Below are 56210 nucleotides of genomic sequence, written 5' to 3' on the forward strand. Positions count from 1 at the left end.
AACAGTGCCTACTACGCCCCCTCCGCTTGCGGCTTGAGAGGGCGTAAGGCCTGGCGCAGAAATGCCAGGGACAAACGGCCCTTGGGGTTGGTTGGTGTTGGGAGTGCCGAGCGCGTTGTCGATCCCGGGAATCACAACCAGTACATCGAGGCCACGCAGAGCTTCCCTGCTCTCTGCTGAAATCGGCCTTGAGGCCGGGACAGTTGCGCACCCCATGGTCATCGCTGCTACAACAAACGTTGCACCCTTCATTGCAGCCGCCGAAAGTACTCTCATCTATCCTCCCTCACTGGTCTCGGGGCACGAAAGCCCGCTACTTGCAGATTGCGGCAGTCTAGCCATGGCATCGTTGCTCGCAAGCCGCCCGTGCCACAGACCGGCATCCGAGTGACTGCGACGTGGCGCAAATCGGACATTCACGGCGCTGACGCGGATGGCCGTACCCAGTCTGAACTCGTCATTGAGGAAGACCAGCTAGCGCGCCGAACGGCGCCCGCGCTTCCGGCAGGCGCCAATCGCTGCTCCTGATGCCGAACAACTTGGTCGCGCTCTCTCGAGGCGGTTTGATGGCTGTGTGAGTCGACTCGAACAGCCCCATCTGGTTCGGAGTTTCAATCGATACGATTCCACCCCAATCCAATATGGGCAGGCGCTGTCCTGGGCGTCGGCAGATGACTGCCCAGGCCCGAACCTCGATCCAAGGGATTCCCGCCGATTGGTATGCCAAGCGCTTGATGGTGGATACCGCATGTGTATGCCAGACCTCTATGGCCAAGAGGAGGCGACCTGAATTCGCGCAGTTCACGACCAAGTCGGGTATGTATCTCCGTCCAGCTGCTTTCAATGTAGCTTCCGCCCGGACTGTCACGTGCACCCCTTTCTCTATCAAAGGAATCGCGCCCCGCCATGTCACGCCACCGTGGAACCACCCGTACAAGGTGTGGCCAGTTCGAAGTTGTTCTCGAAGCAGATTGATCGCCATTCGGTGAATGCTGACGAGGTCCCTAGGCTTGGTTTGCCGCAGCTTCCCCGAGCGCTTGCGCGAATTACGCACGGCCCAAGACCGCGAACGTTGCTTCTTGCTCATGTCACACCTCAGTCGGTTTAGGTGCGGGTAAGCTGCCAGCGATGAAGCCAAATTTGCAGTCCTCAAACCTCCTCGTACCGTCCGAGTCTGCGTTGACTCAGGCCGGTAAGGTGGCGCTCACATTTCTCGAAGATACGGGTCTGGCTGAACGAAACCAAGCCGTCCAAGTATTCCGTCATATGGCCCAAATCGCAGCTGAGCGGGGGCACGAACTTTCGAACATCGAGTTCGAAACGGTGGCTTTGAAAGCAATCGTGGCGGCCAATGCTGTCAAAGGCGCGAGCGCGTGGATGAGCCCGTTGTGGAAACAGTTGGAGGATCGCCAAGAGAGCTGGGGCCCTGGCCTGAGAGCGACCGCGATTCACATGGGCTACAGGTTCACGCCTAAACTCAGGAAACTCCACGGATCTCCCGCTAAGTACCAGCTGACCGCGGAGCCCGTGGAGATGGATCCTGGCGACCTGCATCCGACGCCCACCCCGGATGGAGGGATCAGGTACACGCCCGCAGCAGTGGCGGCGCCGGGGGCGGTGATATCTGCTGGATTGCGTGGGGGGGTTGTGCGTCACACCCTTCCGCTAGTTGCTTCCACAAGCGCTTTTTTGTCTGTCGCAATCCTTTTGCTTTTGTTCAGCGCGTGGTGGATGGTGGTCACGGGGCTGCACACGAACAGCCCTCTTTCTACTGCGCACGTTTCCTACGCGGCCATGTGGTGCGTCGCCTCATGGACTGTGTGGGGTCTATTCAAATTCATGAGTCAGCTCGCCGACCTCGGGATCGTCATGGCTCCTGAGTTTCTGGTTCCCTTCAAAGAGGACCACGTCACCTTGGAGTTGCAACCCAAAGATGGGGACAGGAAAGGAGCGTTCGCATTCGTGCGCTACACCGCCACCTGTCCCCAATGCCAAGGGCGTGTCTTGCTGCACGACGGAGGCGAGGAATTCAAGGACCGAATCGTAGGTCGCTGCGGCAACTCGCCGAGGGAGCACGTGTTCTCGTTTGATCAAAAGTTGCATATTGGCCATTCAATGCGCGGCTAGGCTCAAAGTCAGTTCAAGACTGATCGGAGACTTTCAATTCCGCGCGCAGCCGGCAGCTTTTGACGACAACCTTTGCCATCCTCGGTGCTGGAGGCTCCACAAAACCGGATTGGTAATCGCACAGAATGCAATGTCTAGACCGCATAGTGCGGTATTCCTAGGAACAAGACCAAAGAGGATGGATGACCAAGCCAAACGATAAGACTGCCAAACTCCAAACCTTCAAGGATTGGACCACCCAGCACATCAAGGGTGACGAGAAGGGCGAGGCCCAGGTGTTCCTTGACCGGCTGTTCCAGGCCTTCGGCTGGCCGGGGCTCAAGGAGGCAGGCGCGAACTGTGAGTTACGCGTTAAGAACACTACTGGTGGCACGTCTTTCGCTGACCTTGTCTGGAAGCCTGTCGTTGTCATCGAGATGAAAAAGCGAGGTGCCGACCTCAGCAGGCACTACAGTCAGGCATTCACGTACTGGACTCGGCTCGTGCCCAATCGGCCACGCTTCGCCGTGCTCTGCAATTTCGACGAGTTCTGGATCTACGACTTCGAGACCCAACTCGACACGCCGGTCGATGTTGTCAAGTTGGTGGACCTGCCGACACGTTACGGGCCACTCAACTTCATGTTCCCCGGCGATGTACTGCCGGTGTTTGGCAATCATCAGGAATCGGTTACCCGGCAAGCGGCCGACAAGCTTGCGGCTTGCTTCAATTCCATGACCAAGCGAGGGGTAGAGCGCCCTCTTGCGCAGCGTTTCACACTGCAGATGCTTATGGCCTTGTTCTCTGAGGACATCGGTCTGCTCGAGAAGTACCTGGTCACCAAAGTGCTCGACGAATGCACAAGCCCACAGGACACGCATGACCTCCTGGGAGGGCTATTCGCCGCCATGAATACCAAGGGTGGCGTGAAGGGCGGGCGCTTCAAGGGGGTGCCGTACTTCAACGGCGGGCTCTTCGCGGACCCGGCGCATGTTGAACTAGTCGAGGCCGAACGCACGCTTCTCAAGGAGGCCGCTAAATTCGATTGGTCGAAGGTACGGCCCGAGATCTTCGGTACCTTGTTTGAGCACTCGCTTGGGAAAGAGCAGCGGCATGCCACGGGTGCCCATTTCACCAGTGCGGTCGACATCATGAAGGTGGTCGGTCCAACTATCGTGGAGCCTTGGACGCGCCTAATCGACTCAACGACTACGCTAGAAGGCTTGCGCAAACTACTGGTTCGTATCGAGAGCTTCACTGTGCTCGACCCTGCCTGTGGCAGTGGCAATTTCCTTTACATCGCATACCGAGAGCTGAAGCGGCTGGAAGCGCGCATCTACGAGCGCATGGCTGCCGAATTCAAGAGTGTCGACCCGAGACAACGCCCCTTCGGCTTCGTGTCGACCGCCAACTTCTATGGCATGGACATCAACCCCTTCGCGGTAGACATCGCCAAGGTGACGATGATGCTGGCTCATCAGCTAGCGATTGACGAGCTTCACATCAACGAGTCCGCTCTGCCGCTTGACAACCTTGACGCGAATTTCCGTGCCGGTGATGCCCTCATCAATCCGGACGGCTCGCGCACTCCATGGTTCAAGTCCGACGTTATCGTCGGCAATCCGCCATTCCTGGGTGCGAAGCTGATGAAACCCGAGCTCGGCGTCGATTATGTGAGTGCTATCAGGCGCGCGTACCCAGAAGTGCCTGGCATGGCAGACCTTTGTGTGTACTGGTTCCGCCGCACTCACGATGAACTCAAAGCCTGCACGACTGTCGATCCCGTAGCGGGGCGTGCCGGTCTTGTCGGCACTCAGAATGTGCGTAACAACGCATCGCGTATTGGAGGACTCGACCAAATAGCTGCGACGGGAACTATCGTCGAAGCAGTCGACAACCAGCCGTGGTCGGGCGAAGCAAATGTGCACGTCTCCATCGTCAATTGGGTAAAAACTGAAGACACGAAGCTTCTATCCAGCCCCCGACGCTTATGGTTCAAAGCGAGTCCCTCGGCCGGAGCACGCCGACGTATCCGAGGTACAGGTTCGGCTGCCAAGCACTTTGAACTGGACATGCGCGAGGTCGCATACATCAACTCATCGCTCTCGGACCAGGTGGACGTGTCGCGGGCGGCGCAGCTTGATGTCAACGATGGGTACTGCTATACGGGTCAGTACCCGCGTTACAACGAAGGGTTCGTGTTGTCACTTGGCGAAGGTGCAGCCATGCGGGCGGCAGCGCTAGTCAACAAGGATGTTGTTCATCCATTTGCTGGAGGCGACGAGCTGCTTGAGGATGGTTCGGTGCGGCGCTGCGTAATTGACTTCCAGGCGCGCTCCATACTTGAAGCCCAAGCGTATGTTGTGCCGTTTAAGCACGTGAGAACTGAAGTGCTGCCCTATGTTCAATCGCTGGCGAAGAAAGAAAGGGAGAAGACTGGCAAGATCACGGGTCAAGATCAAGGCTGGTTGAACACTTGGTGGCAGCACTTTCGTTGTCGCCCGGAGCTCATAGGCAAGATTGCACCTTTGTCTAGGTACTTGGTATGTTCACGTGTGACAAAGCGTCCAATCTTCATGTTCCTCTCGTCGAAAGTCCGTCCGAGTGACGCACTCTCGTGCTTCGCACTGGACGACGACTACAGTTTCGGAGTCCTGCAATCGCGGGCTCACTACATGTGGTTCCACGCCAAGTGCTCGAACATGAAGTCCGACCCTCGTTACACATCGGAGTCCATCTTCAGTACTTTCCCTTGGCCTCAGGACCCGAGTACCGCAGACGTACAGGCGGTAGTCGATGCTGCGCGAACGCTGCTCAATGTGCGCGCATCCGCTGCAGATGCTGGGACGGGTCTTCGTGCGTTGTATCGGACACTTGAACTGCCAGGGAAGAGTCCGCTCAAAGAAGCGCACGCTGCTCTGAATGCGGCCATCCTGAGGGCATACGGCTTTTCAAACAAGCGAGACCTGCTCCAGCAACTGCTCGACTTGAATTCTGATGTCGCGGCCAAAAGCAGCGCTGGCAAGGCTGTCACCGGCCCTGGTGTGCCTAAGAAGGCAATGAATCTGACTGCATTGGTATCGGCCGACTGCTTCAAGCCATCCTGGACCGACTAGTCCGAAAGATCTGGCCTTGCTAGATCTCGGGAATGAGATTGAGGCGAAGGGCTAATCAATCGAAGTTATTGAACGGACACCCATGATGCTCTGGGTTCCTGAAGTCGACCGAAGCGGCGGTCGGCTCATGTCTACAAGCAGCAGTTCCCACCAACGTGCTTGAGGTTCATTAACGCTGCGATGCCGGGGTCCGAGCCCCTAGGGACTGCTTAAGACTGGGGGCGGCCATCCGAGTCGTCGCCTTGAACGTCCGATCTGCGCCCCGATTGCGGCATTCGCTGCCGAGATTTCACCCTTCTGTAGCTGACCGTCGGGAACGCCGGGCACGCACCCAAAACAGGCATGCGGTCAGGGCCGAACCACGCTGGCGATCTGACGTGGTCGATCTAGGCTGCAACCCCAGCATGGATGACGATTTGCACCCATGTCTTCACTCTCTCGAAGCTTTGATCATGATCGGGGTCACTTCCCTATTCCTCACAATAGAGAAGGTCTGGTGCGCGACTCGAGCACGCAGCACCTGGACGGAAGCAGATAGCGGCCCGCTCTCCTCTACGAGCTTTGCGACCTTGCCAACAGACAAGGTGTTTCGTGCACCGAGGACGACTTCTCGAAGCTGCATATGCTCGCTGAAGTCCACGTAGTAAAAACCGTTCGGATCTTTCTCCTTGAGATCAGCCATCGCGCGCCACTCATGCTCGTATTCCCAGGCCTTCGCCTTCGTCGACAGGATCTGCCGGATGAACGAGCGTCCGACCGCTTCAGTCCATTTCTCCTTCTCAAACTCGAACCTCAGGCGCTCCGGCTCGTAGTTCATCGCGTATACGTACTCTTGATCCGGATGGCCCGTAGGTACGTCGAAGCCAAGGCAGAACCCGTAGTGCTTCTGACCGTAGTGCGCCCACATCACTGGGCTCTTCCAGTTGTCAGAGAAGCAGATTACCCCCTTGGTCTTTGTGAAGTGCTCCTTGAGAGCCTTGTGAGCCTTCCGCATGAGCTTGTCGCCGAGCGCATGGGAGAGCAGCTCGAACGGGTCGTTGAGCTCGTCGTACAGCGAAAGCTTCATTCGCCGCTCACGAAGAATGATCAGACCGATGTCAGCGGGCGTCATGTAGTACAGCCGCATATCGTGCCCTGACTTAATCCTTGCTCTCGCTTTGAACGTTGCTTAGGGCGACGGACCGTTGCAGGAGTTGGCCGCAGTACTCGTGTTGATGGAACCGCAAGCAGTTCTTGTAGTACGCATCGCGATGTTCGATAGCCATCTTCGCGAGCATCGGCGCCGACTGCTCCTGGATAAGCTTGCCTTCATACGTGGCGCATCGTTCCATGTCATTGACGATGCCGATGTCGCGGCAGCCTCGCCACGCGCTCATCAGCATCATTCCGGTGATGCTGGCATCGTGATCGACAGATCTTCTGTCGGCATCGAGCTTTTCTGCGGCTTGCCTCTTCTGCCAGTCGTCGAACAATTCCAGGCCGAACACGACTGCAAGTATCAATAGGATCACCTTGACCTTGTTGTTCCACAGGACCGTGACAAAGTCGGTGGCGGTCATGTCTCCTCGAATCACTGGGGGGTCCTCCACCACGCGATTGTGCTGCACCTACCATCGCCAGCAGCATTGAGTTTCGGGGCAGCAGGTTTAGCCTCGGCCCGCGGCGCCGGTGCTACTAGCCTTTGCTTCACCCGTCGCAAGTGTATGTGGCGTACTGAGATGCCGGGAAGCCGCCGTTCGCCGGAGACTGCTCATGGCTGAAAGCAGACGTCAGGTCGCTGGTTTGCCCCTCCCTCTCTGTCCGACGGAGTCTCCTTCCACCGGTGCACTGCTAGTGGGCGTCGGTCAACTCCGGAGTCGGCATTGGCCTGCAGGCCAGACGGACTGCTGTCCGATCATTGATCCGATCACTCGTCAGCCGGTGCGTCGTCGGGGCTTGGAACCTGGCTGATCTGCCGTTCGATGTCGTCTGCGAAACTGCGAAAGTGGAGCTGCCCGTCGCGCACAACTCCCTCTGCCAGCTTGTAGCTCTTGCCGTCTGCGTCCTGTCCCATCAGATCCATCGTCATGCCGTCCGGCAGGGCGCCGATTGGGCTGACGTTGTTGAGGATCTGCAGGTCGGTATGAATCAGCCTGTTGATTCGAAGGTCGCCAGATCCAGGTGGGCCTACATTGAAGCGCTCGGGGTTCGGTAGCTCGCCACTGAAGTAGGCGTTGAGGCTCGTACGCGACTGCTTATCGCAGAACTTCAATACTCGGTTCAACATCTCGTACCCTCTGTCGCCAGCGTACATCAGCGTGAACGGAGGAGGGAGCATGCAATCGTTGTAAACCGGCAGCCTACGTGCGTTGATGGCATCGTGCAAGCCGCGATCAGAATCGTTAACGATCGCGCGCGCGCGCGCACGGCTTGTGAACTTGGAGTCGCACGCCAGGGCGTAAACGGCTGCAAGCTCCGGGTTGCCGATGTAGTTCTGAAGGAAGTAAATCACGCAGTGATCGTCCGCCGTGACCACCAGCTGCTTACCTTTCTCCCGCACACGCAATCTCACTGCAACAGCTGCCGCAATGGGATCCTGCGCGCCTGGGATGTAGGCGGTGTCGATCACAAAGACGTCGTCGTAGCTGGTGAGTGCGCGGGCTCCATCAAACGATACGGTTTGGCCGCTCTGAAGTATGAGGGACCTCATCCTCGGCTTCCCTGGGCCGTGATGAATCACAGAGCGCTCGACACCATCAATGCGTAGCGGGCGTCCATCGCGGCCAAAGAACTCCATGCGGCCATCGACGTTAAATCGGATGCGATCCAACTGACCATCCGCGGTAGAGAAGGAGAAACTTACCTTTGGCTCGCCTTGATTCGACATGATGCCCGCTATCCTCTGCACACATTTTGCATCGGCTGATAGATGCCCTTCCGCTCGTTAACGTGGCGGCACCCTGATGGAATGCAGCCCTTCCCCGCCTCTTCCACCCACGCCGCCTGCCACCTGCAAGCCAACGGTTGCCCCCTGACGTTCGTCCCAAACTCCTACGCAACCGCAGCGCCGACCGCCATGGCGTTGGCTACCACCTGACAGCCGCCCCCACCCGGATGGCGCTGTGCCTGCTGGAACTGCAGGAGCAGCACCGCACGTCGCCGCAGTTCAGGGCGGCATCACGCCGGTACCGCCGCGCGGCCGACCCCAACAGCTGCGAAGCCGAAGTCTGGGCCTGGAGGTCGGCTCGAGACTGGGGGCTGCCATCCGAGTCGGCGCCGTGAACGTCCTATCTGCGCCACGTCGCAGTCATTCGAATGCTGGTCTTCGACGCGGGCCATTTTCGAGTAGCGATGCCATGGCTAGACTTCCGCAATCGGCCAGAAGCGGTCGACTGACCTGCCCCCCGCCAGCCGTACCATTCTGAAGTTCGTGAAGTCCGTCAACCACCAGGAGAATGACGGACATGAAGAAGAGCAGATTCAGCGAGGAACAGATCATCGGGTTCCTGCGGCAGGCCGAGGCCGGCATGCCGATCAAGGAGCTGTGCCGCAACGGCGGCTTCAGCGATGCCACCTTCTACAAGTGGCGCGCCAAGTTCGGCGGCATGCAGGTCTCTGAAGCGCAGCGCTTGCGCGAGCTCGAATCGGAGAACGCCAAGCTCAAGCGGCTGCTGGCCGAGGCACACCTGGACATGCACGCGCTCAAGAGCGTTCTGGGGGTAAAGCGCTAGCCCCACAGGAGCGGCGCGAGGCGGTGCGGCGCATGGTGAGCGAACACCATTTGTCCGAGCGCCGCGCGTGCCGTCTTGTGGGGCTCTCCCGCGACAGCTACCGCCATCCACCGCAGCCCGACCAGGCCACGCTGGATCTGCACGAGAAGATCGTGGAGATCGCGCACGTGCGCCGCCGCTTTGGCTATCGGCGCATCCATGACCTGTTGCGTCCGCAGTTTCCTGGCGTCAATCACAAGCGCGTGTACCGCCTGTACCGGCAAGCCAACTTGGCCGTGCGCCGACGCAAGAAGAGCAAGCGGCCCGTCAATGAGCGCGTGCCGCTGCAACTGGCACGCACGGTCAACGAGGTGTGGAGCATGGACTTTGTGAGCGACAGCCTCGCGGGCGGGCGGCGGTTGAAGTACCTCACGGTGGCGGATGACTTCAGCCACGAGAGCGTGGAGATCGCGGTGGACTTCGGCATCTCGGGTGAGTACGTCACGCGCGTGCTGGACCGCGCTGCGCTGTTTCGTGGGTATCCACAGGTGGTTCGCACCGACAACGGGCCGGAGTTCACCAGCCGAGCGTTCATGGCCTGGGCGCAGGCACACGGTATCCGCCACATCCTCATCCAGCCTGGACGTCCCATGCAGAACGGCTACATCGAGAGCTTCAATGGCAAGTTCCGCGACGAGCACTTGAACGAGTGCTGGTTCCAGACCCTGCACCAGGCCAGAGTGGCCGTGGCTGCCTGGCGCACGGACTACAACGAGGTCAGGCCGCACAGCAGCCTGGGTCGCATGCCACCAGCACGCTTCGCCGAGCTGCATCGCCAGCGCGCTGGCGATGCAGCTCAATTCCCATCAACCCCCAACACCATCGATTAACCTTCGCCGCGGACTTCCACTTCTCATTGGTACGTCTACAGGGGGCAGGTCACCAGGATTCGAATGACTGCGACGTAGCGCAGATCGGACGTTCACGGCGCCGGCTCGGATGGCTGCACCCAGTCTGCAGCGGACCTGTTGTTCCTCCTGCAGAAGTCTGCGTGATCCCAGGTTGCCGTGCACAGATAGCCCAATGTTGCCTCGCCTCGATCACCGACACCTTCGCGCGAACACATAGATGACTTGGTAATAAACAACCAAAAACGTATTCGTTCCTTCTTTTGGTCGTTCCCGGGACCATCGCGGCCTCGCTGCCCGAAGCAGCCCCGCAACCCGCAAGAAGGAACGACCGATGACCACCCGCCGCCACCTCATCCAGACCCTGGGCACCACTGCCCTCTCGCTCACGCTGGGCACCGTACAGGCACAGACCTCCGCACCCGTCACGCTGCTCAATGTGAGCTACGACCCGACGCGTGAGCTCTACGTCGAAGTCAACGCCGCCTTCGCCAAGCACTGGAAGGCCAGGACCGGCCAGGACGTGACCATCAAGCAATCGCACGGCGGTTCAGGCCGCCAGGCGCGCTCCATCATTGACGGCCTCGATGCCGACGTGGCCACACTTGCCCTGGCCGGCGACACCGACGCGCTGCACAACAACGGCCAGTGGATCCCGAAGGATTGGCAGAAACGCCTGCCACAGAACAGCTCGCCCTACACGTCCACCATCGTGCTGGTCACGCGCGCTGGCAACCCGAAAAACATCAAGGACTGGGAAGACCTGATCCGCCCCGACGTCAAGGTGATCACGCCCAACCCCAAGACCTCGGGCGGCGCGCGCTGGAACTACCTGGCCGCGTGGGAATTTGCAAAGCGCAAGTACGGCAACGACGACAGGGCCAAAGAGTTCGTGGCCAAGCTGTATGCGAACGTGCCCGTGCTCGACACCGGCGCGCGCGGCGCCTCCGTCACCTTTGCACAACGCAACCAGGGCGACGTGTTCATCAGCTGGGAGAACGAGGCCTACCTGCTGGAGAAAGAGTTCGGCAACAAGGTCGACTTCATCTACCCCTCGCTCACCATCCTGGCCGAACCCGCGGTGACCGTGGTCGACAAGAACGTGGACAGACGAGGCACGCGTGCCGTGGCGCAGGCCTACCTCGAATTCCTCTACACCGAAGAGGCGCAGGACATCATCGGCAAGCACTTCTACCGCCCGCGCTCGGAGAAGGCACAGGCCAGGTACGCCAGGCAACTGCCCAAGGTGAACCTGTTCACCATCGACCAGGCCTTCGGCGGCTGGGAGCAGGCGGCCAAGGTGCACTTCGTCGATGGCGGCAGCTTCGACCAGATCTACACCCGCAAATGAAGCCCGTGGTACTCGTGCCGGGCTGGCAGAACTCGGGCGCCGGCCACTGGCAAAGCCACTGGTCCCGACTGCCCGGCGCTGTTCGAGTCGAACAGGACGACTGGCTGTGGCCGAAACGCCAGGCCTGGGTCGACCGACTGGCCGAGACACTCACGGCGCAGCGCGAGCCGGTGCTGCTGGCCGCGCACAGCCTGGGCTGCATCGCGGTCGCGCACCTGCCGTTGTCGCTCACGCCATGGATCGCCGGCGCTTTGCTGGTGGCACCGGCCGACCCCGAGCGCCGCGGACCGCTGGCCGATTTCGCGCCGGTACCCCACCACCGCCACCCATGGCCCAGCGTGCTGGTGGCCAGCGACAACGACCCGTTCTGCCCGATCCGCCTGGCGGGTGCTTACGCACGCGCCTGGGGCAGTCGGCTGGTGCGCCTGGCCGGCGCCGGCCACATCAACGTCGAATCGGGCCACGGCGAATGGCCTGAGGGTCTGGCATTGCTGCGCTCGCTCGACACCGAAAGCACTCCCGCATGAACGCAATCGTTCTTTCGCCGCCTGCCACGGCACCTGCAGCTTGGCGTCCGCGCACGTGCCGCGTGCTGCCAGGCTTTCACCTCACGCTGGGCTACACGCTGCTTTACCTGAGCCTGATCGTGCTGATACCGCTGTCGGCGCTGGTTTTCAAGACACTGTCGATGACCTGGCCGCAATTCTGGGAGGCAGTGGCCTCGCCGCGCGTGCTGGCCTCCTACCGCCTCACCATCGGCGCCTCGCTCATCGCGGCACTGGTCAACGTGGTGTTCGGCCTGCTGGTGGCCTGGGTGCTGGTGCGCTACAGCTTCCGCGGCAAGAAGATCGTCGACGCGCTGGTGGACCTGCCGTTCGCCCTGCCCACAGCGGTGGCCGGCATTTCGCTCACCGCGCTGCTGGCGGACAACGGCTGGGTCGGCCAGGTCTTCGCGCCGCTGGGCATCCAGCTCGCGTTCAACCCCAACGGTGTGGTGATCGCGCTCATCTTCATCGGCCTGCCCTTCGTGGTGCGCACGGTGCAGCCGGTGCTGGAAGACACCGAGAAGGAACTCGAGGAAGCCGCCAGCAGCCTGGGCGCTACGCGCTGGCAGATCTTCTGTTGCGTGATCTTCCCGGGCATCGCGCCCGCACTGCTCACCGGCTTTGCCATGGCCTTCGCGCGCGCCGTGGGTGAGTACGGCTCGGTGATCTTTATCGCTGGCAACATGCCCATGGTGTCGGAGATCACGCCGCTGATCATCGTCGCCAAGCTCGAGCAGTACGACTACGCGGGCGCCACCGCCGTGGCTTCGGTGATGCTGGGCATCTCGTTCGTGCTGCTGTTGGTCATCAACGGTCTTCAATCCTGGCAGCGAAAACGCAGCGGTGGGGCGATGGCATGAGCGTTGTGAGAACCGAGGCGCCCTGGGTGCGCCGCACGCTGATCGCCACTGCGCTGCTCTTCATGGCGTTGTTCCTGGTGCTGCCGCTGGCCGCGGTGTTCGCCGAGGCGCTGCGAAAGGGCTGGGAAGCGTATTGGGAAGCGCTGAAAGAGCCCGACGCCTGGGCCGCGATCCGGCTCACGCTGATCACGGCCGCCGTGGCGGTGCCGCTGAACCTGGTGTTCGGCGTGGCCGCGGCCTGGGCGGTGGCCAAGTTCGAGTTCCGTGGCAAGGCCTTCCTCACCACGCTGATCGATCTGCCGTTCTCGGTCTCGCCCGTGGTGGCCGGCCTGATCTACGTGCTGGTGTTCGGCGCGCAGGGCTGGCTCGGCCCCTGGCTGGCCGAGCACGACATCCGAATCGTGTTCGCCGTGCCCGGCATCATCCTGGCCACCGTCTTCGTCACCTTCCCCTTCATCGCGCGTGAACTCATTCCGCTGATGCAGGCGCAAGGCAACGACGAAGAGCAGGCCGCGCAGGTGCTGGGCGCCAGCGGCTGGCAGACCTTCCGGTACGTCACCCTGCCCAACATCAAGTGGGGCCTGATCCACGGCGTGATCCTGTGCAACGCGCGCGCCATGGGCGAGTTCGGCGCGGTGTCGGTGGTGTCGGGCCACATCCGCGGCCAGACCAACACCATGCCGCTGCACGTGGAGGTGCTCTACAACGAGTACCAGTCCGTGGCCGCCTTTGCGGTGGCCTCACTGCTGGCGCTGCTGGCGCTGGTCACCCTGGTCATCAAGACGGTCGCCGAATGGCGCATGGAGCGCGAGCTCAAGGCCCTGGCCGAGCTGCCGCCCGAACACCCTCGCACCGACACACCCGCCATCGCCGGAGTCCATTCATGAGCATCAACGTCCAGCACATTTCCAAGCACTTCGGCACGTTCCACGCGCTCGACAACATCCAGCTCGACATCGAAAGTGGCGAGCTGCTGGCCCTGCTCGGCCCCTCGGGCTGCGGCAAGACCACGCTGCTGCGCATCATCGCGGGCCTGGAAACGGCGGATGCCGGGCAGATCGTGATCGGCGGCGAGGACCGCACGCACGTGCATGTGCGCGAGCGCAACGTGGGCTTCGTGTTCCAGCACTACGCGCTGTTTCGCCATATGACGGTAGCCGACAACGTGGCCTTCGGCCTGCGCGTCAAACCCCGCGGCCAACGCCCGAGCGAGAAGCAGATCCAGACCAGGGTGCATGAGCTGCTCAAGCTGGTGCAGCTCGAAGGGCTGGCCGAGCGCTACCCGGCGCAGCTCTCGGGCGGCCAGCGCCAGCGCATCGCCCTGGCGCGCGCGCTGGCGGTGGAGCCCAAGGTGCTGCTGCTCGACGAACCCTTCGGCGCGCTCGACGCCCAGGTGCGCAAGGAACTGCGCCGCTGGCTGCGCCGCCTGCACGACGAACTGCACGTCACCAGCATCTTCGTCACGCACGACCAGGAAGAAGCCCTGGAAGTGGCCGACCGCGTGGTGCTGATGAACCGCGGCCGGATCGAGCAGGTGGGCAGCCCGCGCGAGGTGTGGGAACACCCGGCAACGCCGTTTGTGGCGCGCTTCCTGGGCGGGGTCGAACTGGCGGGCGAAGGTACCCGTCCGCTACGCCCTCATGAGATAGAGGTACGCCGGCTAATGCCCGGAGAACTGCCCACAGTTGGCGTGGTGGCGATGCTGCGCCGCGCGCTCGTGCTCGACCCGATTGTTCACCTTGACCTCGTATCGGGTGGGAATGAACTTATCGAGGCTCGTCTTGGATTGGCGCAGTTTCACACGTCGAACCTGCACGAGGGTGACTCGGTACTCGTTGTGCCTCGATCCAACCTCCCGAGGGCGGCTTAAGACTGGGAGCAGCCATCCGAGTCGGCGCCGTGAACGTCCTATCTGCGCCACGTCGCGGTCATTCGAATGCTGGTCTTCGACGCGGGCCACTTGCGAGTAGCGATGCCATGGCTAGACTGCCGCTTTCGGCCAGGAGCAGACTTTCGATGATGACTACCTTTGAGGCCACATCCCGATCCGGTGCGCCAAAGATTGGTAGAGACTACACGGGTTAGGTTCTTAACGGCGCTAAGCACTAGTTCTCTGTCATGTTCAAGCAAGTTGGGTCTACTCTGGCTCCGATGTGTGTCGGCTCGTTGATGGGCATGCTGGCGGGTGTAGTGGCGGCCTTGATACTGAGGGTGCTTCCTGGGAGCTACACATCGGAGCAAGAGACGATCGCATTCATTGGGTTCACATTGCTATTTGCCTTTGCCGGTGCTGTTGACACGGCGAAAAATCTCTTGGTGTGGATTCGAGTGCGTGAGGGTAAAGGCCGTAGATAACATGGCGCTCACCGGCCAGATGCGGACGTTGGAGATAAGAGCTTGAAGACGGCGCTTCGCCTAGCAAGAAACTTTGCTCTTCTCCTCCCTGTCCTGCCGCTAGCATTTCTTGGCGCGGAGATCTTCGGCCACTATTTCGGCGATCGGGTGTTTCTAAGAAATGACGCCAAATGCTCCATATCGTTGATGTCTCAGCACGATGGGAGGAGCGCAAGCCCAGGAGAGACGGTACTTGTAAAGCCTGGCTTCACAGAGACAACACCTACGATGTTGATCGCTCGAACCGCAGGTATATGGCGGGGCGGCTTTCACTTCTCTATTGGACGGTTGTCCGTGCGAGACGAATCCGACCGAGCCATTCCACGAGAATGGCTTGCTGAAAGTCTTCTCGGCCGCACGCTTACTTACTCGATCAACGAGCAAGGTGAACTCTCAATCGTCGCTCCCAGTGTGGGAGCCTCAGTGCAGCCGACCGGCTTCCCCGTCAAACTCGGGGATGGGCGTCGCGCCCCGCTTTGTCCTGACTGAAGAGAACCTTAGCGAACTTCCGCTTTGGGCCCGAAGTAGACCTACCTACTGGGGCGGGCAGCAGGCATAGATGCTTTGTCCTTCGAAGCTTTCACTAGCTCTGAAGCCGGAGGGCACCTTTCCGAGTTCAGAGACTTTTCTGCATCCAGGCTGTCGTTGCGATATCTGCAATCGACGATGGCCGTACGTTCCGCACTCATCGCATAGGAAAGAAAGCGTACAGGTCGACCCTTCACGTAGTAGACGTCGGCCAGTGGGATGCTCTTGTCGCGGGAACGCTCGAATTGCGCCCAGAACCGCTGACATCCGCTGAAGTCGACCGGTAACTCAACTGGAAAGGTCACCGTACCGAGGTCCTTAGCCTCAATGACTAGCCGGGCCTCCAGCGGCGGAAGGTCCATTTCGCATGCGCGAGGCGACGAAAAGGCCAACCCGGACGAACATGCGACCAGGGTTCCGATGACGGGATTGCGAAGCCTTGCGCTGACGCCCTTCGCTCTCAAATTCATCATCGTCTGTGTCCGGTTGTGGCCGATGACTGTCATGCTAGCTTAGGCCGCGCTGGGCCCATAGCCGAAGTTGATTTCGCTCCAGACCGGACCTTGAACTCCGCGCTCACCTGATGCGTGGCACTCCAGGCAAGCGGTCATCGTGAGTTTCACCACTGACGAGGCATCCGAAGGTTTGGCGAATGGCATCTGCCATCGCGACTACCCGCGGCGGGTCGGGGCAGTACTGGGCCTCGTTCTCCAGCACGGCCACGGCACCGTAAAGCGCTTCGAGGAGACTTCGTGGAAGCATTTCGCTTCCCTTGAATAGCCAAGCTAGCTCACGGCCCAGCACATGGGCCGCGTTGAAGGCATTCGAACGCACTTCCTTGGCCTCTTGTACCCCGTTGCACACGTCCGAGAGATAGCGAAGCATCTCTGCGGCGACGTGGTCACGCTCGCTGAGGCTTTCCTTTGGCGCTTCGAAGCCCGCAACGGCTCCAACGAAGACCTGGGGGCCGGCGATGTTGACCACGTCCTGTTGCGAAGGCAACCTCGCCGCGAACTCCGCCCACGCTCGCTCAACATATTCAGCCCAGTATTCGACATTGAAGCTGATGACGGGACCACGCAATTCGAGAGACTCATAGCCCAGGCCGACGAGTCTTTCACGAATCAGGTCGAATGCGATTTCCGCGTTCGCAGCTGCCGCGAACGCTGTGACGTACGCACCTATTGCCGCGGGTGCCAAGTCTGGATTGGTACCGCGGTCAACTTTGACGGTCGCCAGGAAGAACCCCGTTCTCGATTGAACCGGCTTGGGCTTGAAAACACCGAACATCGAGTTTCCGGATAGTGGAAGGTAAGGTCAGCAAGGGCAGTGACGAACGACGGCTATTGGCCGATGACCGCCAGGCTCGCCGAGACTGCGCCGTGCCCATAGCCGGCATCAGATGGTCAGTCCTTTTCCACGAAGGAATTGAAGTACGTGATCGACGGCTCTTTGCTTGTACTTGAAGTCGCCAGAGCCGGATTTCCAACCTATCCTGCCGCCGTTGTGCAAGTGGAAGTCAAAGCAGTGACGGCGGGACATGAATGCCCACCTGAGGCCGTACAAGCCGGCTAGACCGAGCATTCCAACTGGAACGCGCGTTCCACCTCCCAGGCTGTCCCAGTAGAGGCCCGCAAAGTAAAAGATTCCGCCGAGGAGAACGATCAGCAGGACTCCCGCCACGATGCGAAAAGGGGCAAGACCGTGCTTGTATTCCGCCCGTGACACAGCGCTGAATGGGACCACTTCGAGGTTGTAGGGCTCCTTGACCGAAAGCTGTCTGCGGATGATCTTGAGGCTTTGTGATCCCACACTCGCGACCTCCCCTATATGGTGCGAGTACTCAGCGGGAGACGTCAGTATTGCTATCGATTCTTCTTCCATGTTTCGTAAACGCCCGCTTCTGGCCGTATTCCGGCGCCGGGGCAGTTTTGTCAGACGTTGAACGGCTAAGCGTTGTAGTAAACAACTGACGAGAACGCAAAATCCATATCTTGCTGGCGACACCAGTCCGGAAAACCGGTGGTATCACCTTCGCTCTTGTATCTCTGCCAAGCCTCTAGAAGCCCTCGATAGTAGGAAATCTGTTGCTGGAGCACCTGCCTTGCTTCGGTCGCTGGCATGCGGAGGATGTACTTCGCTGCTTCACCGAGTGCTGCAAAGGCGTCCCCCTCCGAGCCAATGAACGATGACTCACACAGGTGATGTGTCTGATAGCCAACTGCGTCCAGCGAAACCTGCGCAAGTTGGCCCAAAGAAAAGGCGTCGTCGGGCGCGCGCTTGACAGCCTCTTCATAGAAGCTGACGTCACCACACAAGAGGCCGCTCCATCTGAAAGGGATGGCCAACGCTGGCTGGTCAACGCGCCATTGTTCCAGCACTCGCTGAAGGAAGGCGATGAGTGGCTGGGGGAGCAACTGGTGTACTTCCGGCCGAGACAACCGGAGCTGACAAAACTCTTCGACAATCTCCCGTTGCCGCACAACTGGTAGTTGCTCCGCTTGCCGAATGAATGCGGTCAAAGCTCTCAGTGCCGCAGTCCTCAGTCCTTGCTCTCGTAGCAAGCAGTAGCGAGCAAAGTCGTCGTACTCTGCCCTCTGGGAGTACGACTCTCCAACCTCTTTGAGGCCATCAAAGTTGGACCTATTCCAGTAGTACATCCGATGGTCTGCCTCTCCGCTTTGAGTGTCCGCTCCTGGCCGAGGGCCGCCTATGCGCTACGCTGTCTGCCTTCGCCGAACACCTTGGACTGCATGTCCGGACGAATCTCTTCCGGGGAAAAGTCGGTTGCGATGACATCTTTCGGAAGCACGGCCCCACCGGTGCGAGCCATGTCGATGCGGGCAATTTGCTCGGGCGAGAGCGTGTGACTTACGAGTGCGACTGCCACACTGGAAATCGCGGTGCGTCGCGCTAGAAAGGCACGCATCTGGTCAATGCTGAGACCGATGGAATGACCTGCCGCGAGTTCCGCAGCCACTTGTGAAGTCATCGGGTAGCGCTCATCCAAATCGACGGCTTTTTGGAACTCTGCGAAGTACTCACTGAGGGTCATGGGAATGTCCGCTTGTGACCGATGGATGCCATCGTAGCCGAGGCTCGAAAGGGGCCACAGCGGACCTGGCGCCACAGGTTCAAACTGAAGGGGCCGGGAACGAGAGCGCGATACCGCTCGCATCGTGCGTAAAGCCTTCGGAAGGCGAATCATGCGGAGTTCCCGGAGCAAACCAATGCCTCAATCCGCAGGCAGCTAGCTCTACACGCACGCGTTCATTCATGGGCCGCCGAAAGTGCACGACCTCCTTGACCTTTGTCCAGCCAATCGACGATTCAGCAACTGAATTGCCGTCAGCTAGTGCAGCGCTGATGGCCCGCTCAACTTCCAAGGGTCTGCTCATCGTTTTGACTGTGGGATGTCCGCTCTTGGCCGATTGCGGAAGTCTAGCCATCGCTGAGCCGATGGCGAACAGGCGATCTAGCGGTATCGAGGACGAACGACCGCAACGTGACGTAGAGCGAACATTCAGCGCAGAAGATCGACCGGCCGCTCCCGCTGCGAAGCAGCCGCACGCAGCGACCAATAGTTGGAACTTTGCCGAACAAGGTTCGGTCTCAATTCACGAGATCAAAGCACCATCCGTACCGCCTGATCCAGATCCGCTGGCGTAACCACCACGGTCGCTCCGCGCCTCGAAATCGCCCGATTCAGCGCAGCCTGCGCAACCGCCTCGGCGTTGGCAATGCTCTCCCCTTTGAGCATCTGCCCTACTGCGTCGACCGTGAATCCCCGCTCCAGCCTGACCTTTCGGCTTGCGAACCAGCTCGTCAAGTATCTCTCCAGCCCCTCCGCACTCGGACGCTCAAACAGCACCTTCTCGGTGAACCGCCCACCGCGCAGCAACGCCGCATCGATCTGCTCGGGGTTGTTCGTGGCCGCGATCCAGACCACATCCTTCACCCGTTCGTTCACGCCATCCATGAGGGTGAGCAGCTTGTTGGTGGCCTCGGTGCTCTGAGAGAGCTCGCGGCACTTGAGCAACTCGTCGGCCTCATCCACGAAGATGATGCAGGGACGCAGTTCCTTGGCCTTGGCATAGAGTTTCTCCAACTCCTTGGGGTCGCGGGCCAAATCCGCGCCGGTCGACGGCAGGAAAGCCCAGTCGATCTCCTTGGCCAGCGCCTTGACGGTGGCGGTCTTGCCGGTGCCGGGAGGGCCGTAGAACAGAACGCCGGTGGGCAAGGTGCCGCCGTGCTCTTCGGTGTGCTCCGGGTCGGACATGCGCCCGGCTATCAAATCGAGCATTTCCCGGGTCGCTGATGAGAGCACCAGCTCGTTCAATGGCCTCGCGTTTTCCACGGTGGTCCCCCGACGCCCTTGCAGGGTGCGCAGCGCGCCCATGAAGTCCTCGTACTCAGGGTGAGCCCTCCCCTGGCGCTGCAGGTAGGCCGTCAGTTCTTCGGTCACCGCCAGAATGCGCTTGACGGAGAAGCCGTTCCAGCGCCGAGCGACCGCTTCCACAACGGATTGCTCGACGCGGGCTTCAGGCAGGTTGGCTTTGAGACCGTGATTGAGCAGGCCGACACGCGCCTCGCTGTCAGGCGGCGTGATCTCAACCTTGAAGTCGAAGCGACCCTCGCGGATGCCCGCGCCATCGAGCCGGTCCAGGTGGTTGGTGGCCGCCACGAGGATGACCTTCTCCTTGCGAATATCCACCATCAGGGTCAGCAAGGCATTGGCCACGTCTCGGTCTTCTTTCACGCCCCGCCCTCCCCCGTCGCGTGCCTCCAGAAAGCTGTCCACCTCATCGATGAACAGCACGCAGGGCTGCTGGCGCCGGGAATCGGCAAAAGCGGTGTTGATGCGGACGGTCTTTTCACCCACCCACTCGCTCGCCACGTCGGCATGGGACAGCTGCAGTAAAGGCAGCCCGAGTTCACCCGCCAGAGCTTCGGCAAAGGCGGTCTTGCCGTTGCCCGGCTCACCAAAGAGCAGGATGCCGTTGCGTGCGGACTGCCGGGCATCGCGGCGCCCGACGATGGCCTGTGCAGCGTCCCTGAGCCGCTCTTTGATCTCGGTGTTGCCGTGGATGTGCTGGAAGTTCAGCCTGGGGAGCACAGAGCGGGCCACCGACGCCTGCGTCTCACTCAGCGCGTCCGAACGCGTGCCGCCCGCGGCAGTACGGACCCGCCGCTCGTTCTGCGCCCCGTCTTGCAGAGGGCCATAGGTGGCTAGCCACGCGAGCAACGCGTTGAAGGCAGTAAAGACAGCGAGATAGCCCATGCTCATCGAGCGCCAGCCGTAGAACGATGCCATGAATAGCATCGCCACCACGCCAGCTAGCGCCGCCCAGGGTGCAACCATACGCATCCAGAGCGACGCGTTGATGCTCATGTCTTTCAACACCCAGTAGCCAAGCAAACGCCAGGCGAGCGAGACCACACCCACCCCGCACACGAAAGCCGGGGCGTAGAACGCGAAGGTATCGGCCTGGGGATAGATCTGGGGGCCGCCGTAGAAGACGGCAGCCACGAGCAGGCTGATCAGCCAGACTTTCAGAAGAACCCAGCCGATCCAGGCGGCAAGACCGCCAACCACGGCTTCGGACCACGCGATCAGGAAGCCGATCACTTTCTCTATTGTGTTCACGTTTTTTCGTTCCAAGTGCTGATGTCTCAGGGCTCACTTGGTGAAGCGCCGCACGCTACGCCGCGTCGTCCCCGCCAACAAGGTCTGATCAACCTATGCGGGGTGGCAGGTGAGCCCACCTTCGTTGGCCTGCAAATCAGGCTCAATTCATGGAAGCACGAATGCGCCGAGTGTCAAGCGTGCGCGACCAAGAATCGTGAAGGCGTCGAGGCATCGCGTTCGACGTCCATGAAGGGCGCGAGCGACATCAGCCGTTGAAGAACCTCGTTCACGCCACGTAGGCCGATCTGATGGCGGCGCAGCGCGAACTGCGTCATCGGCACTTGTTCACTGTCCAGATACAGCGTGACTTTCACGACATCGACTGAGGTTGCGATGGGAGTTGCGCTCCAGCCGTGCAGCTTGCATGCGCGGTCGAGTTCACTCAGCCACCGGCACACGCCATCGACGATCGCGAACTGCACCCGGCCGGGTGCGAGCACGATCGGAGGCGGCAGGCCCACGGCCTCCTGCAGCGCAAATGCAACCACCTCCCGCAGACGGAGATCCGCCAAGGCGTTGGAGGAGAGCATCGGCCAACCGATCTCGCTGGTGAGCACCATGCACATGAAGCCCAACCGGGGGGCTTCAGTCGGCAAAGTAACTTTCTCAATGAGCGTGGTGACACTGCCCTGGTCGTTTCCCGGCACAGTGCGGTAGAGGTGACTGCGCAGCACAGCAGGGCTCCACGCGCTGACATAGTCGAACGGGCGAATGCCATGGAAGACGGTCTTGGTCGCCTTGCTGGGTAGCCAGCGGTCCAGGGCGTCACCCACCGCGAAGCTCACGGCCTTCCAAGCGGTGTCAGTCTCGATCACCTCGCAGGCCGCGGGCGCGATGACCGGCTGCAGGAACATCTCACCGAAGCGCGTGCGACCGCTGATACGGTAGGCCAAGCGCGAGACGAGCGTCGCCATGGCCTCCTGGGCGGCGATCTGATCGACCTGTCGCGCAATGAGCACCCACATGCCGCCTTCGTCATGCCGACGGATGGCCGCGTCCAGCTCGGCCTGCCAAGCTTCGCGGACGGGCGTGGGGTGCGAGGGGATTCCTGATGTTCGGGTGCTATTGGTCGGGTGCATCGATGAAGTCCTTCGATTCACCCTAACACCTGTTGAATGGACTTCAAGCCCCTGTGGAGAGGCGTGCACTTTTCCGAGGGATTGCCATAGCAGCATCCCCTCAGCCGCGCTCGATGTCCAGCGCGTGACCCACAGACGAAAAAAAGCGAACTGCATGCAGCCCCCTCCTTTGCGATCGCGGCGTGCCTGCCGCTGCGCTCAGTGACTCGCGCCGGACTGGCGCTGGCCTTGACTCAGCACCCGCTGCACCATCAGGTCAAGCTCCTTGGCCAGAAAGCAGTTCTGAAACCAATCGCGAAACACCATCCAGGCACGCTCATCCTCGCAATACGGAATGTCGAAATGCAGGATCGCGGATTCCCGGGCGACCCGGCACTTGCCCACCTCGCCCATCTTCTGAACGTCAACGCCAGCCTTCTTGGCGAACTTGATCCACTTGGGCAGCAGGTTCTCGTTGTAGTCGCGAACCATCCGGTACCCCATCTCGGCATTTTCATCCTCCTTGGAGATCGCATGCATCATGAGGCGAATGTCCAGGATCGTCTCAAACAAGAAGCCCCACGTGAATGCATACACATCAACCTCTTCGAGTTCGGCCACCGACTGACCGGGTTTGACTCCCTGCTCCACCTGTGCGTCCAGGATGACATCGAGAATGTCGTGTTCCCCGCATGCCAGCAGCAGGTCCGTCACCAGTGAGTAGTCGCGGCCGTCGCTGATCGTCTCTTGGCGAGCGTATCCCTTCAACCCGATCGGATCCCTCTCGATCTCCAGGAAGCAGTCGCTAGGAATGATGCAATGCTCCCCGGCACGGGCGGCGTGCTCTTGCATCAGCTTGCGCATCTGATGCTCCAAGGGCTCAGGCGTGAACAACTCGCTGCCACCGTTCGCGGCCATCTCCAGCTCAAACTTCCGCTGATCCATCTGCGTGCTCAGACGGTCAGCGCGCGGCTTCAGCTTCCAGTTCAGAATCGGTTGCGCTTTCGCTTTCGAATGCACGCTGCCGTTGTAGGCCGCCATGATCGACGTGCGCACATGGCCCATCTCTAGGTTCAGCGCCTCAGCGTGCGGGGTCGGTTTGCGGTTCAAGGTCATTTTCAGTTTCTCCAAGTAAAAAGGCTTTCGCCGAACAAAAACTAGCATTTCGGGTTCTGGGGGCCCGCCCCCGTGCGGTCCTGCCTGCTCATCAACAGATTGCGCAACTGCACCTCAAAGCGGTCCAGTTCCAGCGAAAACCCGCTGACTGCTGCAGCCTGTGTCTCCTCGCCCCGGCTTTGTGCGAGCTGGGTCGAAAAGTAACTTGTGCCATCGGTACTGGCATGCTTGCTGCGATGCGTCCCTCTTTCTGCCCTCAGGCCAGCAGGTGCAGTTCGATGAACATGTCGCGCTCGTCCTGCGCCTGCTCGGTATGCACGACCTGCACGCCCAGGCCTTCCTCCAGCTTGATCAGCCCGGCCAGCGAGCGCTGCAGCACCCCGATCTCAATGGCCGATTGCGGGCTCGCGTCCTTGTCCACCACCAGGCGCACGCTGTCGCCCTTCTGCAGCCTCACGCCCTGCGCGGCCTTGCCGCTTAGGTAAACGGCGCGCAACTCCAGGGACTTCACCAGCACCTTCAAGCCGTCACACGACTCAAGGCGGTCGATCCAGGCCTGCGTACGCGCTCGCTCCTCCTTCGACTGCGAGGGCACGCTGCCGTTGTAGGCCGTCGTGATCGAAGGGCGAACGTGGCCCATATCCAGACTCACTTTCTGCGCACCCTCACGCAGCACTTCTTCGTTAGCGCGGTACACCGACATCGGAACCGTCCCCACCACCGGCGCAGGAAGGCCCGTGAGTTCCAGGTGGCGACGCTGGGCATACATGTGCCGCAAACCGTGGGGCACCACGCCCATCGCCTTCATGGTGATCCCGAACTTGCGGCACACGTAGTAGTAGTGGGTCTGCATCTGCTCGTAGTCTTTGTCGGGAACCGTCAGGCGCAGTTGGCGATGGCTTCGGACCAATTCTTTGGCGCGCTTGAGCGCGTCTTTCTGCCATTCGCGAATCAACGGATCGTTGGACAAAGGCACCGTCCTGGATTTGCCACCTTTGGCGCCCCCTCGCGCGTCCGCCCGAACATGCAGGGCCTCCCCAAGGTCTCCGCTCACGGGTTCCGCATGTGTGGCCTCGGCCGCGCGAAGGCCAAACGCATATTGAAGCTCCAGGCACATGGCGACGATCGGATGCTTTGTGCGCACCTTGTCAATCACCTCCATGGGGTCAACACCCTTCGCCACCCAGGTCTTCGACTCCAGGGCCACCTTGCTTTTGCGCACTGCCACCAGAACGATGCCGTTGTCCCGCAGCCATTCCACGTATTCCGAGTCGCGGGGTACAAGGTCCGGCTTGTTCAACAGGGTCATGAGCCGCCGCATCTTGCTCACCTTGTTCTGGATCGTTTCGTACGACAGGCCGGCCGCATTCCATCGCTTGATCAGGGCGCGAACGTGCTTGCGCCTGATCTCACTTAGATTGCTCACGTGCATGCCTTCCTTCTTCAACTCGCTCAGCGCCCGAATCAACGCGTCCTTGTGCTCCGTCAGCGTCGACTCCGCCATTGGCCGGCGTCGACCTGTTCCCGCAGGCCACTGGCCATGCGTGGCCAGATAGACCGCCTGGGCCACTGCGTTGTTGCGATGCGCGAACTCAGCCCGCTGGGCCACCCGTGCAAGAGCTCCAGTGTTGCGCTGCTTTTTGGTATCCGCTGCCTTCTGCGCGGCCCACTCCTCGCGCATCTGTCGATTCGCCTCCTTTTCCTGTGCGCGCTGCTCCGCGCGGCGCTGTCGCTTCTCTTCATTGCGGTCGGTCGACTCACGTCCGCCATCTTTGTCAGATACTTCCTTGGCCATCTAAAACTCCAGCATCATTCGGGCTTGCCCCGCGCTCCCGCATTTCGGCGCCCGCGATCCGATTCACGCGTGCGCCACCAGTGAATGCGCTCTTCCCTTGCCATTGCTGCGACCTCCTCTCGGAACGGGTCGCCGCAAACGCAACAGAACAACGCACGCACGCCTACACTGAGCCTTGCGGCTCCTCTACAGCTTGGGGTTCAGGTTTTGCGCCTCCTGACAGGCATCTCTCTCAAGTCGTGTTTTTCGCCGGGTACGTTAGTAATCCGTCCTGCCGTCGCGGGAAGCGACTCCGCGGGGCAACCCTCTTGCGAGGGGCACCCTGAACCACTAGGGGATTCAGGGGGGGTAACTGACCTCCAAGGTCAGGGCCGTTTCCGGTTGGCCAGCCTTGATCAGCTATTCGCTGATCTCGTGACTTCACTTGCCAGGTGGACTTGGCACCTGACCCGTTCCGCATGCGCTCTTTCCCGTCATTCCCTTTGCAAGCCCTATGGGGCTCCCGGCTTAGCCAGGCGGATTGACTTGCCACACGAGGTGGGCGCGTGCGTCGGCACGTGAAGTGGTTGCTTGATTTCCCCGAAGGGGCGCCGGCACAGGTGCTTCTGTAGAGAACAACACGTGAAGGCGGGTCCGGTGAATGAACCTGATGGATTGCTCGCGGCGAGAACCACAAAGGGATCGCCGCACCCTGCCCGCAGCGCGGAACAGGTGCTGGGTCATTGACCCGATTTAGGACTGTCTTGGTCCTGGCGCGCAACTCTCAGCTTGGAGCGGTGCGGCTTGCTCCAGCATAGGAGCGGTTGAGGCAGGCACTGGGCCTGCGAAACATCGCGTGGATGTAGTGGCTGCAATTGTCGACGAGGTGCTGAGGTTCTGCAAGCGATCGGGTTCAGCAGTTGCCAGGTCCTTCGTCGTGCGCTGGTTGTCCACAGATTACAGATTGCGATCATTCCCCTGATCGTTCCTGTAGCGCAGCGCGCCAGCCCTGGTCCATACAGGATCCTGCCATCACTCACTCTGTGATCATTCCCTGCAATCTGCCTCCTCAAGGCGTTGTAAAAGCAGCGCGGCTACCTCAACTCCAGGACGAGTGCAAGCGATGTGGTCCACGTTGCTTGCGGCACTAGGCTCGCGCGCTGAGCGCTCGCTGCGCTCAAGTTCTCAGGCGTCATTGCCTGCGCGCCAGCTTGTGTTTTCCATTCGTTGGTATCCGCGCCAAAGCAAGCTGGCATCGGGCACACCATGGCCCATGGCGGCCCCCCGCGCCCGCCGTAGCCGTGCTCGCTCGCATCGAGCATCTTGGTGACCCATGGTCATTGGTGGCCGCTGGTGGGCTTTTCATGATGCCGCGTGTACTTGTGAGTGGCGCGATGGTCACCCACGGCCTTCGGCGACCACCTGTGGGCATTTGGCATGGTGAACCAACACGTCGTCTGCTCATCCACGGCCTTCAGCGGTCAGGGGTGACCAGCTTTCTATGCACAACGCGCCAACTGAGCCACGAAACCAGACAAATCTTCTTGGGCCCAGAAGAATCGACGCGTGCACCAGGTGGTGCATTCAATTCAAGGAGTTCTCAGTGCATCGTGATATGAAACCCACCGTCATCGAAACCTGTGCGATCGATGTCGGCTACAGCAACGTGAAGTACACCTCAGGCCGCGTGGCCATCGGAGGCCATGTCGAGATCCGCGCGGGTCACTTTCCCGCTGTTGCGCCGGTGCTGCGCAACGCCGGCTTCGAGGCCCGTCCAGGTACGACAGGTGCCGACGGCGTCTTCGTCACGCTGGGAGGCGTACGCTACTTCGCCGGCCGTGGCTACGAATTCCATTCGAGCGGCTCGGATGTTCGCTCCGTGCCCGACAACTACTGTGAGAGCGACCAATACATGGCGCTGGCGCGCGGCGCCATGCACTACATCGCTCAGGACGTGGGCGCGCAGCAATCGCTGGTGATCGAGACGCTCGTGCTCGGCCTTCCGCTGTCTACCTTTCGCAAGTACCGCTTGACGCTCGCCGCACGGTTCGAGGGCGATCACATTCTTGAAGCCACTGGCAACGGCCAAATGTCGTGCCTCGTGCAAGTGCAGAAGGTTCTGGTGGTCGTTCAACCGATGGGAGCGCTCTACCAGTTGGGCACCGCCAACCCCACAAGCCCCGTGCCCGGGTGGACCTTAGTGGTCGACGTCGGTGGCGGCACTCTGGACTGGTTCGTCGCCAAGGACCTTCAGCCAAACTGGATCCGCTCGGGCGCCCACAAGCGCTCAATGCTTGACTGTTGCTATGCAATCGCTGACAAGAACAACCCCGCTTGGAAGGAACAGCCCGACATCATCGAGCGCATCGACACCGCGCTGCGCACTGGCGCTGACACCTTTGAGGTGCAAAGCGAGACGTTCAGGATGGTCGAGTACCGCGACGTGGTCAACGCCGTACTGGCCGAGTCCGTGAACAAGATGCTTGCATCCGTGGGCATGACCGACAATCTGAATCTCGTCTTGGTGACGGGCGGTGGGGCCAACCTGTTTGCGAACTACCTCTGCGAAAAGCACCCCGAGTTCCAAGGCGTCCTTCGCGTGGACCCGGATGGCCTCTATGCGAACGTCAAGGGTTTCCATTTGATGGGCGAAATCGAGCACAGCGCCGCTCGCTAAGCCACGACCGAAAGACTGCGATGTCAGAACAAATCCCTGAAGGGCGCGACATGGAAGCCGATGAATCCGGCGTCCTGCGTTTTCGCGTCACCCTGCATCCTTCGTTGGGCGCCATTTACCAGGACCTCAAGGCGATCCCGGAGAGGCTTCGCGCGGGCCGCCTTGTCCAACTGCTGACCCTGGGCCACTTGTACGAAGCCATGTCTCATCAGGCGGGATTCGGATCGTCGATGGATGCTGGTCGACACTCCGTACGACCTCACTCACTGCCCGCGCAGACTGGCTCGGGGCGCCAAGCTCGCAAAGCCGCGCCTGCCGCAGGTGGAAGGCACGACGCCGAGGTGATTGCGGCTTCCAGGGCCACGTCGGTTGGTCTTGCCAAGGATCGCATCGGATCACCATTGGCGCTGATGCCCCCCGATTGAGCAATCGCTTCACCACATATCAGGACCGGTTTCTCCCGGTCCTTTTTTTTGCGATGCGAGTTGCCGCCTTGACATCAGGTCGATCCATGAAACCCTGGTTTCATCCCTGACCAACAGAAGGACCTGCAATGCCCCACCTGGATGAGCGCAACAGAACCGCCGCCCACTTCCGCGAGCACTACGTCGTGGAGCCTGCCCCCGCAAAGGAGCCGCACTGGTTGCTGAATGCCCTCTACGGTCGCGACCTGCTCAAGATGAAGCTGCGCCAGGTCGCGCCAAGGATGTATGTGTCCAAATGGAAGTACGCCTCGCACCTCGATCCACTGCTTGATCGCATGGTTGACGAACTAGGTTTGCGCGAAGTCGCCCGACCTCGCACCCTGAGACAGAAGCTGCGCTACATCCACACGGTCACTCACTCGATGCTCGCACTGGAAAAAGGCCTTCCACTTCCGGTTTGGGCGCAGGCGTAGCGCCTGTTGCATCGCGGCTCTTCTACGGGTTGCTCAATCACCCGTGTCGACAGGAAGCGTGTTGAAAACCAAGTTTTCCATGTCGCTTCTGCTCCCGGAATCGACGCGATCGCCGTTGATGCACGTCGAAATTGCCGAGAGTAGTCACACACTTGTCGAGGCGTTCAATCGCCAGGCAGACCGCTCCGCAAGGGCGCATCCAAGCCCTGCAGGGTGCGCGGTTTTGGCGTTGCTGCGCAGCGCCAAACTAAGTTTCGTACCTGCGCCGCATCGTCCTGCGGCGTCTGTTGGCACACTGACCGGTCGGGCGAATGCCGGTGGAACAGGCAGCCTTGGCCTGAATTCGCCATGGGACGACGCTGCTCGCTCGAAGGCCGTGGCCAGCCACGCCCGATGGCAGCCGAGGTGCGTGCATGCTTCAGCGACTTCTACGACTGCGCATCATCCATAGCCGTTCGAGTCGCATGCGTTCGGCGCGTTTGATTGCGGTCTGGCGTTGCAGTTCCTGGTTGGCCTCTTTCAGCCATCGGTTGAACGCCCAGGCGCCCAAGATGCCAAGAAGCATGAAGACCTTGAGAAAGTCCAACGCAGACATGTTGATTTCCAGCGCAGTCGTGCGCCGCCTCGAACAGAAAACTTGATTTTACGAACTGGGTCGGATCGGTGGTCAGCCATTCTGGCGCCGAGGTGGACCGATTCGTTTGACCGGTCTGGACCAGACCCGTATCTTCACATCACCGCACGTCAGTGCGTGAAGGCAATTGCCTTCCTACACCAAGAGCCAAGTCAACCAGTGTGACTTGGCCATCAAAACGTCCAGCGCCTAGCTCAGGCCACATGACTCCCCCATCTCGCCAGCGAGATGGTCCATCCCGATTTTTGTTTTTCCTTCTATGTGCAACTTTGCCTTGCGCATGCGCAATAGCGCGTGCCTACGGCGCGCCCAAGTGTGCGTCGCGTCGCTTGACAAACCTTCGCTCCATGCGATCTTGGATCCAGAGGCCAACACATGAACTTCGATCCGCAGAACAACGCATCAAGCTCGCCGCTGCCATTCAGTCTGACTCGGCAGGGTGCGATCGACTACATCGGGGTCAAGCCCAGTTACTTCGATGCCCAGATTCGCCCGCAACTGACTTCGGCAAAGGCGGGGACGTCCGTCTTGTTCCTTCGCGAGGAATTGGAGGGGGTCATTCGAGGAATGCTTACCGGTGACAGCAAACCACAGCAAGAAATCACGCAGCCAAGCCAAGCTACCAAGAGTTCAGAAAGATGGGAAAGAGATCAAGCGGCATCTACAAAAGGTCGCATGGCAAATGGGTCGTCGACAAATTCGTCCAAGGCATACGGCTTTGCCAAAGCTTTGAATCGTTTGAAGACGCGGACGCCTGGCTGACCCGGGAGCTTGAGGCCCTGCGCCTCAAGCGTATACATGGAGAGCAGCCGCAGGTGAGCTTTGACCAGGCTGCCGGCCGCTTCCTCGAAGAGAACGCTCACCTTGCGTCCATCGATTCGACGGTTCATCACTTGAAAGCGGTGATGCCTTACATCGGTGAGCTTTCGCTCGACCAAGTGCACATGGGCACCTTGCGAGACTTCATCGAGGCTCGGCTCGAGGCTGGGCGGGCGCACAAGACCATCAATCTGAGTCTTGCCGCGGTGCGTCGTGTGCTCAATTTGGCCGCTGGCACGTGGCGCGACCACGAGACCGGCAAGCCCTGGCTGCAGGCCGCCCCCATGATCACGTTGCTGCCGCTCACAGGACACCAGCGTTCCCCACGGCCAATCTCGTGGAATGAACAGGAGGCACTCGTCAAGGAACTTCCAGAGCACCTGCGCCGCATGGCCATCTTCGTTCTCAACACGGGCGTCAGGGACGATGTCGTCTGCAACCTGCAGTGGGACTGGGAAATTCCAGTGCCTGACCTTGGCGTTTCGGTGTTCGAAGTGCCAGCAGAAAACGTCAAGGGCCGCAGAACATCAAAACTGGTGGTCTGCAACAGTGTCACGCAGCCGCTCATCGAGGAACTCCGTGGCATTCACCCAACCCATGTTTTTGCCATGGCATGGAGCCATCATGAACTCGGTCCCGTGCAGACCATGAACAACACGGCTTGGCAAGCCGCGCGACGCCGCGCACGCCTGGGTGACTTGCACGTCCACGACCTGAGACACACCGTGGGCATGCGGCTGCGCGAGGCCGGTGTCAATGAGTCAACACGCAGCGATGTGCTCTGGCACAGCGCACGTTCGATCACGAACCACTATTCGATGGCGCAGATTCGCGAGATCCACGAGGCATTGGAGAAGATCACGCGCCCCAGCAACGGTTGGAACAAAAGTTTGCAGGCGCTCAAGGCTGAGCATGCGGCGCGCAAGGCCACTGCAGGTCCGGGTATTGCGCCCGGGGAAACCGAGTCCCGCAAAAGTCCCGCAGGAAGACCCGCACAAAGAAAAACGGGCTAGCTCTTTTGGAGCTAACCCGTTGATCTAGAACCGAAATTCTGGCGCGGCTGGCAGGATTCGAACCCACGACCCCTTGGTTCGTAGCCAAGTACTCTATCCAACTGAGCTACAGCCGCGAAGCCTCGCAGTATAGCAGGTATTTTTGGTAGGCCGTGTTGGGCTTGAACCAACGACCAAAGGATTATGAGTCCTCTGCTCTGACCAACTGAGCTAACGGCCCGAGCGCGGGATTGTAGGTGCCCCCGAAAACCAGTCGCTACTTCGTATGGCTTAGGGCGTTCGTCACCAACTTGGCAGTGACATCGACGATCTGAATCATGCGGTCGTAAGGCATGCGTTGTGGGCCAATGACGCCCAGTGTGCCAACCACCTGACCATCCACCTCGTAGGGTGCCGTCACAACGGACAGCTCCTCGAACGGAACCACCTGACTTTCACCACCGATGTAGATGCGCACGCCATCGGCCTGCGTGGACACATCCAGCAATCGCACCAGCTGCGTCTTCTGCTCGAAGAGATCGAACAAGCGGCGCAGGTTGCCCATATCGCTGCTGAACTCGCTGATGGACAGCAGGTTGCGCTCGCCCGCAACCACCACCTCTTCCTGGGCGGCTGGATCGGCGCCGATGTCGACGGCCTGCTTCATCAGATCGGCAATCTCGCCACGCAGGGCATCCAGTTCGGTCTTCAGGCGCTCACGAACCGCTTCGATCGTCAAGCCTGCGTAGTGGGCGTTCAGGAAGTTGGCCGCCTCGACCAGTTGAGACTGCGTGAAGTTGGCCTGCGTCTGGATGATGCGGTTCTGCACCTCGCCGTCGGGCGACACGATGATGACCAGCACCCGGCGCTCGGAAAGGCTCAAGAACTCGATGTGCCGGAACACGGAGCTGCGTCGCGGCGCCATCACCACGCCGACGAATTGCGACAGGCTCGACAACAGGTGGGCAGCCTGGCTGATCACCCGCTGCGGTGACTCGATGCCGGGAGCGGCTATCTGGGCCACGGGTGGCAATCCGTCATGGCGCACCGTCAACATGGTGTCGACGAACAGCCGGTATCCCCTCGCAGTAGGCACGCGCCCAGCCGACGTGTGAGGACTGGCGATCAGCCCGAGTTCTTCCAGGTCGCTCATCACGTTGCGGATGGTGGCGGGCGACAGATCGAGTCCTGTGGCCTTGGCCAGGGTTCGAGAGCCCACAGGTTGACCGTCGGCGATGTAGCGCTCCACCAACGCCTTGAGCAACAGCTTTGAGCGATCGTCCAGCATGCCGTGGATTCTACGGACGCCGCTTTGAATTCGCGCAGAACACCGTGTTCACCCGCACGTGGCGCACCGCACGCTATGTTGTAATTTGCGCATGAACGAACCCCCGGTTGTCGCTGCGTCCGCTGTCCAGTCGTCGCGCGCGCTGCGCTTCACGCAAGTGGTGATCGTGGGCAAGTACCAGGCACCCGGCGCGCGTCACGTGGTCGAAGAAATCGCGCGGTTTCTTCAGGCCGAAGGCTGCGAGGTGGCGCTGGAGCACCAGACCGCCGCCAACACCGGGCTGACCGACTACCCCGCACTGGATCTGGCCGGCATCGGATGCCAGACGCAGTTGGCCATCGTGGTGGGCGGCGACGGTACGCTGCTGGGCATCGGGCGCCAGATGGCCCGTCACGGCGTGCCCTTGGTGGGTGTCAACCAGGGGCGTCTGGGGTTCATCACCGACATCCCATTTGATGGCTATGCCGAAGCACTGCGGCCCATTCTGCATGGCGAGTTTCAGGAAGAGAGTCGCAGCTTGATGGCGGCGTCGGTCTGGCGGGAGGGCGAATGTGTCTACACGGCAACCGCGCTCAATGACGTAGTGGTCAATCGCGGCGCAGTGGCGAGCATGATCGAGCTGCGGGTCGAGATCGACGGCCACTTCGTGGCCAATCAGCGGGCGGACGGTCTCATCATCGCCTCACCCACTGGGTCGACCGCGTACGCGTTGTCGGCCGGCGGTCCACTGATGCACCCCGACATCGGCGGCTGGGTGATGGTGCCGATCGCGCCGCACACCCTGTCCAACCGCCCCGTGGTGCTGCCCTCGCACAGCGAAATCGCCATGGAGATCGTGGCGGGGCGGGACGCCAGTGCCAGCTTCGACATGCAGTCCTTCGCCAGTCTGCAGCATGGCGACCGCATCGTTGTGCGTCGCTCCGAGCATTCACTGCGTTTGCTGCACCCCGTGGGCTGGAACTACTTCGACACGCTGCGGCGCAAACTCCACTGGAACGAAGGGGCCTGACAGCGCGGCGACAATCGCCGCTGAACTGCCCTTACTCACCATGAGCCTTCGCCGCATCGCTTTGCGCGACTTCGTCATCGTCCCAGCGCTCGAGCTCGACCTGCCCACCGGCTTTGTGGCTTTGACGGGGGAGACCGGCGCGGGCAAATCCATCCTGATCGACGCACTGCAACTGGCACTGGGTGCGCGCGCTGACGCGGGTGTCGTACGCGAAGGCGCGCCGCGTTGCGACATCGTGGCCGAATTTGATCGCCCGATGTCGTTGCGCGACTGGCTCGACAGCAACGGCATCGCCGACGACGACGCCTTGCTGTTGCGCCGAACCGTCGATGCCGATGGTCGCAGCCGCGCCTGGATCAACGGCACGGTGGTCACCATGACCCAACTGCGTCAGGCCGCCGATCACCTGGTGGACATTCACGGCCAGCACGCTTGGCAAAGCCTGACCCGACCCGCCTCTGTGGGGGCCCTGTTCGACAACTACGCGGGCGTGGATGGCGCGGCGCTGGAACAGGCCTGGAGCCGCTGGCGCGAAGCCCGCCATGCGCTGAACTCGGCACAGGAGCGGCAAGCCAATCTTCGCCAGGACAGCGAGCGCCTGACCTGGCAAATCGGTGAGCTGGACAAGCTGAATCCGCAGGAGGGCGAATGGGCCGAACTGGAAACCCGCCACGGGCGACTGGCCAACGCACAGGCGTTGATCGACGCTTCGCAATTTGCCTCGGGCTGGCTTGACGAGCAAGACGACAGCGTCACCGCCTTGTTGAGCCGGGCCCTGGACACCCTGCAGGCCCATGCCCATGTCGAACCCGCACTTGAGTCACCCCTGCAGTCACTGCAATCGGCACTGGCCCAAGTGCAAGACGCGGTGCACGACCTGCACCACCTCCAACGGACCGAGCCAGATCAGGAAGCCTTGGCCGAACTCGACCAGCGCCTGTCGCTATGGCATTCGCTGGCACGCCGGTTTCGCGTTCCCCCTGACGAATTACCCGCACTGATGGCGCAGTGGAAAGCCGAGCTGGCTCGACTGGACGCCGCGCTGGATCTTGAGACCCTTGAGCGACAGCTGCGCGACGCGCGCTCTTCGCTGGATACCGTCTGCCACCAGGTCGGGCGGCTGAGGCAGAAGGCTGCGCCCAAACTGAACGAAGCAGTCACCGCAGTCATGCAGACGCTGGGCATGCAGGGCGGACGTTTCGAGGTCGCACTGCTGCCCGAAGACGAACCCACCGCGCATGGAATGGAGCAGGTCGAGTTCCGGGTGGCCGGACACCCAGGTGTCACCCCCCGATCGGTGGGCAAGGTCGCCTCGGGCGGCGAGTTGTCGCGCATTGCTTTGGCACTGTCGGTCATCACCAGCCGTCTGGGCGAGGCCCCCACACTGATCTTCGACGAGGTCGACGCCGGCATTGGCGGCGCGGTGGCCAGCACGGTCGGTCGGTTGATGCGCCAATTGGGCGCCGATCGTCAGGTGCTCGCGGTCACCCACCTCGCTCAGGTGGCGGCCAGCGCCAACCACCATTTGGTCGTCAGCAAGCACACGCAAGGCAAAGCGACCGAGAGTGAGGTCAAGGCCGTCGGTGGCGACGCCCGCGTTCGCGAACTGGCCCGCATGCTGGGCGGCAACGACCGCTCGGACGCCTTACTCGCCCACGCACGCGAACTCCTGGACGCCTGATGCAATCGACCGAGCACAACACCGAATTCGTGGTCATCACGGGCATGTCCGGCTCGGGCAAGACCGTGGCCTTGACGGCGCTGGAGGATGTCGGTTTCTACTGCGTGGACAACCTGCCGCCCGAATTGCTCGAGTCGTTCGTCGAGCTTGAGCGCAACCAGCAGGCGGCGCGGGTAGCGATCGCCATGGACGTTCGCAGTGCGGCTGCCCTACCCGGCTTGCCGCGGCGACTGGCCAAACTGCGCAGCGATGGTCTGAACCTGACTACGCTGTTCCTGGACTCGACCACCGACACCCTGGTGAGGCGCTTCTCTGAGACGCGCCGACTGCATCCGCTGTCGCTGCAAACCGCAAACGACCAGCACCGGGCGCTGGTGGACGCCATCGAACATGAGCGCGAACTGCTGGCCGAGCTGCGTGAGCTGGCGCTGGTGCTTGACACCAGCCTCGTGCGACCGGCGCAACTGCGCAGCCAGGTCAAGGAGCTGGTCGGTGCCACCCAGACGCCCATGACACTGGTGTTCGAGTCCTTTGCATTCAAACGCGGGATTCCGATGGACGCCGACTATGTGTTCGACGTGCGAATGCTGCCCAATCCGCACTATGAGCCCGAGCTTCGTCCGATGACAGGGCGCGATGCGCCAGTGGCCGCCTACCTGGCCGCCAGCGACGATGTGCGCACCATGGAAGATCAGATCAAGGGCTTTCTTGCGCATTGGCTGCCGCACCTGATGCGCGACCATCGCAGCTATGTCACTGTGGCCATCGGCTGCACGGGCGGGCAGCACCGGTCGGTGTATCTGGTGGAGCGCATGGCCGCGCACTTTGGCTCGCAGTGGGTGGCGCGTGTTCGCCACCGCGAGGCCGATCACTGGGGCAAAGGCTGATCCGCAAGCGGTTGCAGCAGTAGACGCACGGGTGCCGGCAGGCCCAGCGCCAACGCCTTGCTCAGTGGCACCCAGGCGCCGCCAGTGCCTGTGGTCACAGGGACCTCGGGTGAGTGAACCCACCAGGGGAGCAACTGAAGCTCACGGTGCGTGAGCGCGTGCTTGACCGGCTCGCCAGGCGTGGCCTGCGTGCCCGGCGCCAGCGAGGCCAGCAACGCGGCCTCGGAACCGTGAACGGGTGGTGCGTACAGCTGGGCCCAGATGCCATTGGATGGTCGGCGCTCCAACCAGACCTGACCCGCGTGCACCTGCAACAGCAACCACCACCGCTCAAAACGGCGCGCAGTCTTGCGGGTCTTGAGGGGAAATCGGCCGACCTCGCCGAGCGCATGCCCGCGACAGATGTCCTGCATCGGGCACTCGCCGCACAGAGGGCGCGCGCGCGTACAAACCGTGGCACCCAGATCCATCAACCCCTGGGTGTAAGCGACCATGTCTGGCGCAGATGGCGCATCGGGGAGCAGTGCTTGCGCAAGCTGCTCCAGCTCACGCACAGCCTTCGTTTGCGCAAGGTCCTCGCCATAAGCCAGCAGGCGGGTCAGCACCCGGCGCACGTTTCCGTCGGCGATGGACACGCGCTCACCGAAACAAAACGCCGCGATGGCAGCGGCCGTTGAAGCGCCTATGCCGGGCAGCTCTTGCAGAGCCAATGCGTTGGTTGGGAACTGCCCTCCGTGGTCGCCGATCACCACCCGCGCACATCGATGCAGGTTACGCGCTCGACTGTAGTAACCCAGGCCACTCCACAGCGCCATCACGTCATCGAGTGGCGCCTGCGCCAGCGCGAACACATCGGGAAAGCGCTGCAAAAACCGGGCGTAGTAGTCGCGGACCGTCGCCACCTGCGTCTGCTGCAGCATGATTTCGGACAGCCACACGCGATATGGATCGCGCGTGCCTTGCCAGGGGAGATCGTGACGCCCGGCGCGACGCTGCCAGGCGATCAGCCGTTCGGCAAAAGCCGGCGGCGGCCTCATGCGGCCAGGGCTTCGGACGCAGGCTCTTCGTCAGAGACCGACAGCAGGTGCTCGGTCAATTCGCCAAACTTGGCTTCGAGCAGATTGAGCGCAGATTGCTGGGACTGCAATTCGCGAATGCGCTCGTCGAGGCCGCTCGCCGCTTGCTGGATGCGGGACACGGCCTCGATTCGGCGGGTGAAGTTACGACGGCGCTCGCGCAACTGGGCATCGAGCTGGGCCGCGGCCGACTTGTTCCACAACTCCACCTCGTTGACCGCGGTTTCATAGACCACCCGCAGACGGCTCATCAAGGCGCGTGCCAGGCGCTCGGCGAACTCGGGCTGTGCCAGGCGCAGCGCATTGCCCAGACTGAGGTACTGCAGATGGCTTTTCTCGATCAGATCGAGGTCGCGCCGGTAGGCCATCAGCTGGGGGCCCGTTGGCGCCTGCAGTGAGAAACCGTACTCCGCGTTGAGGTTCTTGAAGCTGCCTTCCAGCATGGACTGGATCTCGGCGGCCATGCGATCGGCCTTGTCGATGTCATCGCGAAGTCGATCGAATGTCTGGTCATAGGCACGGCGCACACCCAGCTTGATGCCGGGGCTCTTGAGCTGTTTGGCCAGCGACGACACCTCTGCGCGCAGATGCGAAGGACTGAGCAGCGCAAACAAGTCCTTTAGCAGACGCAAATGCACCGAGCGCACCGCCTGGATCTTGGCGCCACTGGCGTCGAAATCGGCCTGTTCCTGCTCAATGCGCAAACGCATCTGCTTGATCACCCCGGTGTTCTTGCCACGCAGACCTTCGAGCTCCTGGATCTGCTCGACGAGGTCACGCAGACGCGCGTGCACCATCCGACCCGTCTCGCCACGCAAGGACTCCACACCGGCGGCCACCGCCGCACCCAGAATGCGACGACGCTGGCCCAGCAAGCCGTCACCGAGCACCTTTTCAAGGTCGAGCAGTTGACTGGCGCGCAGCAGGTCGTCGTCGCGACTGACCTTGGCCAGCAGCCCCTTCTGAGCGGAAACCGCCAGCACCTGGGGCAGTGGCACCCCCAGGATTTCGGCCGAATCCGCCCGCTGCGCCGCGATCTGGAGCTGCACTTGCTCGGGCGAGCTCAAGGCGTCCCACATGGTGTCGATCTTGTTCAACACCACGAGGCGCGAAGCCTGGCTGTCACCCACCGCCGACAGGTGCTGGCGCCAGATGCTGAGGTCGGACTTGGTCACACCAGCGTCGGCCGCAAGGATGAACACGATGGCGTGCGCCTGGGGCAGCAGGCTCACTGTCAGCTCAGGCTCTGCACCGATGGCATTCAGCCCAGGCGTGTCCAGAATGACCAGACCCTGCTTGAGCAGCGGATGAGCCATGTTGATCAGCGCGTGCCGCCAACGTGGCACCTCGATCAGCCCGTCGGCGCCCGGCAATGGGTTGTCTTCAGGCACATCGTCGTGCCAGAAACCCAGGGCCCTTGCTTCGTCGGTCGTCACCCGGCGCACTTCGGCCACTTTTTCGATGGCGCGCGCCAGTTGCTTGGGGTCGTTGACGTCGAGGTCAACGCGCTCCCACTTGTGCGGCGCATTGCGCCAGTCCAGCAGCGACTGCGGCTGCAGGCGGCTTTCAATCGGCAGCAACCGAAGGCACGGAGGCAAATCGGCGTCGTAAGCCAGCTCGGTGGGGCACATGGTGGTGCGCCCGGCGCTGGCCGGCATGATTCGGCGGCCATATCCAGCAAAGAACACCGCATTGATCAGCTCGGACTTGCCGCGCGAAAACTCGGCGACAAAGGCCACGGTGATCTTGTCGTTCTTGACCTGTGCGTGCAGCTGATCGAGCCGCTCGCGGATGCCAGGCTCCATCAGTTCGTGGTCGCTCAGCCACTCCGACAACAGCTTCAGGCGCAAGGCAAATTGCTTGCGCCAGGCACCGTGTTGATCAAAGGCTTGGATGAAACTCATGTGGCAGTCAGACGACGACCGGTCAATATAGCACCCACCCCAGCCGCAGCAAGGCCTTGCGCAGACACAAGGTCACGGCTTCTGGCAGAACGGGCAGTAATAGGTTGAACGCTGGCCCTGGCGGATCAGCCGAATGACCGAGGCACAGGTCCGGCAAGGCTGCCCGGCCCGGTCATAGACGCTGGCGTCCAGCTGAAAGTAGCCGTCCTGCCCGGCCGCGCTGCGAAAGTCCCGCAGCGTGCTGCCGCCCAGTGCGACAGCCCGGCTGAGCACATCGACGATGGCCCCATGCAATCGCCTCGCGCGCGGCAGGCTGAGGCGATCGGCTCGGGTGGTCGGCCGGATACCCGCAAGAAACAGCGCCTCGCTGGCGTAGATGTTGCCAACGCCCACGACGATGTCCCCTGCCAACAACACCTGCTTGATCGATGCGCGGCGCGTTTTGAGCGATCGATGGAACGACTCGGGATCAAAGCCCGCCTCCAGCGGCTCAACGCCCAAACCGCCAAGGAGTTTGCGGGCGCGCTCGTCGTCCTCGCCACTGACCCAGACCACGGCGCCGAACCGGCGCGGATCGTGCAGGCGCAGCGTGCCAAGGGTGGTTCGAAGTTCGAAGTGATCATGCGCGCCAGCAGGCGGTAGACGCCGATCAAACGCCAGGCTGCCCGACATCCCCAGATGCACCAAGAAGCACCCGACATCCAGATCGATCAACAGGTACTTGCCTCGGCGCCGCACAGACGTCACGCGCCGTCCCACCAGCGTCTCAGGGAGGCAGCCCAACGGCCAGCGCAAGGGTTTGCCCAAGTGGGCCGAAAGCACCTCAGCACCCAGGATGCGATCGGCAAAACTTCGCCGGGTGACCTCAACCTCAGGGAGTTCTGGCACGTTGGCTGCAGGGATGGTGACCGCTGGGGAACATGAGCGGGGGTCTTGGAGTCCAGAGCACATGCGCCCCGAATCCAACCATTATCATGGCCCGATGAAACCTCGATCGAGCGCCGCGAAGCCCCGGCGCAGCTTGCTGACGCTGCTCATCGCGGCCGCCCTGGGCCTGGGAGGCAGCGCCATTGCTCAAACGAGCGCCGAGCCGCCAGTCGCCAATTCGGCGCTCGACGCCATGATGTTCTACCAACTGCTGTTGGGCGAACTGAACGTGCAAGGGGGTGACCCGGGCTCCGGCTACTCGCTGATCCTGGACGCCGCCCGACGCGAAAAAGACCCGGCGCTGTTCCAGCGCGCTGTCGAAATCGCTCTGCAGGCCCGCTCGGGCGAATCGGCCCTGGCTGCTGCCAAAGCATGGTCTCAGACCGTCCCGGACGATGCACAGGCCAACCGCTATGTGCTGCAAATCCTGCTGGCCCTCAACCGGGCCGGCGAAACCGGTCCCGTGCTGCGCACCGTGCTGGCCAGCGTACCGCCAGGTGAGCGCAACGACGCGATCAACGCGATTCCGCAGACCTATACGCGCGCCAGCGACAAGGCCCAGGTGATCGCAGCGGTGCGCGAGGCGCTGACCCCCTATCTGACCAGCAGCACACATGGCGCGGCCGCATGGACCACGCTCGGGCGCCTCGAACTGGCCAACAAGCGCAGCGCCGCAGCGGCCGACGCGGCCCGCAAGGGACACGCGCTCGACCCTGCTTCGCCCTACCCCGCCATGCTCGCGCTGGAACTGCTGGAGGACGGCCAGGCCGACGTCGAACAGATCGTCAGAGCGCAGATCGATGCAGCCAACGCAGCAGGCCAGACCGACGTGCAGGTGCCCATCGGCTACGCGCGGGTGCTGCTCGACCTGCAACGGTTGCGCGACGCGCGCGTGCAGCTTGAACGCCTCACCAACCGCGCGCCCCGCCAGCTGGAGCCCTGGCTGCTGCTGGGCTCGCTGCAGGTTCAGGATCGCGCATGGGACGCGGCCCAGCTTTCTCTGCAGACCTACCTCGATCTGGCCCGCGAGGCCAATGGCGAGCGCGGCCGCCGTGGCGCGACCCAGGCCTACCTTCTGCTGGCGCAGATTGCCGAGGAGCAGAAGGACTTCGCAACGGCCAACGCCTGGCTCGACCGCATCGACACCCCCGAAGACGCCATCGCGGTGCAGGCGCGTCGTGCCTCGGTCCTTGCCCGCCAGGGGCGATTGCCGGAGGCTCGTCAGCTGCTGCGCGATCTGCCCGAGCGCCGCGAAGGCGATGCGCGGCTGAAGCTGGTGGCCGAAGCTCAGCTTCTGCGGGATGCCAAGGCGTTCAAGGAGGCGTATGAGGTCTACGGGCAGGCAGTCAAACGTTTCCCCGACGAACCGGAGCTGCTGTATGACCAGGCCTTGATGGCCGAGCGCGCCGGCATGCCCGCCGACATGGAACGCCTGCTGCGCGAGCTCATTGCCGCCAAGCCCGACCACCACCACGCTTACAACGCCCTCGGCTACGCACTCGCCGACCGCAACGAAAGGCTGCCTGAGGCCAAGGCGCTGATCGAAAAGGCGGTCGCCCTGGCACCCAACGATGCCTACATCCAGGACAGTCTGGGCTGGGTCGAGTTTCGAATGGGTAACACCGAACGGGCCTTGAGCATCCTGCGCGACGCTTTCGGTCGCCGAGCCGATGCAGAGATTGCCGCCCACCTGGGCGAGGTGCTCTGGGCCAAGGGTCAACGCGACGAAGCCCTCAAGATCTGGCGCGAAGGCTTGTTTTTGGCGCACGACAACGAGGCGCTGCAACAGACCCTGCAGCGCCTGAACGTCAAGCCGTGATCCCTGCAGGCTTGGTGCATCGCCGCGCCGCCCTTGGGCTCCTTGGCGCTGCCCTGGCGGGCTGCGCCGCGCCTCGCCAATTCGAATCCTTGCCATCCTGGACCGGCCGCCTGGCGGTCCGCGTGGACAGCGTTCCGGCCCAGGCCTTCTCTGCCGACTTTGTGCTGTCAGGCCGCCCAGTGGAGGGCGAACTTCGCCTGAGCACGCCCCTGGGGCAAACAATTGCCATCGTGCGCTGGTCTGCCACAAAAGCCGAAATGCAGCGCGGCAATGAGTTCACCACGCGCGAGAACCTGGATCGCCTGACCACCGAACTCACGGGTGCGCCGCTGCCGGTGGCGGCGCTGTTCGACTGGCTTGGCGGACGCGATACGCCCCAGGGTGGGTGGCAGGTGGACTTGTCGCGCCACGCCGACGGCCGCCTGGTGGCCCGTCGCGCACAGCCCTTACCCAGCGCAGAACTGCGATTGGTGCTCGACCAATGAAGCGTCTGTACGACCTGCCCGCACCCGGCAAGGTGAACCTGTTCCTGCACGTGGTCGGCCGCCGCGACGACGGCTACCACCTGCTGCAATCGGTCTTCATGCTGATCGACTGGTGTGACACCTTGCACCTGGAGCGGCGCAGCGATGGCCAGATTGGCCGCGAAGACACATCGGCCGGCGACCTCCCCGCCAACGATCTCTGCGTGCGGGCCGCGCGCCTGCTTCAATCCACCACCGGGACGTCCGATGGTGTTCAGATCACGCTGGACAAGCACCTGCCGGCCCAGGCTGGCCTGGGCGGCGGCTCCTCGGATGCGGCAACCGTCCTGCTGGCGCTCAACCGCCTCTGGTCGCTGGGCCTGAGCCGCAGCGAGTTGATCCGGCTCGGGCAGACCCTGGGGGCGGACGTGCCCTTCTTCATCGGGGGGCACAATGCCTGGGTCGAGGGCATCGGCGAGCAATTGACGCCCATTCAGCTGCCGTCGGGGCGTCTGCTGGTGCTCAAACCCCCCGGGGGCGCCTCCACCCCGCAAATCTTCGCCTCACCCCTGCTCAAACGGGATACGAAAACTGCTACAATCCAAGGCTTTGCTGCAAACAGCACGCTGGATCTGGCGGCCTGCATGGCCTTCGGCTCCAACGATCTGCAACCAGTCGTTCAAACCCTTTGCCCCGATGTGGGTGCAGGCATCGACTGGCTGGCCGCCCGGGGATTGAACGCTCGCATGAGCGGCTCGGGTACCGCGGTCTTCGCGCCGCTGCCCCAAGGGCAGAGCGCACCGGGCGAGGCGCCCGAAGGCTGGCAGATGCGGGTCTGCAGCAACATGGATGAACATCCATTGGCCGGTTGGTGCGGCGACTGAGGTCGCCGACGCATCAGTCGGACCAGCGGTTGTTCAACCTGCGACAATTCGGGGGCACGCGCTTTTCGGCACGGGCCTCCTGCGTAGGGGAGTCGCCAAGTTGGTCAAGGCACCGGATTTTGATTCCGGCATGCGAGGGTTCGAGTCCTTCCTCCCCTGCCACCGTTTTTCTGACAGTACGCACACTGGCCATCACCCGATGGCCGTTGTTTTTTGATCGCGGCACCGCCGGTGGCCGCTCTGACCGCTGAGACCGACATGCACGTTCAGCCCCCGGACTTCATGATCTTCACCGGCAATGCGAACCCGGTGCTGGCGGCCGAGATCGCCCAGCACCTGGGCACGCAGCTGGGCGCGGCCAATGTCGGCCGCTTCTCCGACGGCGAAGTCACGGTCGAAATCACCCAGAACGTGCGGGCCCGCCATGTGTTCGTCGTGCAGTCCACCTGCGCACCCACGAACGAAAACCTGATGGAGCTGCTGATCATGGTCGACGCGCTCAAGCGCGCATCGGCCGCCCGCATCTCCGCCGTCATCCCCTACTACGGCTACGCGCGGCAGGACCGCCGCCCCCGCTCGGCGCGCGTGCCGATTTCGGCCAAGGTGGTGGCCAACCTGCTGCAGACCGTGGGCGTCAACCGTGTGCTGACCATGGATCTGCACGCCGATCAGATCCAGGGCTTCTTCGACATTCCGGTCGACAACATCTACGCCTCGCCGGTATTGCTGGGCGACCTTCGTACCAAGAACTACGAAGACCTGCTGGTGGTCTCGCCCGACGTGGGCGGCGTGGTGCGCGCGCGCGCGCTGGCCAAGCAGCTCAATTGCGACATGGCCATCATCGACAAGCGCCGCCCCAAGGCCAACGTGTCCGAGGTGATGCACGTCATTGGCGACATCGACGGCCGCAACTGCGTGATCATGGACGACATGATCGACACCGCCGGCACGCTGGTGAAGGCGGCCGAGGTGCTCAAGGAGCGCGGCGCCAAGAACGTCTACGCCTACTGCACCCACCCCATCTTCTCCGGCCCCGCCATCGACCGCATTGCCAAAGGCACGGCGCTGGATGAAGTGGTCGTGACCAACACCATTCCCCTGTCTCAGGCTGCGCAGGCCTGCGGCAAAATCCGCCAGCTCTCGGTGGCGCCGCTGATCGCAGAAACGATCGCGCGCATTGCCTCGGGCGAGTCGGTCATGAGTTTGTTCGCCGATCAGGACAACCTGTTCTGAGGCAACAAAAAGCCGGTCGCCTGACCCGTTGAGGGCTGGCGACCATCGTCAACCCGAGGCGTTCTGGTCGCGGAACCCCTCAACTGGAGTCAGTCATGCAATTCGTCGCTTTCGAGCGCGCCAAGCAAGGTACGGGTGCGAGCCGCCGCCTGCGCATCACCGGTCGCGCGCCCGGTATCGTCTTCGGTGGCAATGTGCCGCCCGTCTCGATCGAACTCGATCACAACGCCCTGTGGCACGCCCTCAAGAAGGAAGCGTTCCACGCCTCCATCCTCGAGATGGAACTCGGCGGCAAGGTCGAGAAAGTGCTGCTGCGCGATGTGCAGTACCACCCCTACAAGCCGTCCGTGCTGCACGTGGATTTCCAGCGTGTCGACGAGCGCACCCGCCTGCGCAAGAAGGTGCCGCTGCACTTCGTCGGCGCCGAAGAGTCGCCCGCCGTCAAACTCGACAAGTGCCTGATCAACCACGTGATCAACGACATCGAGATCGAGTGCCTGGCCACCGCGTTGCCCGAGAACATCACGGTTGACCTGAGCCAGGTCGTCAAGGGCGCCACCGTGCACGCTGGCGACATTCAGCTGCCCAAGGGCGTGAAGATCGTGACCCACGGCCGCAAGGACATCACCGTGGCCACCGTGGTCGAGCCGGTCGAGGAAGTGGTGGCAGCGCCCACCGCAGCCGCGCCTGCCGATGACAAGAAGGGCAAGAAAGGCAAGAAGTAAGCCCCGCACGGCTGCTTCGCCCTTCCTCAAAGGCCCGCCGCGAGCGGGCCTTTGTTTTGGGACAATCCCGGATCAGGCCCACGGGCCTGGCTGTCTGGCGCCTTGACTGGCGCCGTTGTCACACCCCCCTGCCCGCATGCCGGGCGCGACACGTCGTCATCCATGATCAAACTCATCGCCGGCCTGGGCAATCCGGGTCCCGAGTACGAGGCCACACGCCACAACGCCGGCTTCTGGTGGGTCGATGAAGCCGCACGCCTGCTCAAGGTATCGCTGCAGATGGAGCGCTCGCATTTCGGCCTGGTGGCGCGCGCCAACGTGGCTGGGCAGACGGTCTGGCTGGTCGAGCCCCAGACCTACATGAACCTGTCCGGCAAAGCGGTGGCCTCGCTCGCGCGCTTCTACAAGATCGCCCCCGAACAGGTGCTGGTGGTACACGACGAGCTGGATCTTCCTCCCGGGGAAGCCAAACTCAAGAAGGGCGGTGGTCATGCCGGCCACAACGGCCTGCGCGACATCCACGCGCAACTGGGCAGCCCCGACTACTGGCGCCTTCGCATTGGCATCGGCCACCCGGGCAACAAGCAGGAAGTGGCCAACTGGGTGCTCAAGAAGCCGTCCCCGGACGATCGCATCGCCATCGCCCAGGCCCTGGACCGCAGTCTGAAGGCCTTGCCCCAGCTGATCGCGGGCGAAATGGACAAGGCCACCGCGCTCATCCACACCAGCAAACCACCCCGCCCCAAGCCCCCGCGCCCGGCAGCGCCCCCTCAGACCGAGGGCGACTCACCCGCGGCCGATAAACCCTGACCACCCTTCTGCAGCCGCTGGTACTTCTGCCACAGGGTCTCCCTGGACTCCACCCTGGCTGGGTCGACCGGAATGCAGGCCACCGGGCAGACCTGCACACACTGGGGCTCATCGAAATGGCCCACGCATTCGGTGCAGCGCTCAGGGTCGATCTGGTAGATCTCCTCGCCCATGAAGATCGCCTGATTGGGGCATTCGGGCTCGCAGACGTCGCAGTTGATGCACTCGTCGGTGATCAGCAAGGCCATGGCGCACTCCGTCCGATCAGGCCTGCAGGGTGGGCGGCACCAGGCGCTCAGCCACCGACGGATCCACCATGGTCGACACGTCGCCACCGAGCTTGGCGATCTCGCGCACCAGCGTACTGCTGATGCACTGCAGCTCGGCCTGAGGCAGCAGAAACACCGTCTCCACCGACGGCAGCAGCTTGCGGTTCATCGCCGCCATTTGCGCTTCGTAGTCGAAATCGGTGATGTTGCGAATGCCGCGCACCACCGCTTGCGCGCCGTGCTGGCGGCAGAAGTCCATGATCAGACCGTCGAAGGGGAGAGCTCGCACGCGACCGCCCACGCGGCCTGATGCCTCCTCGACCATGGCCAGGCGCTCGGCCAGGCTGAACAGGGTCTTTTTGTGGTGCGCCACGGCGACCGCAACAATGACCTCGTCGAACAGGCCGGCGGCGCGGCGCATCACGTCCTCGTGGCCAAGGGTGATGGGATCAAAGGTGCCGCTGTAGACGGCGATACGGGGGCGGGACGCAGACATGGGCGGATTATCCCGTGAGGCTCAGGCCGGCTGCCGGCGCAGCAAGTGAAAGGCCACGGCACCGGCGCGGCCGTGGCGGTGCACCGACAGGCCCAGCGCCGCCAGCGCGTCATCGGCAAAGGGGCGCGGCGCTTCCAGGTAGACGAAACCGTCAGGGCCGATCGCTGCGGCCGCTGCCCGCAAGGCCGGCTCGAACAAGGCCTCGGCGTCGAATGGTGGGTCCAGAAACACCACGTCAAGCCCCTGCCCCTGCGCCGCACGCAGGGCCGCCAGGCCATCGCCGCGTTGCACACGCACGCCATCGGCCTTGAGCTTTATGCGGGTGGCTTGCAGCAAGCCCACCAGTTGCGGATCCTGCTCCACCATCAGCACCTCGCGCGCGCCACGTGACGCGGCCTCGAAGCCCAGGGCGCCGCTGCCGGCGAAGGCGTCGATGGCGCGCCAGCCGCTCAGGTCCTGGCCGAGCCAGTTGAACAGCGTCTCGCGCACACGCGAGGGTGTGGGGCGAAGCCCTGGGCGGTCGGGCACGGGCAGTTTTGTGCGCTTCCACTGGCCGCCCAGGATGCGAACTTCGTGCGGCGTGGCCTTGGCGCTGGGTTTCATGCGCGCGAGCTTAACTGTCCCGGGCGGTCAGGGCTTGGCCCCGACCACCACAGTCACCAGGCGCTGCGGCTGCAGCACACGACGCAGCGCAGCGTGCACCTCTTCGCGGGTCATGCGTCGCACCTGCTCCGACCACGTGTCCAGGTAGTCGATCGGCAAGTCGTTCCAGGCGATGTTGGCGACGTTGTCCAGCAGCTTGCGGTTGCTGTCGATGCGCAAGGCAAAGCCGTTGATGAGGTTGTCCTTGGCCGCCTGCAGCTCGGCCTCGCTCGGTCCCTCGTCCAGGCAGCGGATAAGCGTCTCCCGCACCACGCGCAAGGCCTCGTCGGCCTGGTCCGGACGCGTATTGAGGCCAATCTGGAACGCGCCGGCGTGGCGCCCGGGCATGAAGGTGCTGTAGACCCCATAGGTCAGCCCGCGCTTCTCGCGAACTTCCTGGGTCAGACGGGACGTGAAGCTGCCACCGCCCAGAATGTGGTTGCCGACCAGCAACCGCAGAAAGTCGGGGTCACGTCGCGTGATGCCGGGCTGGCCCATGAGGATCTGCGCCTGAGCCGCGGCAAATGGCAGGCGCAGTTCGCGCGCCTCGCGCAGGGCCGCCACCTCCGGCACAGGCCCCAGGGCGGGACAACCGTTGGCCGACATGGCTTTGACCAAAGGCACCACGATGGCCTCGGCCTGGTGCCGGTCGACGGCACCCACCAGCGTGATCCGGGCGCGGCAGGCGCTCAGATGGCGGCGGTAGAACGCGCGCATGTCGGCCACCTCGATGGCCTGCAGGCTCTCGGGTGTGCTGTAGCGACCATAGGGATGGTTGCCGTACACCGCCTGCGAAAACGCTTGGCCGGCCACCGTGCCCGGGCGGTTCTGCGCCTCCCGCAACGCCGCCACCGCCCGCTCACGGTCGCGCTGCCAGACCCGCTCGGGCCAGGACGGCGCCGCCAGTTGCTGGGCCGCCAGTGCCACCGCACGCGGCAGCAGGTCCGGCTCGGTAAGGCTGCGCAACTGCACGGTAAAGCGATCGGCGCTCGCACTGGCACCGAATTGCGCGCCCAGGTCGACCCAGGCCGCCGCCAGCGCGTTCTCGTCGCGCGCCGGCTGATCGCCCCAGGCATTCACGCCGCCCGACAACAGACCAGCCGCCGCACTGGCCAGACCCGCTTGCGACGCCGGCTCGCGCCGACTGCCGCCATCGACGTCGATCTGCACGTCGACCATCGGGATGCCGGGGCTGTTGACCAGGTACACCTGCGCGCCACTGGCGTGGCGCCAGCGTTCGATCGGGATGCCCGCCTGCGCCAGACCGACCGACAGGCATGCCAGCGCCGCCAAGGCGTGGCGAATGGTGCGGCTGCTCATAGCTTCTCCTTGGCGGCCACGGCCTCGGGCACCAGCACGCCGGTGTTGAGGTGTCGTTCGACGAAGTAGCGCCTGGCCACGTCCTGCACCTGCGCGGCGCTCACCTCGCGCAGTCGTTCGATGATGCGTTCGCCACTGTCCAGCGGCAGGCCGTTGAGCCAATAGGTGCCCAACTCCTGCGCCTGCCCCATCAGGGAGTCGAGTTTGTAGACCTCGCCCGCCGCCCACTGTGTCTTCACCCGGCGCAGCTCGGTGTCGCTCACACCCTCGCGCGCAATGCGCTCGACCTCGAGCTTGAGCGCCGCCGACGCCGCCTCGGGCGTCACCCCGCGGGCCGGCGTGGCCGACAGCGTGAACACCTGCGGCCCCCGGCCCAGCAGGCCATAGCTGGCGTTGGCACTGTCGGCAATGCGCTTGCCGCCCGCACCCTCGCCCTGCACCAGTGCCCGATCCAGTCGCGCGCCGTCGTAGCCGTCGAGCACGCCCGCCAGCACGGCCAGCGCCAGGGCGTCGTTGTCGGCCTCCACCGCACTGCCCGTGTACCGCGGTGCGTGCCAGGCCAGCACCACCGCCGGCCGTTCGGCGACGCCGCGGTACTCGAGTCGGCGTGGCCCCTGTTGCTCGGGTTCGTCACGCGGCTTGCGCGCCGGCACGTCGGCCGCGGGGATGTCGCCATAGGTGGCCTCGGCCCAGGCCCGCACCCTGGCCACGTCCACGTCGCCAGCAATCACCACCGCCGCGTTGGCGGGCACGTACCAGCGCTGGTGAAAGCTGCGTGCGTCCTGCGGCGTCATCGCGGCAATGTCGCTCATCCAGCCGATCACCGGCCGGCGATACGGGCTGGCCTGCCAGACCATGGCGTTGAAGGCCTCGTACAGCCGGGACCTGGGGGACTCTTCGGTGCGCTGGCGGCGCTCTTCCTTGATGACCTCGATCTCGCGCCGGAATTCGTCGTCGGGCCACTGGTTGGTGGCAAAACGGTCGGCGCCCAGACGCATGACCTCTTGCAGGCGATCGGCCGGCACCTGCTCGTGGAACACGGTGCTGTCGCGGTTGGTGAAGGCGTTGAGCCGCCCACCCAGTGCCGAGATGCGCTGCGAGAACTCGCCCGGCTTGAGCAGCGCACTGCCCTTGAACATCATGTGTTCGAGCGCGTGCGCCACGCCGGTGGTGCCATCCACCTCGTCCATCGAGCCCACCCGGACCCAGACCATGTGCACCACCGTGGGCGCGCGCCGATCGGGTCGCACGATCAGGGTGAACCCGTTGGCCAGCTGAAATTGTTGAACCGCTGGCACCTGGGCCGCGGCCGGACCGGACAGGCCCCACCACAGCGCCAGCCCCAGTCCCAAATAGAGGAAAAAGCGTTTCATAGAATCCCGTGGACTCCCGAGCTTGCCAAATGTTCTCGTTCTTTCGCCGCAAAACCCCAGACAACACGCCCGAGCCCACGGCCAAGCAGCCGGCGGCGGCGCCCGCCCAGCCCCGTGGCGAGCCGGCCGCACCGCCAGCGGCGCCCGCTGCCCCCACGGCCGAGCCATCGCGCCAGGGCTGGCTCGACAAGCTCAGGAACGGCCTGCGCAAGACCGGCGGCAGCATCGCGACCGTCTTCACCGGCACACGCATCGACGAAGACCTCTACGAGGAGCTCGAGGCCGCCCTGCTGATGGCCGACACCGGCGTGGCCGCAACGCAGCAGCTCCTCACCGACCTGCGCCGCCGCGTCAAGGAAGCGCGTGCCACCGAGCCTGCGGCGGTCAAAGCGCTGCTGGCCGACGCCATTGCCGACCTGCTCGTTCCACTGCAAAAGCCGCTCACCATCGGCGCCCACCAACCCACCGTGATCATGGTGGCGGGCGTCAACGGCGCCGGCAAAACCACCTCCATCGGCAAGCTCACGCGACACCTGGCCGACGAAGGTGCCAGCGTGCTGCTGGCCGCCGCCGACACCTTCCGCGCCGCGGCCCGCGAGCAACTGGCCGTCTGGGCCGACCGCAACACGGTCGAGATCGTCAGCCAGCAAGGCGGCGACCCGGCCGCCGTCTGCTTCGACGCCGTCACCGCCGGCAAGGCCCGTGGCAAGGACGTGGTGCTGGTCGACACCGCAGGGCGACTGCCCACCCAGCTGCACCTGATGGAAGAGCTGCGCAAGATCCAGCGTGTGGTCACCAAGGCCGAGCCCACCGCCCCGCACGAGGTGTTGCTGGTGATCGATGGCAACACCGGCCAGAACGCGCTGGCCCAGGTGCGCGCCTTCGACGACGCGCTCAAGCTCACCGGACTGATCGTCACCAAGCTCGACGGCACCGCCAAGGGCGGCGTGCTGTGCGCCATTGCGCGCGAGCGCCCGGTGCCGGTCTATTTCATCGGTGTGGGCGAACAGCTGGCCGATCTGGAAACCTTCGACGCGCGCGAGTTCGCGCAGGCCCTGCTCAGCTGAGCGAGCGGCTGTCGTCCGCATCGAGCGGGTCGTCGCTGTAGCGACGCCAGGCGCCCATGGCCTCGCGCATCACGCGCACCTGGTTCTGGATGCGCGGGCAGGCCTCGCACATGGCCAGGTGCATGCGCAACGCCAACCGCTCCATCAGGGGCAGTTCGCGGTCTTCGCCGGCAATCAGCAAGGCGGTGACCTCCTTGCAGGTGCGGCGCAGCGGATACATCGGCTTCATGTGGACTTCAAGCGGTGGTCGTGCGGTTGAACCAGTTCAGCTCCAGGCACTCGCGCAAGCGCAGGCGGGCGCGGTGGAGCTGGACGTAGAGATTGGTCGGCGTGAGCGAGAGCTCCTTACAAATGTCCTCGCTGCTCAGTTCCAGCCATTCGCGCATCAGGAACAGGCGCCCCTGCGCCGGCGGCAACTTCTCGGTGCACGCCTCCAGGATGCGCATGAACTGCTGGTTGCCCAGGTCTTGTTCCGGGTTGCCCCAATCTGACGGTCTTTCGGCGAAATGCCCGTCGGCCTTGAATGCCATGTGCTCCAGCGGATCGAGTTCGTCGTCCTCGCCCTGACCCAGCGCCACCTCACGCCCGTGATGGCGCAAGGCGTCCACGATCTTGTGCTTGAGGATGCCCACCAGCCAGGTCTTGAGCTGCGAACGGCGCTCGAAGGCCTGCGGCTTGGCGATGGCCGCCAGTGTGGTCTCGGACACCGCGTCTTCCGCCCAGGTCTCGTTGCGCAGCTGCAGCCGCGCAAACTTCATCAAGTAAGGGCGCAAAAGTGCGACTTCCTGCTCGAACGGGGGAGAAGACATGGGCCGGCAGTGTAATGAATCGGCATGACGGCGCGACGGCCGATCTGGACAACCCAGGAGCCCGCCATGCCATCTGCGCCCGACCGCGATCGCCGCCGCCTGCTCGGCCTGTGTGCCGCCAGCCTGCTTGCAATCACCCCACCCACATTCGCCCAGACGGCGCCACCCACGCTGGAGGGAATCGACAGCCAGGCGCGTCCCTTTGACCTCACCCGCCTGCGCGGTCAGGTGGTGATGGTGATGTTCTGGTCGACCGCCTGCGCGGTCTGCCGCGACAAGATGCCCGAACTGCGCGCCAACCTGCGCGGCTGGTTGGGCCAGCCCTTCACGCTGGTGGGCGTGAACACCGACCCCGAGCGCGCCTCGTTCGATGAATGGGAACGCCTGGTCTCGCTCACCGTGCCCGCCGAGCTGCGCTTCGTGCAACTGTGGCGCGGCGATGCCCGCCACCGCGACAGCTTCGGGCCTACCGGTGTCCTGCCGGCCACCTACCTCATCGACAAGCAGGGGCGCGTGGCCAACAGCTTTCATGGCCGCATCCCCGCCGAGGCCTGGGATCGCATCGCCGACCTGCTGTGAGCTCGCCGTCCGGCGCCGACGAACGGTGTAAGAAAGACCTCGAACCGGCGACCGATGCGCACCAGAAAGTCTGCATCGGGCCATCGCCCGGTGGACGCTGGAAGACCCAAGGAGTGCAAACATGAACCAACGCCAATTCCTCGCCCTGGCCGCCACCTCGCTGATGTCCATGACCGTGCTGTCGACCCCGGCGCTCGCCCAGAACACCGGCAAAGAGAAGTGCTACGGCATCGCCATGGCCGGCAAGAACGACTGCGCCAACCTCGCCGGCACGCACTCGTGCGCTGGCCAGGCCAAGATGGACCACGACAAGGGCGACTGGAAATACGTGCCCGCCGGCACCTGCAAGCAAATGGGCGGCATGAACGCCGATGACGCCAAGAAAGCATCGATGAAAAGCTGATCGACCAGCGATCCCGTCCCCAGCCTGACGCCGCCATGAACACACCGCAAGCTGCACCGCCTGTTCGCGTCGGCATCGGCTGGCGGACGCCGCACCAGCACGAGTTGCTGGCGCGGCGTCCCGCCCTCGACTTCATCGAGGTGCACGCCGAGAACTTCTTCGGCCAGCATCCTGCCACCCTCGAGCCCTTGCTGCAGGCGCGCGAACACCACGCACTGAGCCTGCACGGCGTCGGCCTGTCGCTGGGCAGCGCCGAGGGCATTGATGGCGAACACCTCGATCGACTGGCCGCACTGGTGCAGGCCACCGAGCCCGAGTTCGTGAGCGATCACGCCTGCTTTGCGCGCGGCCTGTGGCATGGCCAGCCGGTGCACGCTACCGATCTGCTGCCCGTGCCCTTCACCCGCGAGGCACTCGACGCCATGGCCGCCAACGTGGCGCGCGTACAGGACCGCCTGCGCCGCCCCATCGCGGTCGAAAACCTGTCGGCCTACCTGAACTGGCCCGGCAACGAGCAGTCCGAAACCGACTTCCTCATGCGCCTGTGCCAACGCACGGGCTGCCGTCTGCTGGTCGACGTCAACAACCTCTACGTCAACGCGCTCAACGACCAGCGCCGAGGCCTGCTGCCGTCACGTGAGCCTCACCAGGCCGTCATGGACTGGCTCGACGCCATCGACGCCGACTGCGTCAGCGAAATCCATCTGGCCGGCCACCACGACCGTGGCGACATCGTCATCGACGACCACGGCAGCCGCGTCATCGACCCGGTGTGGTCGCTCTACCGCCACGCGATCGAGCGCTTTGGTGCCATGCCCACCCTCATCGAATGGGACACCGACGTCCCGGCGCTCGACGTGTTGCTCGACGAAGCCGCCAGCGCTCGTCGCATTGCCACCCAGGTGCTGGCCAATCGCCACCAAGAGGTGGCCCCATGAGCACCCTGGCCGACGCGCAGCGCGCGCTGCTCGACGCCCTGCTGCAGCCGCGTGCGCCAACGCACGGCTGGGAGCCCGTGGGCCTGGGCGTCTACCGCGCCAACGCACACGCCCATGCCGAGCGCACGCTGGAAGCGACCTACCCGGTGGTGCGCGCGCTGCTGGGCGACGAGTCCTTCCACGCACTGGCGCGCGCACTGTGGCACCACCACCCACCCGTCAGCGGTGACCTGGGCGACTGGGGCGGCGCGCTGGCCGATTTCGCCGATGCGCAGCAAGACCTGGCCACGCTGCCCTACCTGGCCGACGTTGCGCGCATCGAATGGGCGATCTACCGGGCCATGCGTGCCCCGGCCACGGCACCCGACCCCGAGAGCTTCGCCCTGCTGCAGCAGCACGCACCCGAACAACTGCGCGCCGTGCTCGCGCCAGGCACGACATTGATCCAGAGCCCCTGGCCTGCCTTGAGCGTGGTCGACGCCCACCTGCACGGCGACCCCGACTTCGACACCGTGGGCCAGCGTCTGCGCGATGGCGTGAGCGAAGCGGTGCGCGTCTGGCGACCCGACGCGCAGGTGCGCGCCGCAGTGATCGACGCCGACACCGCGCGCTTCGAGGCCTTGCTGGCGGCCGGCGCCAGCCTGGGCCTGGCCATGGATGCCGCCCCGATCGATGTGCACGCCTGGCTGCACGCGTCGGTGCAACAGCACCGCCTGCTCGGCCTGCGAGCCGTCCCTACCCACACACCCAACGGAGACCCGACATGAACGCCCTCTCACCCATCCAGCGGATCGCCGCACTGTGGCTACCCATTGGTCGACTGCTCGATGCGCTGCGCCATCCGGCCGCCCTCTTGGGTCGGCTCTACATCGCGCAGGCCTTCTTCCTCTCGGGTCTGACCAAGATCCAGGACTGGGACACCACGCTGCTGTTGTTCACCGAGGAGTACCACGTGCCGCTGCTGCCACCGGGCCTGGCCGCGGTGATGGGCACCGCCGGTGAGCTTGCGCTGCCCGTGTTGCTGGTGCTCGGTCTCGGCGGTCGCTTTGCGGCACTGGGTCTGAGCGTGGTCAACGTCATGGCCGTGCTCAGCCTGAGCGAGATCGCCCCGGCCGCCTTCCAGCAGCACATCACCTGGGGCGTGTTGCTGGCGGCGCTGGCGCTGTTCGGCCCCGGCCTGCTGTCGGTCGACGCCTGGCTCGGCCGCCGCGTGGCGGCCCAGGGTCCGCACGGGGCTGCGATGGCGCGCGGTGTGGGCTAGGGCCTGTTCACACTATTTTTCCAAGATGCGTTGCGGATCAAAAAGGCCATGCGCAAGGCGCGAAACGCAGACGGGCCGGTGGCCCGGCGAGGCTTCGCAACGCAGCGCATGGCCTTTTTGGCCGCAACCCGCAGGGAACGGGGTGAAAACAGCGCCACTCTTCGTTGCACTCCTAGGCCAGGCAGCCAGCCTGGCCGTCGTCCCGCGCCTAGATTGGCGCTGTTTTCACCCCGTTCGCACTTGGAAAATAGTGAGAACAGGCCCTAAGCTGCCCGCTCGCACTCGTTCAGATCATCCCAAGGCACATGTCGCTACCTCCGCACCTCCGTCGCCGCCACCTGCTGCTTGGCGCCAGCGCCTTGCTGGTGGGCGCCCGCGCCAACGCCCAGACCGCTTCCACCACCGCTTCACCCGCCGGTGTCACCACGTGGCCGACCATCGAGCAGGCCGCACGCGGTCGCACCGTCTACTGGAACGCCTGGGGCGGCAGCGAGCAGACCAACACCTACATCCAGTGGGTGGCCGAGCGCGTGCAAGGTCTGCACGGCATCCGGCTGCAGCACGTCAAGGTCAGCGACACGGCAGACGTCGTCAAGCGCGTGCGCGCCGAGAAAGCGGCCGGCCGGGGCCCGGGCCAGGGCACGGTTGACCTGGTGTGGATCAATGGCGAGAACTTCGCCGCCATGAAGCGCGAGGGCTTGCTGTTCGGGCCCTGGGCCGAGCAACTCCCCAACTTCCGTCTCGTCGACGTGCAAGGCAAGCCCACGGTGCGCAACGACTTCTCGGTGCCCACCGACGGGTTCGAGTCGCCCTGGGGCATGGCGCAGTTCACCCTGTTTGCCGACGCCCGCCGTCTGCCGCAGCGCCCGCAAAGCATGGCCGCGCTGCTGGAGCTGGCACGGGCACAACCCGGGCGCATCACCTACCCGCGCCTGCCGGACTTTCACGGCACCACCTTCGCCAAGCAGGCCCTCGTCGAGCTGGCACCCGATCGCAGCGCGCTGGCCAAGCCCGCCACCGAGGCCGCCTTTGCCACCCAGACCGCGCCCCTGTGGCGCTTTCTCGATGCGTTGCGTCCGCACCTGTGGCGGGGCGGCCGCCAGTTCCCGCAGAACGCCGCCGCGGTGCGGCAAATGATGGCCGACGGCGAGCTGCTGCTGGCGCTCACCTTCAACCCGAACGAAGCCGCCAA

Annotated in this window: 53 protein-coding genes and 3 tRNA genes (1 of these 56 running past the window's edge); 30 read left to right on the forward strand and 26 right to left on the reverse strand. The window is 63.2% G+C overall.

The window, feature by feature from the left end:
* Positions 1 to 457: 457 nt before the first annotated feature.
* Positions 458 to 1087, reverse strand: a complete 630-nt coding sequence (locus tag KF871_RS12630) for a hypothetical protein (protein ID WP_291142880.1) — start codon at positions 1085 to 1087, stop codon at positions 458 to 460.
* Between the two features lie 41 nt (positions 1088 to 1128).
* Between KF871_RS12630 and KF871_RS12635 the strand changes: the two genes are divergently transcribed.
* Positions 1129 to 2127, forward strand: a complete 999-nt coding sequence (locus tag KF871_RS12635) for a hypothetical protein (RefSeq protein ID WP_291142883.1) — start codon at positions 1129 to 1131, stop codon at positions 2125 to 2127.
* Between the two features lie 182 nt (positions 2128 to 2309).
* Positions 2310 to 5222 carry a DNA methyltransferase gene (locus KF871_RS12640; protein ID WP_291142885.1) on the forward strand — a complete coding sequence of 971 codons (2913 nt, stop codon included), beginning with the start codon at positions 2310 to 2312 and terminating at the stop codon, positions 5220 to 5222.
* 430 nt (positions 5223 to 5652) lie between these two features.
* Here KF871_RS12640 and KF871_RS12645 read toward each other — a convergent pair whose 3' ends face one another.
* From KF871_RS12645 to KF871_RS12655, 3 genes are all read right to left on the reverse strand, one after another.
* Positions 5653 to 6288, reverse strand: coding sequence for a DUF2971 domain-containing protein (locus KF871_RS12645; RefSeq protein WP_291142887.1), 636 nt, complete (start codon positions 6286 to 6288; stop codon positions 5653 to 5655).
* A gap of 73 nt (positions 6289 to 6361) precedes the next feature.
* Complete coding sequence (locus KF871_RS12650) at positions 6362 to 6781, reverse strand: hypothetical protein (protein ID WP_291142889.1); 420 nt, start codon at positions 6779 to 6781, stop codon at positions 6362 to 6364.
* Positions 6782 to 7128: 347 nt separating this feature from the next.
* Complete coding sequence (locus tag KF871_RS12655) at positions 7129 to 8088, reverse strand: hypothetical protein (RefSeq protein ID WP_291142891.1); 960 nt, start codon at positions 8086 to 8088, stop codon at positions 7129 to 7131.
* A gap of 577 nt (positions 8089 to 8665) precedes the next feature.
* Here KF871_RS12655 and KF871_RS12660 point away from each other — a divergent pair.
* From KF871_RS12660 to KF871_RS12685, 6 genes are all read left to right on the forward strand, one after another.
* Positions 8666 to 9801, forward strand: a protein-coding gene (locus KF871_RS12660; RefSeq protein WP_291138907.1) for an IS3 family transposase whose coding sequence is annotated in 2 segments (ribosomal slippage) — positions 8666 to 8927 and positions 8927 to 9801 — 1137 coding nt in all. Because the reading frame shifts where the segments join, the coding sequence is not laid out codon by codon here.
* A 352-nt stretch (positions 9802 to 10153) separates the two neighbouring features.
* Positions 10154 to 11170 (forward strand): sulfate ABC transporter substrate-binding protein, encoded by a 1017-nt coding sequence (locus KF871_RS12665; RefSeq protein WP_291142893.1) that lies wholly within the window; start codon positions 10154 to 10156, stop codon positions 11168 to 11170.
* Positions 11167 to 11697 (forward strand): alpha/beta hydrolase, encoded by a 531-nt coding sequence (locus tag KF871_RS12670; RefSeq protein ID WP_291142895.1) that lies wholly within the window; start codon positions 11167 to 11169, stop codon positions 11695 to 11697. Before KF871_RS12665 ends, KF871_RS12670 begins: the two co-directional genes overlap by 4 nt.
* A complete protein-coding gene (gene cysT / locus KF871_RS12675; protein ID WP_291142898.1) occupies positions 11694 to 12575 on the forward strand; it encodes a sulfate ABC transporter permease subunit CysT in 882 nt (293 codons plus the stop codon). The genes KF871_RS12670 and cysT overlap by 4 nt, the downstream gene beginning before the upstream one ends.
* A complete protein-coding gene (gene cysW / locus KF871_RS12680; protein WP_291142900.1) occupies positions 12572 to 13462 on the forward strand; it encodes a sulfate ABC transporter permease subunit CysW in 891 nt (296 codons plus the stop codon). Before cysT ends, cysW begins: the two co-directional genes overlap by 4 nt.
* On the forward strand, positions 13459 to 14445 hold the full coding sequence (locus tag KF871_RS12685; RefSeq protein ID WP_291142903.1) for a sulfate ABC transporter ATP-binding protein: 987 nt from the start codon (positions 13459 to 13461) through the stop codon (positions 14443 to 14445). The genes cysW and KF871_RS12685 overlap by 4 nt, the downstream gene beginning before the upstream one ends.
* Positions 14446 to 16073: 1628 nt before the next feature.
* Here KF871_RS12685 and KF871_RS12690 read toward each other — a convergent pair.
* The 8 genes from KF871_RS12690 to KF871_RS12725 form a co-directional block, all read right to left on the reverse strand.
* A complete protein-coding gene (locus KF871_RS12690; protein ID WP_291142906.1) occupies positions 16074 to 16787 on the reverse strand; it encodes a hypothetical protein in 714 nt (237 codons plus the stop codon).
* 108 nt (positions 16788 to 16895) lie between these two features.
* Entirely contained in the window at positions 16896 to 17381 is a 486-nt protein-coding gene (locus KF871_RS12695; RefSeq protein ID WP_291142909.1) for a hypothetical protein, read from the reverse strand.
* Positions 17382 to 17446: 65 nt separating this feature from the next.
* The gene (locus tag KF871_RS12700) at positions 17447 to 18019 is read right to left on the reverse strand and encodes a hypothetical protein (RefSeq protein ID WP_291142912.1); all 573 of its coding nucleotides are present in this window, start codon (positions 18017 to 18019) and stop codon (positions 17447 to 17449) included.
* 188 nt (positions 18020 to 18207) lie between these two features.
* Complete coding sequence (locus KF871_RS12705; protein WP_291142915.1) at positions 18208 to 18552, reverse strand: hypothetical protein; 345 nt, start codon at positions 18550 to 18552, stop codon at positions 18208 to 18210.
* 570 nt (positions 18553 to 19122) lie between these two features.
* On the reverse strand, positions 19123 to 21159 hold the full coding sequence (locus KF871_RS12710) for an AAA family ATPase (protein WP_291142918.1): 2037 nt from the start codon (positions 21157 to 21159) through the stop codon (positions 19123 to 19125).
* A gap of 158 nt (positions 21160 to 21317) precedes the next feature.
* Positions 21318 to 22421: a hypothetical protein gene (locus tag KF871_RS12715; RefSeq protein WP_291142920.1), complete on the reverse strand. Its 1104-nt coding sequence runs from the start codon at positions 22419 to 22421 to the stop codon at positions 21318 to 21320.
* 42 nt (positions 22422 to 22463) lie between these two features.
* Positions 22464 to 23360 (reverse strand): hypothetical protein, encoded by an 897-nt coding sequence (locus KF871_RS12720; RefSeq protein ID WP_291142922.1) that lies wholly within the window; start codon positions 23358 to 23360, stop codon positions 22464 to 22466.
* Between the two features lie 256 nt (positions 23361 to 23616).
* Positions 23617 to 25155, reverse strand: a complete 1539-nt coding sequence (locus KF871_RS12725; protein ID WP_291142924.1) for a site-specific integrase — start codon at positions 25153 to 25155, stop codon at positions 23617 to 23619.
* Positions 25156 to 26749: 1594 nt separating this feature from the next.
* Between KF871_RS12725 and KF871_RS12730 the strand changes: the two genes are divergently transcribed.
* The 3 genes from KF871_RS12730 to KF871_RS12740 all read left to right on the forward strand — a co-directional run bounded on the left by KF871_RS12730 (position 26750) and on the right by KF871_RS12740 (position 28709).
* A complete protein-coding gene (locus KF871_RS12730; protein ID WP_291142926.1) occupies positions 26750 to 27811 on the forward strand; it encodes a ParM/StbA family protein in 1062 nt (353 codons plus the stop codon).
* 20 nt (positions 27812 to 27831) lie between these two features.
* Positions 27832 to 28236: a hypothetical protein gene (locus tag KF871_RS12735; protein WP_291142928.1), complete on the forward strand. Its 405-nt coding sequence runs from the start codon at positions 27832 to 27834 to the stop codon at positions 28234 to 28236.
* Positions 28237 to 28364: 128 nt separating this feature from the next.
* A complete protein-coding gene (locus tag KF871_RS12740; protein WP_291142930.1) occupies positions 28365 to 28709 on the forward strand; it encodes a hypothetical protein in 345 nt (114 codons plus the stop codon).
* Between the two features lie 418 nt (positions 28710 to 29127).
* Here KF871_RS12740 and KF871_RS12745 read toward each other — a convergent pair whose 3' ends face one another.
* Entirely contained in the window at positions 29128 to 29304 is a 177-nt protein-coding gene (locus tag KF871_RS12745; protein WP_291142932.1) for a hypothetical protein, read from the reverse strand.
* 414 nt (positions 29305 to 29718) lie between these two features.
* Between KF871_RS12745 and KF871_RS12750 the strand changes: the two genes are divergently transcribed.
* On the forward strand, positions 29719 to 30105 hold the full coding sequence (locus KF871_RS12750; protein ID WP_291142935.1) for a hypothetical protein: 387 nt from the start codon (positions 29719 to 29721) through the stop codon (positions 30103 to 30105).
* Positions 30106 to 30158: 53 nt separating this feature from the next.
* Positions 30159 to 31175, forward strand: a complete 1017-nt coding sequence (locus tag KF871_RS12755; RefSeq protein ID WP_291142938.1) for a tyrosine-type recombinase/integrase — start codon at positions 30159 to 30161, stop codon at positions 31173 to 31175.
* A gap of 39 nt (positions 31176 to 31214) precedes the next feature.
* On the opposite strand, the gene KF871_RS12760 is transcribed toward KF871_RS12755, so the two are convergent.
* The 3 genes from KF871_RS12760 to hrcA form a co-directional block, all read right to left on the reverse strand.
* Positions 31215 to 31291: transfer RNA gene (locus KF871_RS12760), tRNA-Arg, on the reverse strand.
* 27 nt (positions 31292 to 31318) lie between these two features.
* Positions 31319 to 31395: transfer RNA gene (locus KF871_RS12765), tRNA-Ile, on the reverse strand.
* 36 nt (positions 31396 to 31431) lie between these two features.
* Entirely contained in the window at positions 31432 to 32442 is a 1011-nt protein-coding gene (hrcA, locus tag KF871_RS12770) for a heat-inducible transcriptional repressor HrcA (protein WP_291142941.1), read from the reverse strand.
* Between the two features lie 91 nt (positions 32443 to 32533).
* Here hrcA and KF871_RS12775 point away from each other — a divergent pair, with 91 nt between their 5' ends.
* From KF871_RS12775 to rapZ, 3 genes are read left to right on the forward strand one after another with little or no spacing between them, the layout of a single operon-like run.
* Positions 32534 to 33451 carry an NAD kinase gene (locus KF871_RS12775; protein WP_291142943.1) on the forward strand — a complete coding sequence of 306 codons (918 nt, stop codon included), beginning with the start codon at positions 32534 to 32536 and terminating at the stop codon, positions 33449 to 33451.
* Positions 33452 to 33491: 40 nt separating this feature from the next.
* The gene (recN, locus tag KF871_RS12780) at positions 33492 to 35132 is read left to right on the forward strand and encodes a DNA repair protein RecN (protein ID WP_291142945.1); all 1641 of its coding nucleotides are present in this window, start codon (positions 33492 to 33494) and stop codon (positions 35130 to 35132) included.
* Complete coding sequence (rapZ, locus tag KF871_RS12785; protein ID WP_291142946.1) at positions 35132 to 36019, forward strand: RNase adapter RapZ; 888 nt, start codon at positions 35132 to 35134, stop codon at positions 36017 to 36019. Before recN ends, rapZ begins: the two co-directional genes overlap by 1 nt.
* Here the strand turns inward: rapZ and mutY are convergent.
* The 3 genes from mutY to mutM all read right to left on the reverse strand — a co-directional run bounded on the left by mutY (position 36001) and on the right by mutM (position 39887).
* Positions 36001 to 37056, reverse strand: coding sequence for an A/G-specific adenine glycosylase (mutY, locus tag KF871_RS12790; RefSeq protein ID WP_291142948.1), 1056 nt, complete (start codon positions 37054 to 37056; stop codon positions 36001 to 36003). The genes rapZ and mutY overlap by 19 nt on opposite strands.
* On the reverse strand, positions 37053 to 38999 hold the full coding sequence (locus KF871_RS12795) for a dynamin family protein (RefSeq protein WP_291142950.1): 1947 nt from the start codon (positions 38997 to 38999) through the stop codon (positions 37053 to 37055). The genes mutY and KF871_RS12795 overlap by 4 nt, the downstream gene beginning before the upstream one ends.
* 72 nt (positions 39000 to 39071) lie before the next feature.
* Positions 39072 to 39887 carry a bifunctional DNA-formamidopyrimidine glycosylase/DNA-(apurinic or apyrimidinic site) lyase gene (gene mutM, locus KF871_RS12800; protein WP_291143199.1) on the reverse strand — a complete coding sequence of 272 codons (816 nt, stop codon included), beginning with the start codon at positions 39885 to 39887 and terminating at the stop codon, positions 39072 to 39074.
* A gap of 94 nt (positions 39888 to 39981) precedes the next feature.
* On the opposite strand from mutM, the gene KF871_RS12805 reads away from it, so the two are divergent.
* The 7 genes from KF871_RS12805 to pth all read left to right on the forward strand — a co-directional run bounded on the left by KF871_RS12805 (position 39982) and on the right by pth (position 45861).
* Positions 39982 to 41745 carry a tetratricopeptide repeat protein gene (locus KF871_RS12805; protein WP_291142952.1) on the forward strand — a complete coding sequence of 588 codons (1764 nt, stop codon included), beginning with the start codon at positions 39982 to 39984 and terminating at the stop codon, positions 41743 to 41745.
* Positions 41746 to 41834: 89 nt separating this feature from the next.
* Entirely contained in the window at positions 41835 to 42230 is a 396-nt protein-coding gene (locus KF871_RS12810; protein WP_291142954.1) for a lipoprotein insertase outer membrane protein LolB, read from the forward strand.
* Positions 42227 to 43093, forward strand: coding sequence for a 4-(cytidine 5'-diphospho)-2-C-methyl-D-erythritol kinase (ispE, locus tag KF871_RS12815; RefSeq protein WP_291142956.1), 867 nt, complete (start codon positions 42227 to 42229; stop codon positions 43091 to 43093). Before KF871_RS12810 ends, ispE begins: the two co-directional genes overlap by 4 nt.
* An 85-nt stretch (positions 43094 to 43178) precedes the next feature.
* Positions 43179 to 43255 (forward strand) — tRNA-Gln (locus KF871_RS12820).
* Positions 43256 to 43351: 96 nt separating this feature from the next.
* Entirely contained in the window at positions 43352 to 44326 is a 975-nt protein-coding gene (locus KF871_RS12825) for a ribose-phosphate pyrophosphokinase (protein ID WP_291142958.1), read from the forward strand.
* Between the two features lie 95 nt (positions 44327 to 44421).
* On the forward strand, positions 44422 to 45051 hold the full coding sequence (locus tag KF871_RS12830; RefSeq protein ID WP_291142961.1) for a 50S ribosomal protein L25/general stress protein Ctc: 630 nt from the start codon (positions 44422 to 44424) through the stop codon (positions 45049 to 45051).
* A 162-nt stretch (positions 45052 to 45213) separates the two neighbouring features.
* The gene (gene pth / locus KF871_RS12835; protein WP_291142964.1) at positions 45214 to 45861 is read left to right on the forward strand and encodes an aminoacyl-tRNA hydrolase; all 648 of its coding nucleotides are present in this window, start codon (positions 45214 to 45216) and stop codon (positions 45859 to 45861) included.
* Here pth and KF871_RS12840 read toward each other — a convergent pair.
* The 5 genes from KF871_RS12840 to KF871_RS12860 are packed head-to-tail and all read right to left on the reverse strand — an operon-like array spanning position 45822 to position 49961.
* Positions 45822 to 46109: a YfhL family 4Fe-4S dicluster ferredoxin gene (locus KF871_RS12840; protein ID WP_291142967.1), complete on the reverse strand. Its 288-nt coding sequence runs from the start codon at positions 46107 to 46109 to the stop codon at positions 45822 to 45824. The genes pth and KF871_RS12840 overlap by 40 nt on opposite strands.
* Positions 46110 to 46125: 16 nt before the next feature.
* A complete protein-coding gene (gene coaD, locus KF871_RS12845; protein ID WP_291142970.1) occupies positions 46126 to 46626 on the reverse strand; it encodes a pantetheine-phosphate adenylyltransferase in 501 nt (166 codons plus the stop codon).
* Positions 46627 to 46647: 21 nt separating this feature from the next.
* Complete coding sequence (rsmD, locus tag KF871_RS12850) at positions 46648 to 47229, reverse strand: 16S rRNA (guanine(966)-N(2))-methyltransferase RsmD (RefSeq protein ID WP_291142973.1); 582 nt, start codon at positions 47227 to 47229, stop codon at positions 46648 to 46650.
* Between the two features lie 27 nt (positions 47230 to 47256).
* Positions 47257 to 48588 carry a pitrilysin family protein gene (locus tag KF871_RS12855; RefSeq protein WP_291142976.1) on the reverse strand — a complete coding sequence of 444 codons (1332 nt, stop codon included), beginning with the start codon at positions 48586 to 48588 and terminating at the stop codon, positions 47257 to 47259.
* The gene (locus KF871_RS12860) at positions 48585 to 49961 is read right to left on the reverse strand and encodes a pitrilysin family protein (protein WP_291142979.1); all 1377 of its coding nucleotides are present in this window, start codon (positions 49959 to 49961) and stop codon (positions 48585 to 48587) included. Before KF871_RS12860 ends, KF871_RS12855 begins: the two co-directional genes overlap by 4 nt.
* Positions 49962 to 49990: 29 nt before the next feature.
* Between KF871_RS12860 and ftsY the strand changes: the two genes are divergently transcribed.
* Positions 49991 to 51028 (forward strand): signal recognition particle-docking protein FtsY, encoded by a 1038-nt coding sequence (gene ftsY, locus KF871_RS12865; protein ID WP_291142982.1) that lies wholly within the window; start codon positions 49991 to 49993, stop codon positions 51026 to 51028.
* Here ftsY and KF871_RS12870 read toward each other — a convergent pair.
* Positions 51021 to 51257 (reverse strand): zf-HC2 domain-containing protein, encoded by a 237-nt coding sequence (locus KF871_RS12870; RefSeq protein WP_291142985.1) that lies wholly within the window; start codon positions 51255 to 51257, stop codon positions 51021 to 51023. The genes ftsY and KF871_RS12870 overlap by 8 nt on opposite strands.
* 7 nt (positions 51258 to 51264) lie before the next feature.
* The gene (locus KF871_RS12875; protein ID WP_291142988.1) at positions 51265 to 51837 is read right to left on the reverse strand and encodes a sigma-70 family RNA polymerase sigma factor; all 573 of its coding nucleotides are present in this window, start codon (positions 51835 to 51837) and stop codon (positions 51265 to 51267) included.
* A gap of 66 nt (positions 51838 to 51903) precedes the next feature.
* On the opposite strand from KF871_RS12875, the gene KF871_RS12880 reads away from it, so the two are divergent.
* The 6 genes from KF871_RS12880 to KF871_RS12905 all read left to right on the forward strand — a co-directional run.
* The gene (locus KF871_RS12880; RefSeq protein ID WP_291142991.1) at positions 51904 to 52416 is read left to right on the forward strand and encodes a TlpA disulfide reductase family protein; all 513 of its coding nucleotides are present in this window, start codon (positions 51904 to 51906) and stop codon (positions 52414 to 52416) included.
* A gap of 121 nt (positions 52417 to 52537) precedes the next feature.
* Positions 52538 to 52819: a DUF2282 domain-containing protein gene (locus KF871_RS12885; RefSeq protein ID WP_291142994.1), complete on the forward strand. Its 282-nt coding sequence runs from the start codon at positions 52538 to 52540 to the stop codon at positions 52817 to 52819.
* 35 nt (positions 52820 to 52854) lie between these two features.
* The gene (locus KF871_RS12890) at positions 52855 to 53757 is read left to right on the forward strand and encodes a DUF692 domain-containing protein (RefSeq protein ID WP_291142997.1); all 903 of its coding nucleotides are present in this window, start codon (positions 52855 to 52857) and stop codon (positions 53755 to 53757) included.
* The gene (locus tag KF871_RS12895; RefSeq protein ID WP_291143000.1) at positions 53754 to 54524 is read left to right on the forward strand and encodes a DNA-binding domain-containing protein; all 771 of its coding nucleotides are present in this window, start codon (positions 53754 to 53756) and stop codon (positions 54522 to 54524) included. The genes KF871_RS12890 and KF871_RS12895 overlap by 4 nt, the downstream gene beginning before the upstream one ends.
* On the forward strand, positions 54521 to 55018 hold the full coding sequence (locus KF871_RS12900) for a DoxX family protein (RefSeq protein ID WP_291143003.1): 498 nt from the start codon (positions 54521 to 54523) through the stop codon (positions 55016 to 55018). The genes KF871_RS12895 and KF871_RS12900 overlap by 4 nt, the downstream gene beginning before the upstream one ends.
* A gap of 305 nt (positions 55019 to 55323) precedes the next feature.
* Positions 55324 to 56210, forward strand: the 5' portion of a protein-coding gene (locus tag KF871_RS12905; RefSeq protein WP_291143006.1) for an ABC transporter substrate-binding protein. Its footprint extends 355 nt past the window's final position; the window shows 887 of its 1242 coding nt (coding positions 1-887); its start codon is at positions 55324 to 55326; its stop codon lies off the right edge, out of view.

Origin of the sequence: Hydrogenophaga sp., from assembly GCF_019635465.1 — a bacterium.
Lineage (GTDB): Bacteria > Pseudomonadota > Gammaproteobacteria > Burkholderiales > Burkholderiaceae_C > Hydrogenophaga.

Excerpts from the sequence above, each read along its gene's own strand:
- mutY (WP_291142948.1), bottom strand. The coding sequence starts at position 37,056 with ATGAGGCCGCCGCCGGCTTTTGCCGAACGGCTGATCGCCTGGCAGCGT.
- KF871_RS12900 (WP_291143003.1), top strand. The coding sequence starts at position 54,521 with ATGAACGCCCTCTCACCCATCCAGCGGATCGCCGCACTGTGGCTACCC.
- recN (WP_291142945.1), top strand. The coding sequence starts at position 33,492 with ATGAGCCTTCGCCGCATCGCTTTGCGCGACTTCGTCATCGTCCCAGCG.
- rapZ (WP_291142946.1), top strand. The coding sequence starts at position 35,132 with ATGCAATCGACCGAGCACAACACCGAATTCGTGGTCATCACGGGCATG.
- KF871_RS12650 (WP_291142889.1), bottom strand. The coding sequence starts at position 6,781 with ATGACCGCCACCGACTTTGTCACGGTCCTGTGGAACAACAAGGTCAAG.
- KF871_RS12690 (WP_291142906.1), bottom strand. The coding sequence starts at position 16,787 with ATGTTCGGTGTTTTCAAGCCCAAGCCGGTTCAATCGAGAACGGGGTTC.
- KF871_RS12890 (WP_291142997.1), top strand. The coding sequence starts at position 52,855 with ATGAACACACCGCAAGCTGCACCGCCTGTTCGCGTCGGCATCGGCTGG.
- KF871_RS12750 (WP_291142935.1), top strand. The coding sequence starts at position 29,719 with ATGAACTTCGATCCGCAGAACAACGCATCAAGCTCGCCGCTGCCATTC.
- KF871_RS12730 (WP_291142926.1), top strand. The coding sequence starts at position 26,750 with ATGAAACCCACCGTCATCGAAACCTGTGCGATCGATGTCGGCTACAGC.
- KF871_RS12825 (WP_291142958.1), top strand. The coding sequence starts at position 43,352 with ATGCACGTTCAGCCCCCGGACTTCATGATCTTCACCGGCAATGCGAAC.
- KF871_RS12860 (WP_291142979.1), bottom strand. The coding sequence starts at position 49,961 with ATGAAACGCTTTTTCCTCTATTTGGGACTGGGGCTGGCGCTGTGGTGG.
- KF871_RS12805 (WP_291142952.1), top strand. The coding sequence starts at position 39,982 with ATGAAACCTCGATCGAGCGCCGCGAAGCCCCGGCGCAGCTTGCTGACG.
- KF871_RS12665 (WP_291142893.1), top strand. The coding sequence starts at position 10,154 with ATGACCACCCGCCGCCACCTCATCCAGACCCTGGGCACCACTGCCCTC.
- KF871_RS12705 (WP_291142915.1), bottom strand. The coding sequence starts at position 18,552 with ATGACCCTCAGTGAGTACTTCGCAGAGTTCCAAAAAGCCGTCGATTTG.
- KF871_RS12855 (WP_291142976.1), bottom strand. The coding sequence starts at position 48,588 with ATGAGCAGCCGCACCATTCGCCACGCCTTGGCGGCGCTGGCATGCCTG.
- KF871_RS12795 (WP_291142950.1), bottom strand. The coding sequence starts at position 38,999 with ATGAGTTTCATCCAAGCCTTTGATCAACACGGTGCCTGGCGCAAGCAA.
- KF871_RS12875 (WP_291142988.1), bottom strand. The coding sequence starts at position 51,837 with ATGTCTTCTCCCCCGTTCGAGCAGGAAGTCGCACTTTTGCGCCCTTAC.
- KF871_RS12720 (WP_291142922.1), bottom strand. The coding sequence starts at position 23,360 with ATGACCTTGAACCGCAAACCGACCCCGCACGCTGAGGCGCTGAACCTA.
- KF871_RS12635 (WP_291142883.1), top strand. The coding sequence starts at position 1,129 with ATGAAGCCAAATTTGCAGTCCTCAAACCTCCTCGTACCGTCCGAGTCT.
- KF871_RS12695 (WP_291142909.1), bottom strand. The coding sequence starts at position 17,381 with ATGGAAGAAGAATCGATAGCAATACTGACGTCTCCCGCTGAGTACTCG.
- hrcA (WP_291142941.1), bottom strand. The coding sequence starts at position 32,442 with ATGCTGGACGATCGCTCAAAGCTGTTGCTCAAGGCGTTGGTGGAGCGC.
- KF871_RS12775 (WP_291142943.1), top strand. The coding sequence starts at position 32,534 with ATGAACGAACCCCCGGTTGTCGCTGCGTCCGCTGTCCAGTCGTCGCGC.
- KF871_RS12740 (WP_291142930.1), top strand. The coding sequence starts at position 28,365 with ATGCCCCACCTGGATGAGCGCAACAGAACCGCCGCCCACTTCCGCGAG.
- coaD (WP_291142970.1), bottom strand. The coding sequence starts at position 46,626 with ATGTCTGCGTCCCGCCCCCGTATCGCCGTCTACAGCGGCACCTTTGAT.
- KF871_RS12685 (WP_291142903.1), top strand. The coding sequence starts at position 13,459 with ATGAGCATCAACGTCCAGCACATTTCCAAGCACTTCGGCACGTTCCAC.
- cysW (WP_291142900.1), top strand. The coding sequence starts at position 12,572 with ATGAGCGTTGTGAGAACCGAGGCGCCCTGGGTGCGCCGCACGCTGATC.
- KF871_RS12880 (WP_291142991.1), top strand. The coding sequence starts at position 51,904 with ATGCCATCTGCGCCCGACCGCGATCGCCGCCGCCTGCTCGGCCTGTGT.
- KF871_RS12630 (WP_291142880.1), bottom strand. The coding sequence starts at position 1,087 with ATGAGCAAGAAGCAACGTTCGCGGTCTTGGGCCGTGCGTAATTCGCGC.
- pth (WP_291142964.1), top strand. The coding sequence starts at position 45,214 with ATGATCAAACTCATCGCCGGCCTGGGCAATCCGGGTCCCGAGTACGAG.
- KF871_RS12655 (WP_291142891.1), bottom strand. The coding sequence starts at position 8,088 with ATGTCGAATCAAGGCGAGCCAAAGGTAAGTTTCTCCTTCTCTACCGCG.
- KF871_RS12645 (WP_291142887.1), bottom strand. The coding sequence starts at position 6,288 with ATGAAGCTTTCGCTGTACGACGAGCTCAACGACCCGTTCGAGCTGCTC.
- KF871_RS12870 (WP_291142985.1), bottom strand. The coding sequence starts at position 51,257 with ATGAAGCCGATGTATCCGCTGCGCCGCACCTGCAAGGAGGTCACCGCC.
- KF871_RS12830 (WP_291142961.1), top strand. The coding sequence starts at position 44,422 with ATGCAATTCGTCGCTTTCGAGCGCGCCAAGCAAGGTACGGGTGCGAGC.
- KF871_RS12725 (WP_291142924.1), bottom strand. The coding sequence starts at position 25,155 with ATGGCCAAGGAAGTATCTGACAAAGATGGCGGACGTGAGTCGACCGAC.
- KF871_RS12670 (WP_291142895.1), top strand. The coding sequence starts at position 11,167 with ATGAAGCCCGTGGTACTCGTGCCGGGCTGGCAGAACTCGGGCGCCGGC.
- ftsY (WP_291142982.1), top strand. The coding sequence starts at position 49,991 with ATGTTCTCGTTCTTTCGCCGCAAAACCCCAGACAACACGCCCGAGCCC.
- cysT (WP_291142898.1), top strand. The coding sequence starts at position 11,694 with ATGAACGCAATCGTTCTTTCGCCGCCTGCCACGGCACCTGCAGCTTGG.
- KF871_RS12745 (WP_291142932.1), bottom strand. The coding sequence starts at position 29,304 with ATGTCTGCGTTGGACTTTCTCAAGGTCTTCATGCTTCTTGGCATCTTG.
- KF871_RS12715 (WP_291142920.1), bottom strand. The coding sequence starts at position 22,421 with ATGCAGTTCGCTTTTTTTCGTCTGTGGGTCACGCGCTGGACATCGAGC.
- rsmD (WP_291142973.1), bottom strand. The coding sequence starts at position 47,229 with ATGAAACCCAGCGCCAAGGCCACGCCGCACGAAGTTCGCATCCTGGGC.
- KF871_RS12885 (WP_291142994.1), top strand. The coding sequence starts at position 52,538 with ATGAACCAACGCCAATTCCTCGCCCTGGCCGCCACCTCGCTGATGTCC.
- KF871_RS12640 (WP_291142885.1), top strand. The coding sequence starts at position 2,310 with ATGACCAAGCCAAACGATAAGACTGCCAAACTCCAAACCTTCAAGGAT.
- KF871_RS12735 (WP_291142928.1), top strand. The coding sequence starts at position 27,832 with ATGTCAGAACAAATCCCTGAAGGGCGCGACATGGAAGCCGATGAATCC.
- ispE (WP_291142956.1), top strand. The coding sequence starts at position 42,227 with ATGAAGCGTCTGTACGACCTGCCCGCACCCGGCAAGGTGAACCTGTTC.
- KF871_RS12895 (WP_291143000.1), top strand. The coding sequence starts at position 53,754 with ATGAGCACCCTGGCCGACGCGCAGCGCGCGCTGCTCGACGCCCTGCTG.
- KF871_RS12840 (WP_291142967.1), bottom strand. The coding sequence starts at position 46,109 with ATGGCCTTGCTGATCACCGACGAGTGCATCAACTGCGACGTCTGCGAG.